50 protein-coding genes, 1 pseudogene and 1 riboswitch (2 of these 52 running past the window's edge) are annotated in these 56,119 nt (G+C 67.0%); of the genes and pseudogenes, 36 read left to right on the top strand and 15 right to left on the bottom strand.

Annotated features, from left to right (window positions below):
• The 17 genes from fliR to cheB all read left to right on the top strand — a co-directional run.
• On the top strand, positions 1-119 hold the final stretch of the coding sequence (fliR, locus tag ACERLL_RS11650) for a flagellar biosynthetic protein FliR (protein ID WP_373656269.1). It extends 670 nt beyond the left edge of the window; 119 of the gene's 789 nt are visible here — the last part of the coding sequence; the start codon falls outside the window, past its left edge; the stop codon is at positions 117-119.
• Entirely contained in the window at positions 120-1,232 is a 1,113-nt protein-coding gene (gene flhB / locus ACERLL_RS11645) for a flagellar biosynthesis protein FlhB (protein ID WP_373656268.1), read from the top strand.
• Positions 1,233-1,363: 131 nt separating this feature from the next.
• On the top strand, positions 1,364-3,463 hold the full coding sequence (flhA, locus tag ACERLL_RS11640) for a flagellar biosynthesis protein FlhA (protein ID WP_373656267.1): 2,100 nt from the start codon (positions 1,364-1,366) through the stop codon (positions 3,461-3,463).
• A gap of 25 nt (positions 3,464-3,488) precedes the next feature.
• A complete protein-coding gene (locus ACERLL_RS11635; protein ID WP_373656266.1) occupies positions 3,489-4,517 on the top strand; it encodes a flagellar biosynthesis protein FlhF in 1,029 nt (342 codons plus the stop codon).
• Positions 4,517-5,437: a MinD/ParA family protein gene (locus tag ACERLL_RS11630; RefSeq protein WP_373656265.1), complete on the top strand. Its 921-nt coding sequence runs from the start codon at positions 4,517-4,519 to the stop codon at positions 5,435-5,437. Before ACERLL_RS11635 ends, ACERLL_RS11630 begins: the two co-directional genes overlap by 1 nt.
• Positions 5,438-5,495: 58 nt before the next feature.
• Positions 5,496-5,792, top strand: coding sequence for a hypothetical protein (locus tag ACERLL_RS11625; RefSeq protein WP_373656264.1), 297 nt, complete (start codon positions 5,496-5,498; stop codon positions 5,790-5,792).
• A gap of 26 nt (positions 5,793-5,818) precedes the next feature.
• Entirely contained in the window at positions 5,819-6,547 is a 729-nt protein-coding gene (locus ACERLL_RS11620) for a FliA/WhiG family RNA polymerase sigma factor (protein ID WP_373656263.1), read from the top strand.
• A gap of 2 nt (positions 6,548-6,549) precedes the next feature.
• Positions 6,550-7,164: a hypothetical protein gene (locus ACERLL_RS11615; RefSeq protein WP_373656262.1), complete on the top strand. Its 615-nt coding sequence runs from the start codon at positions 6,550-6,552 to the stop codon at positions 7,162-7,164.
• A gap of 42 nt (positions 7,165-7,206) precedes the next feature.
• Positions 7,207-8,547 (top strand): flagellar hook-length control protein FliK, encoded by a 1,341-nt coding sequence (gene fliK / locus ACERLL_RS11610; protein ID WP_373656261.1) that lies wholly within the window; start codon positions 7,207-7,209, stop codon positions 8,545-8,547.
• The gene (locus ACERLL_RS11605; RefSeq protein ID WP_373656260.1) at positions 8,544-8,867 is read left to right on the top strand and encodes an EscU/YscU/HrcU family type III secretion system export apparatus switch protein; all 324 of its coding nucleotides are present in this window, start codon (positions 8,544-8,546) and stop codon (positions 8,865-8,867) included. The genes fliK and ACERLL_RS11605 overlap by 4 nt, the downstream gene beginning before the upstream one ends.
• A gap of 145 nt (positions 8,868-9,012) precedes the next feature.
• A complete protein-coding gene (gene flgF, locus ACERLL_RS11600) occupies positions 9,013-9,759 on the top strand; it encodes a flagellar basal-body rod protein FlgF (RefSeq protein WP_373656259.1) in 747 nt (248 codons plus the stop codon).
• A 47-nt stretch (positions 9,760-9,806) separates the two neighbouring features.
• On the top strand, positions 9,807-10,598 hold the full coding sequence (flgG, locus tag ACERLL_RS11595; protein ID WP_373656258.1) for a flagellar basal-body rod protein FlgG: 792 nt from the start codon (positions 9,807-9,809) through the stop codon (positions 10,596-10,598).
• A gap of 27 nt (positions 10,599-10,625) precedes the next feature.
• Positions 10,626-11,588: a flagellar basal body P-ring formation chaperone FlgA gene (flgA, locus tag ACERLL_RS11590; RefSeq protein ID WP_373656257.1), complete on the top strand. Its 963-nt coding sequence runs from the start codon at positions 10,626-10,628 to the stop codon at positions 11,586-11,588.
• Complete coding sequence (locus ACERLL_RS11585; RefSeq protein WP_373656256.1) at positions 11,585-12,289, top strand: flagellar basal body L-ring protein FlgH; 705 nt, start codon at positions 11,585-11,587, stop codon at positions 12,287-12,289. The genes flgA and ACERLL_RS11585 overlap by 4 nt, the downstream gene beginning before the upstream one ends.
• 20 nt (positions 12,290-12,309) lie before the next feature.
• Positions 12,310-13,437 carry a flagellar basal body P-ring protein FlgI gene (locus ACERLL_RS11580; protein WP_373656324.1) on the top strand — a complete coding sequence of 376 codons (1,128 nt, stop codon included), beginning with the start codon at positions 12,310-12,312 and terminating at the stop codon, positions 13,435-13,437.
• Between the two features lie 125 nt (positions 13,438-13,562).
• Entirely contained in the window at positions 13,563-13,892 is a 330-nt protein-coding gene (locus ACERLL_RS11575; protein WP_373656255.1) for a rod-binding protein, read from the top strand.
• Between the two features lie 142 nt (positions 13,893-14,034).
• Positions 14,035-15,159, top strand: a complete 1,125-nt coding sequence (gene cheB, locus ACERLL_RS11570; RefSeq protein WP_373656254.1) for a chemotaxis-specific protein-glutamate methyltransferase CheB — start codon at positions 14,035-14,037, stop codon at positions 15,157-15,159.
• A gap of 24 nt (positions 15,160-15,183) precedes the next feature.
• On the opposite strand, the gene ACERLL_RS11565 is transcribed toward cheB, so the two are convergent.
• Positions 15,184-15,723 carry a hypothetical protein gene (locus ACERLL_RS11565; protein WP_373656253.1) on the bottom strand — a complete coding sequence of 180 codons (540 nt, stop codon included), beginning with the start codon at positions 15,721-15,723 and terminating at the stop codon, positions 15,184-15,186.
• A gap of 50 nt (positions 15,724-15,773) precedes the next feature.
• Positions 15,774-16,067, bottom strand: a complete 294-nt coding sequence (gene flgM, locus ACERLL_RS11560) for a flagellar biosynthesis anti-sigma factor FlgM (RefSeq protein ID WP_373656252.1) — start codon at positions 16,065-16,067, stop codon at positions 15,774-15,776.
• Positions 16,068-16,288: 221 nt separating this feature from the next.
• On the opposite strand from flgM, the gene ACERLL_RS11555 reads away from it, so the two are divergent.
• Together ACERLL_RS11555 and ACERLL_RS11550 are read left to right on the top strand one after the other, a co-directional pair.
• Positions 16,289-17,428 (top strand): methyl-accepting chemotaxis protein, encoded by a 1,140-nt coding sequence (locus tag ACERLL_RS11555; protein WP_373656251.1) that lies wholly within the window; start codon positions 16,289-16,291, stop codon positions 17,426-17,428.
• Entirely contained in the window at positions 17,415-17,774 is a 360-nt protein-coding gene (locus tag ACERLL_RS11550; RefSeq protein ID WP_373656250.1) for a DUF4168 domain-containing protein, read from the top strand. Before ACERLL_RS11555 ends, ACERLL_RS11550 begins: the two co-directional genes overlap by 14 nt.
• Positions 17,775-17,844: 70 nt before the next feature.
• Here the strand turns inward: ACERLL_RS11550 and ACERLL_RS11545 are convergent, their stop codons facing one another.
• Positions 17,845-19,767, bottom strand: a complete 1,923-nt coding sequence (locus tag ACERLL_RS11545) for a methyl-accepting chemotaxis protein (protein ID WP_373656249.1) — start codon at positions 19,765-19,767, stop codon at positions 17,845-17,847.
• Between the two features lie 414 nt (positions 19,768-20,181).
• Between ACERLL_RS11545 and ACERLL_RS11540 the strand changes: the two genes are divergently transcribed.
• From ACERLL_RS11540 to ACERLL_RS11505, 8 genes are all read left to right on the top strand, one after another.
• Positions 20,182-21,003, top strand: coding sequence for a chemotaxis protein CheW (locus ACERLL_RS11540; RefSeq protein ID WP_373656248.1), 822 nt, complete (start codon positions 20,182-20,184; stop codon positions 21,001-21,003).
• Between the two features lie 36 nt (positions 21,004-21,039).
• Positions 21,040-21,819: a ParA family protein gene (locus tag ACERLL_RS11535; RefSeq protein WP_373656247.1), complete on the top strand. Its 780-nt coding sequence runs from the start codon at positions 21,040-21,042 to the stop codon at positions 21,817-21,819.
• A gap of 23 nt (positions 21,820-21,842) precedes the next feature.
• Complete coding sequence (locus ACERLL_RS11530) at positions 21,843-25,697, top strand: chemotaxis protein CheW (RefSeq protein WP_373656246.1); 3,855 nt, start codon at positions 21,843-21,845, stop codon at positions 25,695-25,697.
• A 97-nt stretch (positions 25,698-25,794) separates the two neighbouring features.
• Complete coding sequence (locus ACERLL_RS11525) at positions 25,795-26,157, top strand: response regulator (protein ID WP_373656245.1); 363 nt, start codon at positions 25,795-25,797, stop codon at positions 26,155-26,157.
• A 170-nt stretch (positions 26,158-26,327) separates the two neighbouring features.
• Positions 26,328-27,158, top strand: a complete 831-nt coding sequence (locus ACERLL_RS11520; RefSeq protein ID WP_373656244.1) for a CheR family methyltransferase — start codon at positions 26,328-26,330, stop codon at positions 27,156-27,158.
• Positions 27,151-28,053, top strand: coding sequence for a tol-pal system protein YbgF (ybgF, locus tag ACERLL_RS11515; protein WP_373656243.1), 903 nt, complete (start codon positions 27,151-27,153; stop codon positions 28,051-28,053). The genes ACERLL_RS11520 and ybgF overlap by 8 nt, the downstream gene beginning before the upstream one ends.
• Positions 28,054-28,177: 124 nt before the next feature.
• Positions 28,178-28,699 carry a PilZ domain-containing protein gene (locus ACERLL_RS11510; RefSeq protein WP_373656242.1) on the top strand — a complete coding sequence of 174 codons (522 nt, stop codon included), beginning with the start codon at positions 28,178-28,180 and terminating at the stop codon, positions 28,697-28,699.
• 27 nt (positions 28,700-28,726) lie between these two features.
• Positions 28,727-29,077, top strand: a complete 351-nt coding sequence (locus ACERLL_RS11505) for a phenylpyruvate tautomerase MIF-related protein (protein WP_373656241.1) — start codon at positions 28,727-28,729, stop codon at positions 29,075-29,077.
• A 1-nt stretch (position 29,078) separates the two neighbouring features.
• Here the strand turns inward: ACERLL_RS11505 and ACERLL_RS11500 are convergent, their stop codons facing one another.
• From ACERLL_RS11500 to ACERLL_RS11465, 8 genes and pseudogenes are all read right to left on the bottom strand, one after another.
• Entirely contained in the window at positions 29,079-30,893 is a 1,815-nt protein-coding gene (locus tag ACERLL_RS11500; RefSeq protein WP_373656240.1) for an AMP-dependent synthetase/ligase, read from the bottom strand.
• A 12-nt stretch (positions 30,894-30,905) separates the two neighbouring features.
• Complete coding sequence (gene ptsP / locus ACERLL_RS11495; protein ID WP_373656239.1) at positions 30,906-33,212, bottom strand: phosphoenolpyruvate--protein phosphotransferase; 2,307 nt, start codon at positions 33,210-33,212, stop codon at positions 30,906-30,908.
• On the bottom strand, positions 33,199-33,843 hold the full coding sequence (locus ACERLL_RS11490; RefSeq protein WP_373656238.1) for a flavin prenyltransferase UbiX: 645 nt from the start codon (positions 33,841-33,843) through the stop codon (positions 33,199-33,201). The genes ptsP and ACERLL_RS11490 overlap by 14 nt, the downstream gene beginning before the upstream one ends.
• A gap of 19 nt (positions 33,844-33,862) precedes the next feature.
• Positions 33,863-37,442 (bottom strand): annotated as a pseudogene (gene metH / locus ACERLL_RS11485) (methionine synthase).
• Between the two features lie 98 nt (positions 37,443-37,540).
• Complete coding sequence (metF, locus tag ACERLL_RS11480; protein WP_373656237.1) at positions 37,541-38,389, bottom strand: methylenetetrahydrofolate reductase [NAD(P)H]; 849 nt, start codon at positions 38,387-38,389, stop codon at positions 37,541-37,543.
• A 156-nt stretch (positions 38,390-38,545) separates the two neighbouring features.
• Positions 38,546-39,835 carry an adenosylhomocysteinase gene (ahcY, locus tag ACERLL_RS11475; protein ID WP_373656236.1) on the bottom strand — a complete coding sequence of 430 codons (1,290 nt, stop codon included), beginning with the start codon at positions 39,833-39,835 and terminating at the stop codon, positions 38,546-38,548.
• A 106-nt stretch (positions 39,836-39,941) separates the two neighbouring features.
• On the bottom strand, positions 39,942-41,108 hold the full coding sequence (gene metK, locus ACERLL_RS11470) for a methionine adenosyltransferase (protein WP_373656235.1): 1,167 nt from the start codon (positions 41,106-41,108) through the stop codon (positions 39,942-39,944).
• Between the two features lie 164 nt (positions 41,109-41,272).
• Positions 41,273-42,043, bottom strand: coding sequence for a class I SAM-dependent methyltransferase (locus ACERLL_RS11465; protein ID WP_373656234.1), 771 nt, complete (start codon positions 42,041-42,043; stop codon positions 41,273-41,275).
• A 582-nt stretch (positions 42,044-42,625) separates the two neighbouring features.
• A riboswitch (glycine riboswitch) is annotated at positions 42,626-42,721 on the top strand.
• Positions 42,722-42,936: 215 nt separating this feature from the next.
• On the opposite strand from ACERLL_RS11465, the gene lipA reads away from it, so the two are divergent.
• The 6 genes from lipA to ACERLL_RS11435 all read left to right on the top strand — a co-directional run bounded on the left by lipA (position 42,937) and on the right by ACERLL_RS11435 (position 49,435).
• On the top strand, positions 42,937-43,827 hold the full coding sequence (lipA, locus tag ACERLL_RS11460) for a lipoyl synthase (protein WP_373656233.1): 891 nt from the start codon (positions 42,937-42,939) through the stop codon (positions 43,825-43,827).
• A gap of 59 nt (positions 43,828-43,886) precedes the next feature.
• On the top strand, positions 43,887-45,011 hold the full coding sequence (gene gcvT, locus ACERLL_RS11455; protein WP_373656232.1) for a glycine cleavage system aminomethyltransferase GcvT: 1,125 nt from the start codon (positions 43,887-43,889) through the stop codon (positions 45,009-45,011).
• A 36-nt stretch (positions 45,012-45,047) separates the two neighbouring features.
• Positions 45,048-45,437, top strand: coding sequence for a glycine cleavage system protein GcvH (gcvH, locus tag ACERLL_RS11450; RefSeq protein WP_373656231.1), 390 nt, complete (start codon positions 45,048-45,050; stop codon positions 45,435-45,437).
• A gap of 3 nt (positions 45,438-45,440) precedes the next feature.
• Positions 45,441-46,784 (top strand): aminomethyl-transferring glycine dehydrogenase subunit GcvPA, encoded by a 1,344-nt coding sequence (gene gcvPA / locus ACERLL_RS11445; protein WP_373656230.1) that lies wholly within the window; start codon positions 45,441-45,443, stop codon positions 46,782-46,784.
• A gap of 191 nt (positions 46,785-46,975) precedes the next feature.
• Positions 46,976-48,442, top strand: a complete 1,467-nt coding sequence (gene gcvPB, locus ACERLL_RS11440; protein ID WP_373656229.1) for an aminomethyl-transferring glycine dehydrogenase subunit GcvPB — start codon at positions 46,976-46,978, stop codon at positions 48,440-48,442.
• A gap of 57 nt (positions 48,443-48,499) precedes the next feature.
• Positions 48,500-49,435: a carbohydrate kinase family protein gene (locus ACERLL_RS11435; protein WP_373656228.1), complete on the top strand. Its 936-nt coding sequence runs from the start codon at positions 48,500-48,502 to the stop codon at positions 49,433-49,435.
• A gap of 81 nt (positions 49,436-49,516) precedes the next feature.
• Here ACERLL_RS11435 and ACERLL_RS11430 read toward each other — a convergent pair whose 3' ends face one another.
• A complete protein-coding gene (locus ACERLL_RS11430; RefSeq protein ID WP_373656227.1) occupies positions 49,517-50,197 on the bottom strand; it encodes a S24 family peptidase in 681 nt (226 codons plus the stop codon).
• 96 nt (positions 50,198-50,293) lie between these two features.
• Between ACERLL_RS11430 and ACERLL_RS11425 the strand changes: the two genes are divergently transcribed.
• Both ACERLL_RS11425 and ACERLL_RS11420 read left to right on the top strand, forming a co-directional pair.
• The gene (locus tag ACERLL_RS11425; protein WP_373656226.1) at positions 50,294-50,581 is read left to right on the top strand and encodes a helix-turn-helix domain-containing protein; all 288 of its coding nucleotides are present in this window, start codon (positions 50,294-50,296) and stop codon (positions 50,579-50,581) included.
• A 4-nt stretch (positions 50,582-50,585) separates the two neighbouring features.
• The gene (locus ACERLL_RS11420) at positions 50,586-51,545 is read left to right on the top strand and encodes a GGDEF domain-containing protein (RefSeq protein WP_373656225.1); all 960 of its coding nucleotides are present in this window, start codon (positions 50,586-50,588) and stop codon (positions 51,543-51,545) included.
• Between the two features lie 44 nt (positions 51,546-51,589).
• On the opposite strand, the gene ACERLL_RS11415 is transcribed toward ACERLL_RS11420, so the two are convergent.
• The 3 genes from ACERLL_RS11415 to ACERLL_RS11405 all read right to left on the bottom strand — a co-directional run bounded on the left by ACERLL_RS11415 (position 51,590) and on the right by ACERLL_RS11405 (position 55,838).
• A complete protein-coding gene (locus tag ACERLL_RS11415) occupies positions 51,590-51,994 on the bottom strand; it encodes a rhodanese-like domain-containing protein (RefSeq protein ID WP_373656224.1) in 405 nt (134 codons plus the stop codon).
• A 232-nt stretch (positions 51,995-52,226) separates the two neighbouring features.
• Positions 52,227-54,275 carry a thioredoxin domain-containing protein gene (locus ACERLL_RS11410; protein WP_373656223.1) on the bottom strand — a complete coding sequence of 683 codons (2,049 nt, stop codon included), beginning with the start codon at positions 54,273-54,275 and terminating at the stop codon, positions 52,227-52,229.
• Between the two features lie 198 nt (positions 54,276-54,473).
• Positions 54,474-55,838 (bottom strand): NAD-dependent succinate-semialdehyde dehydrogenase, encoded by a 1,365-nt coding sequence (locus ACERLL_RS11405; protein ID WP_373656222.1) that lies wholly within the window; start codon positions 55,836-55,838, stop codon positions 54,474-54,476.
• Between the two features lie 204 nt (positions 55,839-56,042).
• Here ACERLL_RS11405 and ACERLL_RS11400 point away from each other — a divergent pair, with 204 nt between their 5' ends.
• Positions 56,043-56,119, top strand: partial view of a complex I NDUFA9 subunit family protein gene (locus ACERLL_RS11400; RefSeq protein ID WP_373656221.1) — the beginning only. 967 nt of this gene lie beyond the right edge of the window; 77 of the gene's 1,044 nt are visible here — the first part of the coding sequence; its start codon is at positions 56,043-56,045; the stop codon falls past the right edge of the window.

Genomic DNA, 56,119 nt, shown 5'->3' with positions numbered 1-56,119 from the left:
CTCTGGGCCTTTTCGTGTTCAGCGCCGTGCTGGGCGTATCCGCCAACGTCCTGCGGGAAGAGTTCGACCGTTGGATGGCGCAGGGACTGGACCTCCTGACCATCCTGGGAGGAGGCTGAATGGCCGAGGAACAGGACAAGGCGCAGAAGACAGAGGACCCGACACCAAAGCGGCGGGAGGAGGCGCGCCAGCGGGGCCAGATTCCCACCTCCCGCGAGGTGGCCACCGCGGCCCTGCTGCTGGTGGCGCTGGGGGTGCTGTACCTGGGCGCGGTGAGCATGGGCGACTCCCTAACCGCCGCCATGCGGGATTTCTATCGTTTTAACGACTGGCGGGGCCTGGACGCGGACGGCGTGGTGTCCGGACTGCAGGCCGTGACCGGCCACCTGCTGGCCATTCTGGCGCCCCTGCTGGTGCCCCTGGTGGTGGGGGCATTCTTCGTCTATGCCCTCCAGACGCAGATGAACCTGTCGGCGGAGTCCATCAAGCCCAAGTTCAACAAGATCTCCCCGGCCCAGGGAATCAAGCGAATCTTCTCCATGCGGGGCCTGGTGGAGTTCGGCAAGTCCCTGGGCAAGGTGGCCGTCCTCGGCGGCATTGGCTATATCACCATGCTGCTCTGGTGGGAGGCCCTGCTTGGGAGTCCGGTGCTGACTGTGGCCCAGGGGCTCGGGGTGCTGCGCGGCATGGTGGGCACGGTGCTGCTGTTGTCCGTAATCTTCTTCCTGCTCTTGGCGGCCATCGACTATGCGTTCCAGTTCCAGCAGAACGAGCAGGAGCTGCGCATGACCAAGCGCGAGGTCCAGGAGGAGCACAAGCAGACGGAAGGGGACCCGCACATGCAGCAGCGCCGCCGGCAGAAGCACCAGGAGATGAGCCGCGGACGGATGATGGAGGCGGTGCCCGAATCGGACGTGGTCATCACCAACCCCACCCATCTGGCCATCGCACTGAAGTACGATCGCTCGGAGGCCCCGGCGCCGCAGGTGAAGGCCAAGGGCAAGGACCTGATGGCGCGGCGCATCCGCGAGCGCGCGGAAGAGACGGGGGTGCCCGTCATCCGCAGGGTGGAGGTGGCCCGTGTCCTGTACGAATCCGCGGAGATCGGGGACGTCATCCCCGAAGAGCTCTACCGGATTATCGCCGAAATCCTTGCGTGGGTTTATGATCCACGGCATCAGCCGCGTCCGGAAGGGGTTGAAGCGGCTCCGGGGACGCATCGGGGGGTCTAGCGGGACCGCACGACGGCGGCGGCCTTGTCCCGCGACGCGGTTGCGGCAAGAATCTAACCGGACGGCCGGTTCCCCGCCGGGCGGCGGGTCCGGATCGATGACGCACAGCGCCTTTCAAGCAGTGGGGCACAATGGCTCAGGCGGCAGCAATCTCCGACCGGCTTCAGCATCTGGCCCGCCAGACGGACATCCTCCTGGCCGCCGGGGTGGTGGGTATCCTGGGGGTGATGGTGATCCCCATTCCGGCGGTACTGCTGGACCTGCTGATCAGCGTCAACATCACCCTGGGGATCATGATCCTCATGGTGGTGCTCTATGTGCGGCGGCCGCTGGACTTCTCGGTATTCCCGGCGGTGCTGCTGGTGACCACCCTGTTTCGGCTCGCCCTGAACGTGGCCACGACCCGGCGCATCCTGCTGCACGGCCAGGAGGGGGAGCATGCAGCCGGATCGGTGATCAACGCCTTCGGGCAGTTCGTGGTGGGCGGCAACTACGCGGTGGGCCTGATCATCTTCACCATCCTGGTGATCGTGAACTTCGTGGTGATCACCAAGGGCGCGACCCGGGTGGCGGAAGTGAGCGCGCGCTTCGCCCTGGACTCCATGCCCGGTAAGCAGATGAGCATCGACGCCGACCTGAACTCCGGCCTGATCAGCGAGCAGGAGGCCCGGGACCGCCGCCAGGAACTGGAGGACAGCTCGGACTTCTACGGCTCCATGGACGGCGCCTCCAAGTTCGTGCGCGGTGATGCCATCGCCGGCATTCTCATCACTTTGATCAACGTCATCGGCGGCCTGATCATCGGCACCCTCCAGCATGGCATGCCCCTGGAGGAGGCCGCCCGGGTGTTCACCGTACTTACTGTGGGGGACGGCCTGGTTTCGCAGATCCCGGCCCTGATCCTGTCCACGGGTGCCGGCATACTCGTCACCCGCACCCAGACCGATTCCCACATTTCGGCGGACATCTTCGAGCAGTTCACCGCCAATCCGCGGGTGATCGGCGTGGCCTCGGGAGTGCTAATATTCCTGGCCCTCATGCCCGGCATGCCCTTCCTGCCCTTCGCGGTGCTCGGGCTGGCCACCGGCGGACTGGCCTTTTACCTGTATCGCGCCGCCCAGCAGCCCACGGCGGCGGAGGAGGCCCAGCTCCCGGTGGAGAGCGAATCCGCGGCCGCGCCCACGGAAGAGGAAGAGAAGGCGGAGGTGGACGACCTGCTCACCGTGGACGCCATGCGTCTGGAAGTGGGCTACGGGCTGGTGAATCTATTGCAGAGCCAGGATGTGCTCGACCGGATCCGCAGCATGCGCAGGCAGATCGCCCGCGAGATGGGCTTTGTGGTGCCGCCCATCCATATCAAGGACAACCTGTCCCTGAACATGAACGACTACCGGGTCTATATCCGGGACGGCCTGGTTGCCACCGGCCAGGTGGATCCCAACCGGCTACTGGCCCTGGACAGCGGCTCGGTGCGCATCCCCGTGGCCGGCGAGGAGACCCGGGAGCCGGCCTTTGGCCTGCCGGCCCTGTGGATCGACTCGGAGCGTAGGGACGAGGCCGCCCTGAACGGCTACACGGTGGTGGATCCGCCGTCGGCACTGATGACCCACCTCACGGAGGTGGTCCGCAACCACGGCCACGAATTGCTGACCCGGCAGGCGGTGCAGCACCTGCTCGACAACCTCGCCAAGGAATACCCGAAGGTAGTCGAGGAGGTGGTACCGGACAAGCTGGGCCTGGGGGCGGTGCAGAAGATTCTGCAGAGCCTGCTCCAGGAGGGCGTGCCCATCCGGGACCTGCTGACCGTCCTCGAGACCCTCGGCGACTACGGCGGCATGACCGGCGACCTGCGGAGCCTCAACGAGCTGGTCCGGCGGGCGCTGTCGCGGGTGATCACCCAGCAGTTCTCCGACGACCAGGGCGTGCTGAACGTGGTCACTTTGGACCCGGGCCTGGAAGACCGCCTGTCCCAGAATCTGCCGGACCGCGACGGCGAGGACATGCACATCGATCCGAGCCTGGCGCAGACGCTGCTGCAGGCCACCAACCAGACCTTCCAGGAGGCCATGGCGGAGATGGATCAGCCCATCCTGCTGACCACTCCGGGCCTGCGGCCCCACCTGGCGGAGCTTCTGACCCCCTTCATTCAGGGCCTGCGGGTGATTTCCACCCTGGAGCTGACACGCGATGCGCAGCTCCGCAACGTGGCCGCGGTGCGGCTGAATGACTAAAGGAAAGTGAAGGAGAGGCGCTAACGTGGCGGGCGAGACCAAGCGGAAAGGAGGCACCTACGAGGGCCGGACCCTGCGCGAAGCCATGCGCCGGGCCCAGGAGGAGCTGGGCCCCACCGCCCGCATGCAGGACACCAGCCGCCTGCCCGACGGTGGCTGGCAGGTCCGGGCCTCGGTGAGCGGCTCCGGCGCCCTTCCGTCCTCGGAGCAGAGCACCGGGGAGTTCAGCGATGGCGAGGAGGTCTTCCTCCGCGAGCTCCGCTCCGAGGTGGCGGAGCTGCGGCGCCTGGTGGCCACCATGGAGACCGGGCCCCTGGCCGAGGGCGAGGCCCTCCTACGCAAGCGCGGGCTTTCGCCGGGGGCGGCGCGCGCCCTGTGGCGACTGGAGGCGAAAGGCCGCCCCACGGAGCGTGCCATCAAGCTTTCCCACGCCCTCAAGCCCGAGCAGGCGCCCATCCATGCGGCCCTGGTGGGGCCCACCGGGAGCGGCAAGACCACCACCATCGCCAAGCTCGCCGCCAAGTACCTGCTGCAGGGCATGAGCGTCTACCTGGTGGGAACGGACGCTTTCCGGATCGGCGCCATGGACCAGCTCCAGCAATATGCCCGAATCATGGAGGTGCCACTGTCCATTGCCCGGGACGCCCACGAGCTGCGGCAGGTGCTGCAGCGGACGGAGGGCTACGACGTGGTGCTGGTGGACACCATCGGGCGGGGTGCCCGCGCCCGCCGGGAGGTGAACGAGCTGGCCGCCATGTTCAAGGGATTCCCCGACCTGCGCCGCCACCTGGTCCTCCCCGGTAACGTGGACCTGGAGGACGCCCGCATCGGCTGGCAGACCTTCCGCTGCCTGAAGCCCTCCAGTCTGCTGACCACCAAGATGGACGAGACCGGGCGGCCGGCCCGGGCGCTGGAGATCGCCGTGGCCAGCGGCCTCCCCCTGGCCGCCTTCGGCTGCGGCCAGCAGGTGCCCGAGGATTTCGGCTTCTATTCCTACAAGTTCATCCGCACCAAGCTGCTCGGATTCGACCAACCGGACGGAGGGGAGCGCTGATGGTGGATCAAGCCCAGGGCTTGCGGGATCTGTTCCTGAGCCAGCGGGAGAAGCAGAAGGGAGCCAAGGAGCCGGCCGGCAAGCCCCGCCATCATCGGGTCATCTCCTTCACCAGCGGCAAGGGCGGCGTGGGCAAGACCAACCTGGTGACCTCCTTCGCCCAGATGGCGGTGCAGAAGCGTCACCGGGTGCTGGTCATGGATGCCGACCTGGGCCTGGGCAACATCGATGTCCTGCTCGGTCTGCGCCCCAAGCGGACCCTGCAGGACGTCCTGAACGGCCAGGCGGAGATCCGCGATGTGCTGCTGGAAGGGCCGGGCGGCGTGACCTTCCTGCCCGGGGGCTCGGGAATCGCCGAGCTTACCGCCCTGGAGACGGCCCAGAAGCTCGCCCTGGTGGACGCCATCAACGAGCTTGCCGTAGAGTTCGACACCCTGCTGGTGGACACCGGCGCCGGGATCTCGCCGAACGTCCTGTACTTCAACCAGGCCGCCACCGAGGTGGTGACCGTGGTGACGCCGGAGCCCACCTCCATCGCCGACGCCTACGGCATGATCAAGGTCCTTCACCAGCGGGGCCGCAAGGGACCCGTGTACGTCCTGGTGAACATGGCCCGCAACGGCTTCGAGGCGGTCCACGTGTTCCAGCGGCTTTCCCTGGCCGCCGAGCGGTTCCTCGGGGCCGAGCTGATCAACCTGGGCTGGCTGCCCCGCGATCCGCGCCTGGAAAGCGCGGTCCGTCAGCAGACCGCCTTCGTCGGCATGTACCCGCAGTCCAAGCTGGCCAGCCGGCTGCGCGAGATGTCCACCCGCCTCTTCTCCCTGCGCTCGGGGACGGGAGGCGAGGAAGGGCTGGCCCGCTTCTGGAGCGATCTGGTGGACCAGGAGACCTCGGATCTGATGGAGTCCGGCCCCACATGAGCTCCGCACCGGCGCCGAGGATCCCAGTGTCCCGAGCAATCAGGGGGGAATAATCACCGTGCCGCCGCGTACCGCGTTCGCATTCGGTTTCGCCCTCGGTCTGCTGGCCGTGTATTTCACCGGCCTGCTGCAGGGCATTTCGCTGGGGGGACTGCTGTGGCGCAGCGGGGTCGGAGCCGTGGGCTTCGGCGCCTTCTGCGCCCTGCTCGTCTTCCTGCTGGGGGATCCCCTGGAGGTCCCCGCCGAGGAGGACCCGGAGGCCACGGAAGAGGAGGACCAGGAGGAGTCCGGGGAGGATCCGGAGCAGGGGGCGGATCCTTCTCCGGAATACGGGCAGGGCAATAACTCGCTATGATAGGTGGGATCCGTGGATACACGGCGGTGAATGCCAATGACCCGGACAGTCTTCTGGAGCGCTACGGGGAGGTGATCTACTACCACGCGGAGCGGCTGGCGCCGAGGCTGCCGAACGGCCTGGAGCGCGGCGACCTCCTTAACGCGGGTATGGTGGCGCTGATCCAGGCGGCGGGAAATTTCGATCCCGCCCGGGGTGTCCAGTTCCGGACCTTCGCCGACTACCGCGTGCGCGGCGCCATGATCGACGAGATGCGGCGCGCGGACTGGATGGGGACGGAGACCCGCCGCCGTGCCCACATGCTCGAGGACGCCTTCAACGCCCTGGAGCAGAAGCACGGCCGTCCGGCGCAGAGCGAGGAGGTGGCAGGCTATCTGGGCATCAGTCAGGAGGAATATTTCCGCCTCCTCAGCGAGGTGCGCGGCATGTCGCTGCTCTCCATGGAGGATCTGGAGCTGCCCGAGGAGGACCTGCCGGCGGGGGACCTGGCCGATTGGCTTCATCGGGGGAACGAATCCGAGGCGTTCCAGGCCCTACGGATGGACGAGATCGTGGACAACCTCGCCGCGGGGCTGGAAGAGCTTCCGAACCGCGAGCGCTTGGTGCTTACCCTGTACTACTACGAGGAGCTCACCATGAAGGAGGTGGGCCAGGTCCTGGAAATCACGGAGTCCCGGGTCTCCCAGCTCCATACCCAGGCCGTTCTCCGCCTGCGGGGGCGCCTGGGCATGGACGGCCGGGAAGAGGACACCTGACCATGTCCGGTATCGTGGACTTCCTGATCCTGGTGCTCCTGGCGGTGCTGGTGGTCTTCGAGATCCTGCGGCCCCGGCGTGTGCGCGGTCTGCTCGACGAGGTGGACCGGCGCACGGAGGCGGCCACTGCGGCCCTGGATTCCGCCCAGCGGCGCCTCGAGGGCGCAGTGCAGGAGCTGGCCGTGGAGCGGAGCCGTCAGGAGCGCGAGGGGCGGCAGGAGGGTTCAGAGCCCGAAACCGCCGAGCGTGAGCGCCCGGCCCCCGCCACCCGGCGCAGGGCTTCCGCGGCTGCCCGCTATCGGCGTGAAGCCGAGGGCGGTACCTCCGGCCCCGGGGAGCGGCCGGATGAAGACGAATCCGAAGAGGTCCGCTCCCTCCGGGAGGAGGTGGCGGCGCGTCTGGAGCGCTCCTCCAGCGGACGCAGCCACCGGGAGCGGCGGCTGCTCGGGGAGCTGCAGGACATCCTCGACATGGACGCGGGCCCGGACCGGGATTCCAGGGAGAAATCCCTGTACGAGGCCCTGCAGCGGGCCATGGAGGAGCCCGCTCCCCGCAGGCCGTCCTCGGTGCCGGAGGAGGAGCACGAGCTCATCGAGAAGCTGCGCAGGAACGCCTGATCTGAACGGGGGACGAGCCCCCCCAGTCCTGTGGAGGCCGCCATGGCCCAGCCGCCGTCCGGATCCATCCCGGGCTCCCGCCCGGTTGAAACCACCCCGATCCGCATCGGGCGCAGCCAGCCCGGAGCTCCGCAGCTTCAAGAGGGGCGGCTGTATCCCGCCACGGTGGTCCGCGGCGGCCAGAGCCCCGTGCTGCGTCTGGCGGGACAGAACGTTGCCGCCGAGCCGCGCCACCCGACCCTGGAACAGGGCGCGCGCCTGCTGGTGCGGCCGCAGATTCAGGCCGGCCGGGTGGTGCTTCACGTTATGGGCCACGGGGACATCCAGGGCCAGGTGGCCAACCGCTTCGGCAGCATGCTGAACCGTTTCCCCTGGCCCCTTCCGCCGGGCGGCGCGCCCGCCTCCGGGGCGGCCGCGCCGCAGGGGGGCGGCACGCCCGCGACGGGCGGGCCGGGAAGCCTCCATCCCCCGGGCTCCGCGCCCGTGGGGCCGGGCCTTGGTCGAGGCCTTTCGGGACTGACCCGGCTTCCCACCTCCGCGCTGTTCCTCGGGTCGGCCGGCGGCACGGGTGCCCGGCCCGGAGCCGATCCGGCGGGACCGCCTCCCGACAGCTCGGGAAGCCGCTTGCCCCGGCTGCTTCCCGGGCAGGCCGGTGCCACCGCCCGGTTCCTGGGCACCCCCGACCCCGCCAATCTTCCCCGTCCACCCCTGCTCGGACATCTTCAGCCGGCATCCGGCGCATCGCCGTCCACCCCCGCGGCAGGCGGCGCGCCCGCCGCGGCGCCTGCCCCGGCAACTTCTGCCGCAGCGCGCGCCCCGACCCTGACCGGTGCCCTGTTGGGGTCGGCCTCCTCCGGTCCTCCTCCGCAGATCGGGGCCAGCGCCGGGGAGGTGCGCGGCTGGCTGGAGCGCTTGCTGGAGCCGGTTAGCGACGAGCCCGACCGCGCCGACCAGCGCCAGTCGCTCTGGGAACGGCTGCTCACGGAAAAAGGGCGCCTGCTTCTGGATCGGTGGGCCTTCGTGCCCCTGCCCTTCCGGGAGGAGACCTCGGGTGCCTGGGTGCAGATCCAGGAGCGCGCCGCCGAGGAGGAGGGCGCGGAGCCCGAGGCCACCGCGCTGCGTATCTGGCTGAACGCGGACCATCTTGGAGCCATGGAGGTCCTGATGCCCCTGCAGGGACGCCGTACCTGGCGGATCCGGTGCGAGCGGCCCGAGGCGCGGGAGCGGCTGGAGGCGGAGCGGCCGCGCCTGGAGCGTCTCTGCCGGAAGGCCGGCCATGCCGTCACCCTCCGGGTGGAGGGGCCCGAGCCCGACCTGAGCGAGCCTCCCGACTCCCTGCGGGAGGCCGCCACCATTCAGCAGGCCGTGAGCAGCCGCGCATGAGCACGGGCGAGGACGGTGGCGATCGCTCGGCTCCCTCAGGGGAGGCCTCCCGCCGCGTGGTGGCGGTGCGCTATCAGGAGCAGGAGGATCATGCTCCCGTGGTCACCGCCAAGGGCTACGGCACCCTGGCGGAGCGTCTCCTGCATCGGGCGGCGGAGGCGGGGGTTCCGGTCCGGGAGGACCGTTTCTTGGTTGAGGTCCTGTCCCGCCTGGAAGTGGGCACCAACATCCCTCCCGAAACCTACGAGGCCATGGCCATCATCCTGGCGGAGATCTACCGCCTGGACCGGGATGCCGGTGACGGCGGTCCGGCAGGGTAACGCGGCAAATTCTTCCCGCCCCGGATTCCGACTCCCAGGGCCGGAATCACCATAAAAACAAATATTTGTGCGGAGTCACGAAGCATATTACGACTTGGCACGCTCCTTGAATAGTAGGAGGCGGAACCAAGAAGGAGCCGTCTCCATGCTGGAAGGCAGCATCTTCACCGCACTTTCGGGGGCCCTGTCCCTGCGGCGCCGTCTGGACACGGTGGCCAACAACCTCTCCAACGTTAGCACCACCGGGTTCAAGGCCAACCGCCTCAACTTCGACGGGGTCCTGTCGGAGGCTGGAAAGTCCCGGCAGAGCGGGCCCAACGACCAGATCCTATTCCCGGTCATCAAGGAAGGGTTCACCGACCATTCGCAGGGAGCCCTGAAAAAGACCGACCGTAAGCTGGACTTCGCACTCCAGGGGGCGGGCTTCTTCCGGGTGCAGACCGAGGACGGGGAGGCCTATACCCGGGACGGCCGCTTCCACCTGAATCCCGACGGGACGCTGGTGGACGTGGACGGCCGCCCCGTGCTCAACGACAACGGCGCCCCCATCGAGCTCTCCGCCCGGGATGTGGAGGTCAACGAGGCCGGCGAGCTGTTCGTCCCCGGCAGCCAGGCGCCGGTGGACCGGCTGGGCGTCGTCCGGGCCGCCGATCCGCAACAGCTCGAGCATCGCGGCGACAACCTCTATACCAGCCGCGCGGGCAATATGCAGCCGGCCGAGAACGCCCGGGTAACCAACGAGCACCTGGAAGGATCCAATGTGAACACCATGGAGGAGATGGTGCACATGCTCGATCTGCAGCGGTCCTTCCAATCGATCACCAAGGCCATGAAGTCCATCGACGAGGCCTATAGCCGCAACGCCGCGGACCTGGCCAGCCCCGGCAGATAGCCGGGCCCGGACCGCTTGCGCCAACCAGACAGGACGAGGGAGTAAGCATGGATCGAGCAATGTGGACGGCGGCTTCCGGGATGCACGCCCAGCAGACCCGGATCGACACCATCTCCAACAACCTTTCGAACGTGAACACCACCGGCTTCAAGCAGAGCCGGGCGGACTTCCAGGACCAGATGTACCAGGTGCAGCGGATGCCCGGGGCCTCCAGCTCGGCGGCCGGCACCCAGGTGCCCACGGGTATCCAGGTGGGCCTCGGTGTGCGCACGGGCGCCGTCAGCCCCACCTTCGAGCAGGGCAATCTGGAGAACACCGGGAACAACCTGGACCTGGCCATCGAGGGACGGGGCTTTTTCCAGGTGCAGCTGCCGAATGGCGATACCGGGTACACCCGGGCGGGGAACTTCAGCATCGACAACCAGGGCCGGATCGTCACACCGGACGGCAACCCCCTGCTCTCCGGGATTACCATCCCGCCGAACGCCACCGGCGTGAACATCTCCAAGGACGGGACCGTGGACGTCCGCCAGCCCGGGAATGCCCAGCCCACCACGGTGGGGCAGATCCAGCTCGCCACCTTCGTCAACCCGGCGGGCCTGAAGGCGGAAGGCGGCAACATCTTCCTGGAAACCGGCGCCTCGGGCGCACCCCAGCAGGGACTGCCCGGAGCCAACGGGGCCGGAACCCTCCAGCAGGGCTTCCTGGAGAAGTCCAACGTCAGCGTGGTCCGGGAAATGGTCAACATGATCTCCGGACAGCGGGCATACGAAGTCAACTCCAAGGCCATCAAGACCTCCGACCAGATGCTGCAGATGGCCAACAATCTGAAGCGCTGAAGTAGTCCGTCCCCGAGGTAGGTTGCCATGACCCCGCGCCTGGTTCTCACTGCATTGCTCCTGCTGCTCCCCGCGGTCTCCTGGGGAACGGGCCTCCGCGTGGCCGTCGATGAGCGGTCCGAGGTGGGCCGGACCACGGTGACCCTCGGCAGCATCGCCGAGGTTTCCGGGCCGGATGCGGAGCTGGTCCGGAAGGTCCGCGGCCTGGAGGTGCACCGCTTCGAGGCCGGGGAGTCGAGCTGGCGGGTTTCCGGACGCGCCGTCGGACAGGCCCTCTGGGAGGCGGGCGTGGGCCTGGACCGGGTGGAGATGGATATCCCCCTCGGTGCCCAGGTCCGGCGCGGCACGGTGCGGCTCTCCTCGGAGCGCGTCGCCGAGGCGGTGCGGGAGCAGCTCGGCCGGACCGGTGGAAAGGGAGTGCGCATCCGGGTGGTCTTCCCGGAGGGTGCGCCCGCCTTCAAGGGGCTTCCCGCCAAGGGCCGCATCGACGTGGCGCGTGACGGGGAGGGCCAGGCCCGGGTTCGGGTGAGCGTGGACGGCCAGGTGGTGGCCTCCCGTGCCGTGGCGGTGGAGCTGCATCGCGAACGGCGCGTGGTGGTGGCGCGGGAGAACCTCCGCCCCGGCACCCGGATCGAGCCCGAGCAGGTGAAGCTGGCCTACCGCGAGGCCGGGGAGAACCGCTGGGCCTACCTCTCCGAGTCTCAGGAGGTGGTGGGTAGCTGGGTGATGCAGGCTATCGGCGAGGGCCACCCCGTGAAGCGGTCCCAGCTCCGCCTGCCTCCCGAGGTGCGCTCCGGGGATCCGGTGACGCTCGTCTATGATACCCCCAAGCTGCGGATCACCGCCCCGGGCACCGTGCGCCAGCAGGGCGCCCTGGGTGAGGTGCTCGCCATGGAGAATCAGGCCAGCGGCAAGCAGGTCTACGCCCGCCTGATCGGGTCCAGCAAGGCCCGAGTGGTAGAGCAGGAAGCCGGGAAGGAAAAGCAATGACCAGGAAGTGGGTCGGAGCGCTGATCGTGCTCCTGCTGGTGGCGGGCTGCGCACCCAGGGGCGGGCCGGACCAGCAGAGCCCCGAGCTGGAGAAGCTGGACGCGGAGGTGGACGATGCCCGGCTGGACACGCCGGACAGCCGCAGGAACCGCTCCAACGAGGGGTCCCTCTGGGGGCGGAGCGACGAGGGCATGTTCGTCGACAACAAGGCCCGCGAGGTGGGGGACATTATCACCGTGGAGCTTAGCGAGAGCGCAGAGGGCAACAATGCCGCCTCCGTCGAGGCGAGTCGGGAGGCTTCCAGCTCCGGGGGAATCTCCTCGCTGCTCGGCGCCGAGGACAAGATCCCGGGCGAAGATCCCGGCAACGCGCTGGAGGCCAATTCCTCCAACGAGCTGAGCGGCGACGGCGAGACCTCCCGCTCCACAAGCCTGAGCGGCAACATGACCGCGGTGGTCAAGCAGGTGTTCCCCAACGGCAACCTGCGCATCGAGGGGCAGCGCCGGGTGACCGTCAACAACGAGCAGCAGAACATGGTGCTTTCGGGAGTGATCCGCCAGGAGGACATCGCCTCGGACAACTCCATCTCCTCCGGGAAGATCGCCAATGCCCGCATCCAGTACGCGGGAGAGGGCGTGGTGGCCCGTCAGCAGGACGAGGGCTGGCTGACCAAGCTCATCCACAAATTCTGGCCTTTCTGAGGCATTAGGAGTCGCGCGTGATAGGGAAGGCGCATCGCACCATCCGCCGTCTTGCCGGAATCGGGATCCTGCTGCTGGCGGGCCTGCCGCTGGCGGCCCAGGCCGAGCGGATCAAGGACATTGCCGACGTGGTGGGTGTCCGCGACAACCAGCTCATGGGCTACGGCCTGGTGGTGGGTCTGGACGGAACCGGGGATTCGCCTCAGACCTCCAGCCCGTTCACCCTCAAGTCCATGGTCTCCATGCTCGAGCGCATGGGTATCAATCTGCGCCAGGAGGTGGACAGCATGCGGCCGGACAACGTGGCCGCCGTCATGGTGACGGCCACGCTGCCGCCCTACACCTCCCAGGGCCAGAAGATCAATGTCTCCGTCTCCAGTCTCGGGGATGCCGAGAGCCTGCAGGGCGGGGTCCTGGTGATGACCCCGCTCAAGGGTCCGGACGGCCAGGTCTACGCGGTGGCCCAGGGGCCCGTGAGCCTGGGCGGCTTCGGCGCCCAAGGGGAGGGCGGTGAGGTGCAGGTCAATCATCTCACCTCCGGAAGCATCCCGAACGGGGCCCTGGTGGAGCGCGAGCTGCCCATCTCCATGAACGGCAAGAAGACCCTGCGGCTCGCCCTGCGGCAGACGGATTTCACCACCGCCACCCGGGTCGCCCGCTCGGTGGATAAAGAGCTCGGCGGCGACTATGCTCAGGCCACCGACCCCGGCACGGTCCGCGTGGAAGTCCCCTCCAATTACCAGGACCGGGTGGTGCCGCTGGTGTCGCGCCTGGAAAATCTTTCCGTGCGGACTGCCCGGAAGGCCCGTGTGGTGCTCGACGAGCGCACCGGCACGGTGATCATCGGCAAAAATGTCCGGGTGCACCCCGTGGCGGTCTCCCACGGCAACCTCAATATCACCATTACCGAGAAGCCCCAGGTGAGCCAGCCGGCCTCCTTCGGTGCCGGGGTGACCACGGTGGTGCCGCGCACGGAGATCGAGGCCGGCGAGGAGAAGGCCGACCTGATCCTCCTGCAGCCCGGTGTCGATCTCTCCTCGCTGGTGGGCGCCCTGAACTCCATAGGCGCTTCCACCCGGGACCTGATCGCCATCCTGCGGGCCATCAAGGAGGCGGGCGCCCTTACCGCGGAGCTGAAGATCATCTAGGACGCCGCCACGGTGGAGCGTAGCCGCGGCCCGGATGGTCCGGTTCTTGCTCCTGTACGGGCGTGGGCGGGCACATTTTGCCCGAGCCCCACAAAACGAAGTTTCGACCCAGCTGGAGGACCGCGATGGAGCTCGGTTTCGACCCGCAGGTGCATGCGCAGGGCCAGACGACCCGCAAGAAGCTGGAGGACCTGACGAAGAAGTTCGAGGCGGTGTTCCTCTCCCAGGCTTTCTCCACCATGCGGGAGACCGTGCCCAAGGACGGCCTGGTGGATACGGGAACGGCGGGCAACCTGTATAACAGCATGCTCGACCGGCAGGTGGCGAGCATGGGCTCGGAGAAGGGCGGGCTCGGGCTCAGCCAGGCGCTGTACGCCTACCTGGAGCAGGGCCTGCCCGAGGACGGGGCCGCTCCTGCGAAGGACGCGGCGGGGAAGCTGGATACCCGGCGCTGAGCGGGTCATCCCCCCGGACAGACAACAGGCCGAAGCGGGACTGCATTGCCATGCCCGGTTACTGTACCGGGCTTTTTTGGGTATATTCCCACCATCGCTGTGTGTGTGAATGAAACCCAAAAAGCCCGAGCAGGAGAAGCGGATGGCATCAGGAGAACCCATCCGGGTTCTGGTTGTGGACGATTCGGCGGTGGTGCGGTCGGTCCTCAAAAAGGGCCTGGGCGGGGCACAAGGACTGGAGGTGGTCGGAGCCGCCCACAACGGCCGGCAAGGCCTGGAGATGGTGGAGGCCGAAAAACCGGATGCGGTGGTTCTGGACGTGGAAATGCCGGAGATGACCGGCATCCAGTTCCTGGATCATCTGCAGCCCGACAAGCGCAGCGATCTGGTAGTGGTCATGTTCAGCTCGGCGTCGAAGAAGAACGCCGAGGTCACCATGGAATGCCTCTCGCGTGGGGCCCAGGAATTCGTGAACAAGCCGGATCCCGCCCGGACGGGCATGCGGGAGCCGCTGGAGGAAACGGTCAACGAGCTGGCCCGGACCGTCCGCGGACTGGTCCGGGCCAAAAAGGGCAAGCGCGGGGAGGAGCCCGCCCGGGGGGCCGCCCCTGCCGCCGCTCCCGAGAAGCCCGCGGCGCCCATCCGCGAGGGAGGCGGAGTTCCCTCCGGGTTCCAGCCGGACCTGGTGGTGATCGGCAGCTCCACGGGGGGACCGCAGACCCTGCATACCATCTGGAGCGCGGTGGACGCCGTTGGGCCGCCGCGTGTCCCCGTTCTGCTCGTGCAGCACATGGCCCAGGGGTTTACCGGGCCCTTCGCCGACCGCCTCGGGGCGCGGGGCCCGTTCCCCTGGCGGGAGGCCGAGGACGGCGAAAAGGTCCCGGTGGGGACGGGACTGGTGGCGCCGGGCAACTACCACATGCGCCTGTCCCGCTACACCAATCGCCTGACGGTGCATCTGGACCAGGAGCCGCGGGTCAATTCCTGCCGGCCGGCGGTGGATCCGCTGTTCATGTCCGCCTCGGAGCTCCCCGGGACGCGGGTGCTCGGCATCGTGCTGACGGGAATGGGACAGGACGGGCTGGAAGGCGCGCGCCATGTCCGGTCGGGTGGCGGCGTGGTGGTGGTCCAGAGCGAGGAGAGCAGCGCGGTATGGGGAATGCCGGGATCCGTCGCCCGGGCGGGGCTCCATAACGCGGTCATGGAGCCCAGGGGCATCAGCGACCTGCTGTCGCGGGTGCTGTACGCCGCCGCGGCTTCGGGCTGAACGCCCGAAGCCGGCGGCTCCGGCCTACTCGAAGGCTACGAAGAGCGAGCCGCCCCGCTTGTCCAGGGCCCGGATGTCCGGGAAGTGGATCAGGTAGATGCCGCCCACGCTGAAGTTGTCCGCATCCACCCCCTCGCCCTTCATCTCGTTGGGGGCCATCGGGCGGGCGTGGCCGACGCGGATGCCGTATTCCCAGCCCTTGTTCTCCAGCTCCTGGTTGAAGAACACGGTGGCCACGTTGAGGACCTCCCGGGCAGCGTCGAGGGTGAGGTCGTTGGACTCCACGTTCTCCACCTTCTCCTCCACCGAGGGGTCCATGACCATCATGCATCCGGTGGCGATGGCCATGCGTATGCCCACGCCCATCCAGCCGATGATCTCCTCGTCCCCCTGGAGGTTGCGGTGCAGGGCGGCGACGAACATGCCGCCCGAACGGCGGGCCACCTGGTTCAGCTTGAAATTCACGAGCTTCTCGGGGCCTTCCACCTTGGGGGTCTGGGAAAGCAGCTGGGCGAAGCCACTGGAAATGGCCTTCGGGGTGGGTAAATCATCCAGGGTCGGCATGTTCGCGTCGGCCTCGTGCTGTTTGGGCGGTTAGGCGCGGGGGACGGGCCTTATTTCAGGTTTTCCAGCAGGACGTTGCTGAGGACGCGGCTCACCACTTCCCGGCCGCCGACCTCGTATTCCCCGCGGTCGATGGCGTCTTTCAGGGCTTCCACGCGGCTCTCCCGGACATCGGGGAGCGATTCGAGCTTGCCGCGGAGCTGGGGGAGGTTCAGGTCCATGCGGGCGGCTTCCCCGGAACCGCTGCCGGAGGCGGCGGACCCGGCGGATTCGGAGGAGCCGGTGCCCGCCTTACCGGAGCGGGATGTCCGGCGCGGATTGTTGTTCTTGCCGTCGATGCGCATGAGGATCCTTTCTCCGGACGGCGGAGCTCGGTCCCGCCCCGCCTGATACGGTCGACCGAATATACCCAATTCCTTGCCCTCGGAACAAGGAAGGGGCTATGTTTCGTGTCAAGAGCGACTTCCGGACAGGCTACACGGACAATGCCGGACAGGGGCGTGGGATACTAACGAAAGCTCCGTAGTGAAGGCGGCCCGGCTCCAGCGTCAAAAAGGACGGGTGAATGGAAGCAACAGTATCAGCAGCCGGATGGGATCGGTATGTAGCGTCGATTCTCCTGCCCTGGCGCCGTACTTCCCTGCACATGCGCATCCTTCTCCTCGATCTGGCGGCCGCCGCCGTGCTGCTGCCCGTGCTGGGCGCGGCGCTCGGGGCGGTGGCCCTGGCGTGGCTGCTGCCCTTGGGCATGGCCATAATCGGGGCCATGGTGGCCCTGACCTATATCATGGTGGTCCGGCCCCTGCGCCGGGTGGAGGGCGCCCTAACCCGGCTCGCTGCCGGAGACCTGAGCCACGCCGCCGGTGACCTGCGTACCCGGGACGCCGGAGAGGTGGGGCGGATGGTCGGCGCGGTTGCCGATCTTCGTGACCAGCTGCGGCAGGAGGTATACCAGGGGCTGCATCAGTCGGAGAGCCTGGTGGAGCACTCGGGCCAGCTGGACGGCACCGCCGAGGAGATGGGCCAGGCGGTGCAGTTCCAGGCGCGTCAGACCGCCGATGTGTCCCACAGCGCCCAGGAGGTCAATCAGGTGGTTCAGGATGTCGCCAGCAAGGTGACGGAAGTTTCCCAGTCCGCCTCCAATGCGAGCAATACGGCCGAGGAGGGTATGGAGACCCTGGCGGGGGCCTCCCAGCGGGTAAAGGCCATGCTTGCCACCAGCGGCGAGGTAGCCAAGATCGCCGGAACCATCCAGGAGATCGCCAAGAAGACGGACCTGCTGGCGCTGAACGCGGCCATCGAGGCAGCCAACGCCGGCGAGCAGGGCAAGGGCTTCGCGGTGGTCGCCGACGAGGTGCGCAAGCTGGCCGAGAACACCCGCGAGGCGACTACCAGTATCGACAGCATCCTGGATCGGCTGCAGGGGGAAGTGGGGGATTCCGCGGAGTCCATGGACCGGGTCATGGAGGGCATGACCGGTATATTGGGCATGATCGAGCATACCGACTCGCTGGCCGGGCAGATCGCCGCCTCCGCGGAGGAGCTGGCCGCCACCATGTCGGAGGTGACCGGCCAGATCTCGGATGTGGCGGAGAGCAGCCAGACCCTCAGCCAGTCGGTGGAGCAGATTCAGGAAGCCTCCCGCGCCATTAGCGAGATGGCGGAGAAGATCCGCTCGGAGAAGGAAAATTATGCGGTTCACTGATTCCGGGACCCGGGTATCCCGAGGCGGCAGACGGTCCGTGCGGACGGGCGCAGCGGCTTGTCTGGTCCTGTTCGGGCTGGCGACGCCGGCGGTCCAGGGGGAGGAGCAATCGGATTCCGTGTCCGAGCGGGAAATGGCCGCCTTCGCGGCGGCGGCCCGCGAGCTGCAAGTGATGCGCGGCAAGGCGCGCCTGCCGGTGGGGCGCGCGGTCCGCAAGCGGATGGTCGAGGCGGTCCGGGAGCGCGGCCTAACCGTGGACCGCTATAACCGGATCGCCAGGCAGGTGCGCCAGGACACCGGCCTGAATGCCCGCTACCGCCGGGCTTGGCGGGAGCTGGGCGGCTAGCCGGCGGGATCGGGGAGGCCGTGGGCCGTCGCCGCGCCTCCGGGGGTGAGCCGCCGGCTCTTTGCAGCGGTCAGCCGGTGCCTTCCTGAAGCCGGAACTCCTGCACCGTCTCGGCGAGCTGACGGGCCATCCGGTCCACCTGGGAGGCGGCCTCGCGGATCTGCTCCACGGAGTCGGTGACGTTCTGGGCGGTCTCCTGGATCTCGCCCAGGTTGTCCGTGGTCTCGCCCATGGTCGCGGCCAGCTCCTCCGCGGAGGCGGCGATCTGGTTCGCCATCTGGTCCGTGCTCTGCGCCTGGGTGTGGATGTTCTCCATGGCCGCGGTTAGGCGGTGCAGGGTGCTTGAGTTCTCGTCCACCTGTTGCCGGAACTGCGCAAGGATGCCGTTGATCTCGCCGGTAGCGCTGGAGGTCTGCTCAGCGAGCTGACGGACCTCGTCGGCGACCACCGCGAAGCCCTTGCCCTGCTCGCCGGCGTTGGCCGCCTCGATGGCCGCGTTCAGGGCCAGCAGGTCCGTCTTCTTGGCGATCTCCTGGATCGTGGTGGTGATCCGGTCCACATTCTCGGTGGTGGTGCGCAGGTCCTCCATCTGGCGGCTCGCCTGCTCCGCCTCCTTACTGCCCGCTTCCGATTCCTCGTTGACCCGCCCGGCGGACTGGGAAACCTCGTTGATGTTGTTGGCGACGTCCTGGACTACCTGGTTCACCTCCTGCACCGACCCGGACACTTCCGAGGAGCGCGACGCCTGGGCCTGGGCACTCTCGCGGAGTCCCTCGGCCGAGGCGTTCAGCTCCTCGCTGGCGGCGGCGAGCTGACTGGACTGCTCCCGGTTGCCGCGCATCTGGCTGTTGAGGGTGATCCGCATTTTCTCGGTGGCGTTCTGCAGATCCCCGAGCTCCGTCTGCTCGGTTCTCCGGACCGGTTGGCTCAGGTCGTTGTCCGCGATGCGGACCATTTCCTCCCGGAGGGCGCGGATGGGCTCCTGCAGGTTCTTGCGCGCCACCAGGGCGAAGCTCGCCGAGCCCAGGGCAAGTACCGCGATCGCAAGGCCCAGGGCCCAGAAGGCGTTCTCCCGGTCCGCCGCCTCCAGGCGGCTCCGGTCGGCCAGCACGCTCTCGATGGTGCGCATGGATACCACGGCGGAAAGATAGGCGTGCGTCTTGCCGTCCGCCCCTTCCAGGGGGGTGAGGATGCGGGCAAGACTTCCGCCGTCTAGGAAGCGGGCTCCCGCCCCTTCTACGCCGTTCTCCGGAGAGAAAGGGGGCTCCTTGAGCTCCTTCAGGCTTCCGTGCTTCCGGAGCACCTTTCCAGTCGGGGAGACCACCGCCAGGGCCGCCGGAAATTGGTCGGTGGACAGGAAGCCGCCCACCTGCTCCAGGAAGCCCTTCATGGGCACCGCCACGCCGAAGACCCCCTGCCAATGATAGGCCGAACGGGTCTGTCGGTGCACGAGTCCCGCCGCGGTGAGATGGGGCTTGCCGTCGATAAGGGCGAAGCTGGCCAGGCCCTCGATGGCCTCCTGGGGCGGCACCCGGGTAAGCGCTGTGGTGAGCGCGTCCATCCAAGACTTCCGGTCGCCCTGCAGCGCACCCTTTACCTGTACGTCATCGGTGGTACCGGACAGGTTGTAGGCCACGAAGCGGCTGTCGGCGGAAACCCCCGGCAGGCTCTGAAGGGTGAAAAGGGCGTCCCCGAAGCCCGAGGAGCTGCCGTCCTTGATGCTCTGGGTGACCGTGCTCATGGAGCGCCCCTTGAGCATCAGGTCCCGGGCCTCGGCCTGGAGCTTTTCCTGGACGGCGGACACGATTCGCCGGGTCGAGGACTCCTGAAGGGACTGCCAGCCCTGGTTGACCCGCGACACCCGCTGCTCCCAGATATGGTTGCTGTATTGCGTCGCCGACCATAGGAGCCAGAGCATGGCGCCGGTGAGGACCACGATGATGGCCGTGACCAGAAACTGCAGGCGGACACTTAAACTTTGGAAGTGGCGCATGCTCTCTCCTAGGCAGAATGGCCTTTCCCCGGGAGCGACTTCTCAGAATCGGGAATCCGTATGGGATGCTGCTACTCTAGTGGTATTTATTAGTGAATGCCAGGAGGAAGGAGGGTGGCTGTCTTGCGGTTACTGGGGAAAGCCCATAGGCTTGGAATGGATTAAGCTTTTGTCCTAGGGAAATTTTCCGAATATCGAGTGGCCCCGCATGGGGTTTTGGCGAGTAAGAGCCAATACGTAAGAAAATGCTCCATGCAGGAAATATTTCGGCCTTGACTGTCACCCTTTGGCGACAGGTGCCGCCCAAAGGGTCTCGCAATTCGGGCCTGAAATCGGTAGGGTAAGGGCCGGGCTGTTGTCCCCAAAAGCATTCGGCGGCAGCAGCGTTCGGCCTGAAGCAATCAGGGAAGGCCCATGGAAAGTACTACGCAGATTTCCAAGGATGCCCACAGCGCGGATGCAGCCAAGTATCTCCTGTTTCGCCTGGGGGAAGAGCTATTCGGGGTGGATGTGTGCACCCTGAAGGAAGTGGACACCCTGCTCGACCGGGATCTCACCTTTATCCCCGATTCCCCGCAGAGTCTGCGGGGGCTCATGAACCTTCGGGGCGTGATCGTGCCGGTTCTGGACACCCGGATCCTCCTGGGGCTGTCCACCTTCGAGGATACCGCCGAATCGCGGATTCTGGTGGTGGACATGGACTGGCGCCTTGTGGGCTTTGTGGTGGACGAGGTGACGGACCTCCGGGCCATTGAGCGCGAGGAGATCCAGTCCCCGCCGTCCAACTCCGAGATCCAGCGCCAGCACGGCAGCTACCTGACCGGCATCGTGAACTCCGCCGACGGGGTGGTGGTGCTCGTGGACCTGGCCCGGATGCTTCCCGAGAACCCCTATCTGGACCAGCGAAGCCATGCCCGGCAAACCGTGGACCTCACCATTCAGCAGCGCGATACGGGCGCCGAGGAGTGGCATGACGCCCACATGAGCTCCATCAGCAAGGGTGGCCTGCGCATGGAGACCGACCAGGACCTCTCGGAGAACGCTTGGCTGGAGCTGAGCCTGCCCCTGGACCGGGAGCACAAGGGCCAGAAGCGGGTCAATCTCCAGGCCGAGGTGCGCTGGGGCCGCACCGGAAGCGGTCTCGCGGGCGGCTTTTCCTTTCAATACGGCCTGGCCTTCGGCAGCCTGACGGGCGAGCAGGAAGCCCTTCTGGAACGGGCCTACCGCCTGGACTGACGGATCCCCACGGGGACGGAGCGGATAGCGAGATTCATGCGAACCTTCGCGGTGGTGAACCACAAGGGCGGTGCGGGGAAGACCACCACCTCCGTGCACCTTGCCTGGGGCTTGGCGGAGCGGGGCTACCGGACCCTGCTCGTTGATCTGGACCCCCAGGGGGCGCTGGCCTCCTATTTCCGGCAGACCCCGCGCCACACCCTCTATCACGCGGTCTGGGAGGGGGTGTCGACCGAGCAGTGTCTGGTGCCGATCCGCAGCGGTCTGGATGCCCTGCTTGCCGACGGCACCCTGGCGCAGCTCGAGCTGGTGCTGGCCGAGCGGCCGCGCCGCGAGGCCGCGCTGCGCGAGGCCCTGGGGCAGCTGGGCGATTACGATGCGGCGGTCTTCGATTGTCCGCCCTCGCTTTCCCTGATCATCGTCAACGCCTTCTATGCGGCGCAATCCCTGATCGCCCCGGTTCAGATGGAGCTGCTGTCCTTCCGCGGACTTACCCAGACCCTGGAGTACGCGCGCTTCATGGGCCGCTACCTCCAGTATCAGCCGGGCTTCTTCGGGGTGGTTCCGACCATGGTCCGCGAGGACAATACTTGGCACATGCGCTGGCTGAACCGGACCCGAAAGAGCCTGCCGCCTGAACGGGTGGCGGCGCCCATTCCCTACGATATGGCCATTCCGGAAGGCCTGCAGCAGGGCCGCACCGTTTTCGAAGTGGACAGCGCCAGCCCGGCCGCGCAGCGCTATGGACAGCTGGTGGAATCGGTTGCCGCCGATATCGGCACCCGCGAGCCTCAGGATCAACGGTTGGGCAGCTAGATGCCCTGAGGGGAGGAGCAGTCATGGCAGGTCATGAAGGCGACAGCACGGGACCCCATTCCGAAGGATTCGAGGCCATCATGGCCCGCTTCTTCAATCCGGAGACCGAGGCCGGGCCGGAGGAAGGCTCCCTGAGCGCCGCTCTGGCGCCCCTGCAGGAGCGTCCGGGGGACCCCGAGCTGCATCGCGAGCTGGTGGCCCGGATGCGGAGTATCCGGGAGGCCGCCCCGGAGGCCCTGGGTGAGCCGGGCGGGGCCCTGCTGGCGGTCCTGGAGGAGCTGTTCGAACAGATGGCGAACTTCGACGTCCGCCTGCACCGGATCATGTACCGGGACCTGGAGGGCGTCTTCGCGGACCTGGATCGGAATCTGAAGGGGGAGACCCCCGAGACCGCCCTCAGCGAGTGGGAGGCCCATCTGCGGCGGCACCTGTTCGTGGAGGACAATGCCGGAGGGGAAGAGTCCGGATCCTCCGCGGAGGGGGGCGCCCTGGCCGTGGCCGATGACCTCCGGGCCCTGGCGGCGGACCCCGCGGACGAGGGGGTCCTGGAACGGCTGGGCGGCCGGCTGGACGAGCTGTCCGAGGAGCTGGACGGAGCGCCGGAGACGCTCGCCCTGCGCATGGGGGACGTACTCGGGGACTACGCAGAAGGGCAGCTGGAGTGGACCAGCGCCATGAGCGATACCCTCCAGGAGGCCGCTTCGATACTGACTGAGGCGGCGGAGGTCCCCGAAGGGGTCCTGCCCCGGCTGGAGGCGCTCCGGGAGACCGACAACGGCCCCGAGGGCGGTGGGGCCGAGGCGGTCCCGCCGGCAGTGGAACGGCTGATTGCCGACCCCGCCTCCGAGGAGGCGCTCAACGACCTGGGCATGCTGCTGGACGACGTCTCCGAGGCGCTGGAGGGCGATCCCGAGACGCTCGCGCTGCGCATGGGGGACGTGCTCGGTGCCTATTCGGAAGGGGTCCTGCCCTGGTCCGAGCAGGTGGCGGAGCGGCTGCGCGCCGCTGCCGGGGCCCTGGTGGATGGCGACGCCGAAGCGGAAATCGATGCCCTGCAGGCGCTGCAGCCGAAGCCGGAGGAGCAGGTGGCTCCCGATTCATCCCCGCAACCCGCTAGCCAAGAGGCCGCACCCATGAACGGACTCGGCTCCGCACTGGAAGCGCTCGCTGGAAATCCCGGGGACCGGGGTCTCCTAGAGCAGGCCCGCGCGGCCGCCGAAGCCAGCGCCGCGGAATACGCCCAGGAGGGCGGTCCCTTCGCCAGCCTGGCGCAGAGGCTCCATACCCTTTTCGAAGGGCTGGCCGCATTCGACATCCGCCTCCACAAGATCTTTGTCGAGGACTTGCGAGCTGCCATCGGGGCGCTCGGCGAGGACGAGCAGGCAGCGGAGGATGCCCACGAGCGCCTCGCCCGACACCTGCCCTCCGCACCCGGCGGGGAGGAAGGCGGTGAGGTGGCGGACGAGGAACCCGAAACCTCCGATGCTCTCGGGGAGGCGGCGGCCGAAGCGCCCGTCCCGGAGGAAGAGCCCGAATCACAGCCGCAAGCGGAGCCCGATGATGGGGGGGAGGGTCCGCAGGTACAATCCGAACCCAACGAGGAAACCGTGGCGGAAACCCCGCAAGTGGAAATCCCCGACGGCATCGAGCGGCTTCCCGAGGACGCCGATCCCGACCTGGTGAGCGCCTTCATCGAGGAGTCCCGGGAAGGCCTGGAGGAGCTGGACCAGGCCTTGATGGCGCTGGAGGACCACCCGGAGGACGAGGAGCGGCTGCACAGCGCCTTCCGCACCATCCATACCATCAAGGGCACCGCGGGCTTCGTGGGACTGGTGCGCCTCCAGGGGCTGGCCCACGCAATGGAATCGGTCATGGACCGTCTGCGGAGCTTCGAGGTCCCGCTCAACGCCGAGATGATGGACGACCTCCTGGCGGGTACGGATATCCTCCGCAAGGTGGTGGACCGGGTGGTGGACGGTTTCGGGGACAATGTGGAAGTGGAGCCCGTGGCCACCCACCTGGCCCACTACCTGCGCCCGGATTACACCGGTTCGGGCTCCGCTCCCGCTGCTTCCCGCGATTCTTCGGATTCGGAGCCGGCGGCGCAGGAGCAGTCGGAGGCCGCCACGGCGTCGGCCCCGGCCTCCGGGGAGGACGCCCCGACGGGTGCCGGAGAGGACTCCGAGGGCGGCGGTTCCCGGGAAGCGCAGACGCTGCGGGTACCGCTCGATCGCCTGGACCGGCTGTTCAATCTCGTGGGCGAGCTGGTGCTCACCCGCAACCAGAACCGCGAGCTGGCTCGTCGGGTGGCGAACGCCCTGGACGACGAGCGCCTCGCCGAGGACCTGGCCGAGGAAGCGCACCGCCTGGACCTGGTGACCTCGGACCTGCAGTCGGCGGTCATGCAGACGCGCATGCACTCCCTGTCCGCCAGCTTCAACAAGTTCAAGCGGGTGATTCGGGACCTCGCCCGAAAGACCCACAAAGAGGTGCAGCTCGACATCAGCGGCGAGCAGACGGAGCTCGACCGCAACGTCATCGAGGCCATCCAGGATCCCCTGGTCCACCTGATCCGGAATTCCGTGGACCACGGCGTGGAAGAGCCCGAGGAGCGGGAGGCTGCTGGCAAGTCGCGGGCCGGCAAGATCAACCTGCGCGCCTACTACGAAGAGAACTTCGTGGTCATCGAAGTGGGCGACGACGGCGCGGGCCTTTCGGCGGAAAAGCTCCGCCAGAAAGCGGTGGAGCGGGGGGTCATCGACCAGTCCGAAGCGGACCAGCTGAGCGAGCGCGAGGCGCAGCAGCTCATATTCGCCCCGGGCTTCTCCTCCGCGGACCAGGTCAGCGACATCTCCGGCCGCGGCGTGGGCATGGACGTGGTGCGCTCCAACGTGGAGTCCCTGAAGGGCTCCATCGATCTGGACTCCACGGTGGGCGAGGGGACCACGGTGCGCATCCGGCTGCCCCTGACGCTGTCCATCCAGCAGACCCTGATCGTGCAGATCGGCCCGGAGCACTTCGCCATTCCGCTGGAGGCGGTGAAGGAGACCCTGGATTTCGAGCCCGACCGCGTGACCACGGTGCGGGGCCAGCGCGTCTACCAGCGCGAGGGGGAGATTCTGCCCATCCTGCAGATGACCGAGCTGTTCGGCATGAGCCGGGTGCACGACGGCGACGCCCGCTACCTGGTGGTGCTGGAGCTCGGCGTGCAGCGGGCGGGCATCCTGGTGGACCGAATCGTCGGCAAGGAAGAGGCGGTGATGAAGTCCCTCGATGCACTCAAGGGTATCCATGAGCCCGACTACTTCGCCGGCGCGAGCGTCCGGGGGGACGGCCGGATCAGTTTGGTGGTGGACGTGGCGCGGCTCTTCTCCCGCGTCGCCACCATGCGGGGCCACTCCAAGACCCGGGAGGTCGCCGAGGAAGAGGGACGCGAGGAGACCTTCCCGTACCTGCTGCTGGACGGCGGCGCGGACGAGGTCTACGCCCTGGCCCGCGAGGACGTCCACCATATCGAGCTGGTGTCGGTGAACGAGGTGCAATGGATGAACGGTCACGAGTACCTGAAGCGCGAGAACCGCGCCGTCCCGGTGGTGCGGCTGGCCACCGTCACGGGGGAGTCCTTCCGCCATCCGGGGGACGAGGCCTACATCGTCTTCATGGATGATGGCGAAGGCAACTGGATGCAGGGTATCCTCACCAACCATTTGCACGGGATCCAGCACCTGCGGCCGACGGAGCAGGGCTCCGGGAAGTCAGTGGCGGGCATCTCGGGCGCCGCATTGTGGGAAGATCAGGTGGTCGGAATCCTGGACCGGGAGGCCGTGGAGCGCTCCGCCGAGCAGCGGGTTCCCGATGATCTGGCCGCTGGTGCATGAGGCTTCCCCCTTCGGAAAAGGGGGCGTTACACCGGAATCGAAATGCGAGGCCCGGTCCGCCGGCCTTGCGTGAGAGGACCCAGGGGAAACCGAGGCGATGAAAGTACTGCTGGTGGATGATTCCCGCGCCATGCGGATGGTTCTCAAGAGCTCCCTGCGCAAGGCGGGATTTTCCGAGCTGGAAGTGGTGGAGGCGGAGAACGGGCAGGACGCGCAGGAGAAGCTGCGGGCCTTCAGCCCCGAAGTCATCCTGTCCGACTGGAACATGCCGGTCATGGACGGCCTGGAGTTCCTGCGGCATTTCCGCAGCCAGGACGCCCTGACGCCGTTCGTGTTCATTACGACGGAGCAGACCCAGGCCAAACGCCGGGAGGCGGTGGAGGCCGGGGCCAACAAGGTTGTGGGTAAGCCCTTCACCCCCCAGAAGCTCTACGACGAGCTTTCCGAGTTCCTGAGCTAGCTCCGGTCCGGGAGTCGGGTCGGAGAGTCAGCGGATTCGCGAGAAAACATGACCATGAAGGGCGCCGTCTCCCGGCCGGGCGGGGCCCTCTTTTTTTGCTCGCTCCGGCCGGGAACGTCCAGTGGCGAGCAGCCACCTCCTGCGCCTCCACGGAGAGAACCGCCGCGGCTATGAGTGACCTCAGCCCCTATTATTTCGATCTTCTCGCCCAATTCCTGAAGAAGGAATCGGGGATCATTTTGAAGCCGGAAAAGAGCTATTCCCTGCGCTCCAAGCTGCAGCCGTTGGCACGGGAATGGGGCTACGACGGGCTCAATGATTTGGTCACCCACGTCTACCGGGAGCGGAACAACCCGGAAGTCGTGGATGCCATCCTCAATGCCCTGACCATCAAGGAAACCAGCTTCTTCCGCGATAGCCGGCCGTTCGAGGTGATGGAGAAAAGGATCATCCCCGAGCTGGCGGAACGCCGCGGCGACAAGGAGCTGAAGGTCTGGAGCGCCGCTTGCTCCACCGGGCAGGAGGCGGTCAGCCTGGCCATCGCCCTGCGCGAGGTGCTGCCGCCGGAGCGCGCCGACCGCTGCATGGTGGTCGGCACGGACGTGAGCGACGAGGCCATTTCCCGCGCCAAGAAGGCGGTCTATTCCGAGCTGGAGATGCGGCGCGGGGCTTCCCCCGAGGTTCGACGCCGCTACTTCGAGCAGGTGGAGGGCGGCTACCGTCCCCGCCCCGAGATCCTGCACATGATCCGGTATCGGGAGATGAACATCCTCGAGCCCGATTTCCCGCTGTCCCGCTTCGATATCATCCTGTGCCGGAACGTGCTCATCTATTTCGACGACGAAGGAAAGCGGAAGGCGCTGGAGACTGTCCATCACCGCATGGCCAATGACGGTTACCTGTTCACCGGCGCGGGTGAGGATGCCCAGCGAATGGACGCGAGGTTCGAAAGGGAGCGGGTGGATGGCGTGCAGTGCTTTCGCAAGAATGAAGATGCCTAGACACCTGGGGCTCGCCGTGGGCGCGCTGCTGCTCTTGAGCGGCTGCCTGCCGCCGCCGGGGGTGCGCAACGCGGAACGGGGTCCGGATCCGGGGGAGGTGGACAAGCTCAAGGACCGGGTCGAAAGCCTGCAGAAGGCCCTGGGACAGCAGGGTCAGAAACTGGCCAAACTGCGCCAGGCCATGGCGAGCAAGGACCAGTCGGAAACCGATCCCCCGGAGCTGACGGAGCGGCTGGGGCTGATGAAGGAGCGCGTCCACGAGCTGGGTGGCCGAACGGAGGTAAACGGTCACGAGCTGGACCGCTTGTCCCGGCAGCTGGAGAAGCAGCTCACCCAGATCCGCGCCGAGCTCGAACAGCTGGATAACCGGATCGTGGCCCTGGAAGAGAAGAGCTACGCGATGGCGGGTGATCCCGCCGAGGAGAACAATATGGGGGCCATGAAGGCCCCGCAGAAGGGCGGGGGTTCGTCTGATGCCACAGACGAATCGGCCAAGCCCGAGGATCGCCCCGCGGATGAACGGGCCTACCGCGACGCTTTCCAGTCCCTGCGGGCCGGGGACTACGAGAAGTCCATCGAGGGCTTCCAGAAATTCCTCGGCAATCACCCGGAAAGCGAATACGCGGATAACGCCCAGTACTGGCTCGGCGAGGCCTTCTACGTGCGCGGCAAGTACGAGCGGGCCCTGGAGGCCTTCCAGGGCGTGGGGCAACGCTTCCCCGAAAGCGACAAGGGACCCGCCGCTCTGTTGAAAAAGGGGTATGCCTACTACGAGCTGCAGGACTACCGCAACGCCCGCAAGACCTTGCTGAAGGTGGTCGAGGAGTATCCGGACCATCGGGTGGCCGGGCTTGCCCAGCAGCGGCTGGAGCGCATCCGCAAGGAGCAGTTCTAGCGGAGCGGCGCTGAAATGCCGCGGGTGCATAGGCAGGGCCATGCGGTATAGGTAGAATAGCGGGCTCACCATTTCGAGCGGAGGGCTGCCGCCGAAGCAGGCTAACAAGCAGCTGGGGAGCTACATGAACGACCAGGCCAGCAATTCCTCCGGGAAGGATGCGGCCCCCAAGGGCGCCGAGCAGCGGGAGCACTTCCGCGTCAATGCCGATCTCCGGATCAGCGTGGCCCCTTTGGGGGAAGACAACCGCAAGCCCTGGGCGCACGCAGAGGAAGGGGGTATCTCTCCCCTGATCGGTCCCAGCGAACCGGAGCTGAAGGACGCAAGGGAGCGGATCCAGGTGCAGCCCCACCGGAAGGTGAACCTGAGTGCCGGCGGCTTCCGGACCGGGTTCGGCGGGGATGCCGCGTGGGACAAGGCGCCCGAGGTGGCCAAGGGGGACCGGGTCAGCGTGGCTCTTGAGCTGCAGGTTCCCGAGGAAACGGGGGTGAGCTACGTCCATCTGCCGGCAACGGTGATCTGGGTCGAGCATACCAGCAAATGGGTCTACATGGCCTGCCAGTTCGCCCGCATGCCAACCGGCGTGGAGCGGGTGCTTACCCAGTTCGTGATGGAAGTGGAGCGCCGCCGGCTGCGGCCCTCCTGAGCGGCTGGAATTCAGAAGGAAGCGCCCATGCCTCTGCTGCGTCTCGAGACCAATCAGGTGCTTTCCACCAGCGAATCCCGCCGGGAATTCCTGGGCGCCGCCTCGGGCAAGGTTGCCGAGCTGCTCGGCAAGCCCGAGCGGACCGTGATGGTTACGCTGGAAACCGGCCGCGATCTGCTGTTCGCCGGAACGGACGAGCCCGCGGCCTTCGTGGAGCTGGCCAGCCTGGGGCTCCCCCTGGAGCGAACGGCGCATCTTTCCGCCGAGCTGTGCGCTTTTCTGCGGGAAGGCCTCGGCATCAGCCCGGCACGGGTGTACATCCATTTCCAGGATGTGGAGCGCCACCTCTGGGGCACCAACTCCACCACTTTCGGCTGACCTACCCTCCGGTCTCCGCCTGACGGGGGCCCGCTTCCGCTTCCCCCCGATCCGAGAACAGGCTCGCTACCTCCCTGGGATAGTGCTCTTCCACCACCTTGCGTCGGATCTTGAGGGTCGGGGTCACCTCGCCGGCGGCCTCGGAAAAGGGCTCCCGAAGGACCCGGAAGCGGCGTACCTGCTCCCAGCTGGACAGGTCCCGCAAGGCGGCCTGGATGGTCGCCCGCATGAGGCGGAAGACGGCCTTGCCCTCGGGGTCCGGATCGGCGTCCGCGCCCAGTTGGGTGTGTACCTGTTCCCAGTTGGGCACGATGAGCGCCCCCAGGTACGGTTGTCGGTCCCCGAAGACCACCGCCTGCTGGATAAGAGGCTGGGCGGTGAGCCGCAGCTCGATGCGCTGCGGCGGAATATTCTTACCGCCGGAGGTGACGATGATGTCCTTCTTGCGGTCGGTGATATAGAGGTAGCCCGCCTCGTCCAGCCCGCCCGTATCGCCGGTGCGCAGCCAGTCGTTGTCGAAGGTCTGGGCGGTCTCCTCCGGCTTGCCCCAGTAGCCGCGCATGACGGAAGGGCCCCGGACCAGGATTTCGCCGTCCCCGGCGACCCGGACCTCCAGGTTGGGAAGCGGAGGGCCGACCGTCCCCGGCCGCAGTACCTCTGGCGGGTTAACGCTCACCACCGGGCTGGTCTCGGTCTGACCGTACCCCTCCAGGATGGGTACCCCCGCCTTGCGGAAAAAGGCGCCCACCTCCGCAGGCAGGGGAGCGCCGCCGCTAACGAGCAGGCGGATACAGCCGCCCAGTCGCCGCCGCAGGCCGCGACCCAGAAGGCGCCGCCCCAGCAGCCGGCGGAATCGTCCCTCGGAATCCGCCCAGGAGAGTGCCCGGGCCGCCAGCCCGCCCCGCTCCGCCTGGGCCTCGGCCCGCTCGTGGAAGAGCTGGAACATGCGCGGTACGGCGATGAGGATGGTGGGATGGGCGCCGGTCAGGTCCGCGGCGATGGATTGCGGGCCTCGCGCGTAGGCGACCTCGGCGCCGGCCAGGCAGGCGAGGAGGTGACCGGCCGTCCGTTCGAAGATGTGGGCCAGGGGCAGAACGGAGAGGAAGCGGTCCGATTCCTGGATGGACAGCACGTCCAGGATGCCTTCCAGGTTGGTCAGCAGGTTGCCGTGGGTGAGCTCCACGCCCTTGGGCCAGCCGGTGGTCCCCGAGGTGTAGACGATTGTGGCCAGATGGCTGCGCTGGACGTGCTCGTTGCGGTGGCGGACGTCGGCCCGGTCGATGGGCTCGCCGGCCTCCAGGAAGGCGGCCCAGGTACGGAAGGGCTGCGACAGGTCACGGGTTCCCGGATCGCGAACGGCGACGGGCGCCAGGTAGGCGGCGTCCTGCGCCACGGCCTCCAGGGTGGACAGTGCCTTCTTGCCCTGGATGCAAATCAGGGAAGGCCCGGAGTCCTCGAGCAGATAGCGGAGATCGGTGGGCTGTTGGCCCTGATAGAGGGGCACCACCACCAGGCCGAGGAGCTGGGCGGCCCAGTCCACCGCCGCCCAGAAGGAGCCGTTGGGTCCCATTAGGGCTACCCGGTCGCCGCGCACCAAGCCCCATCCGGCGAAAGCGCGGGCGATAGTGACCACTTCCTCGCCGAATTCCCGGGCGGAAATGGGCTGAAAGCGCTTGCCATCCGGTTCCAGAAAGAGGGTGGTATCCGGCGCCTGGGCCAGGCGATCCAGGAACGCCGCCCCGAGGTTGGCGGCGGTGCGGATCCGCTCCCCAGGTCCGCTGGCGAGGGCCACTTCGGGCTGCTGTTGCTGGTCCATTGCCATCCCCGCTCAGTCGCCCGCTCGGATCAGGCTTCCTAGCCCCGCCTCGAGCAGGGCCTCTTCCACGCGCTCGCGCGTGGTCCGGGTGCACTCGTCGTTGCGGGCCAGCTCGGCGAGCTCCCGCGTCTGGGCGGTGGAAAAGGAGCGCAGGACCCACTTGATACGCAGCAGGGCGCCCGCGCTCATGGAGAGCTCGTCCACGCCCATGCCCACCAGCAGCAGGGCGCCCACCGGATCCGCCGCCATCTCCCCGCATACGGAAACGGGTCGCCCCTCGGCATGGGCCTCCGCCACTACCGTGCCGATGGCGTGCAGGACAGCCGGATGGAGGGAGTCGAATAGCCCGGCCACCCGTGCGTTGTTGCGGTCCACGGCGAGCAGGTACTGGGTCAGATCATTGGTGCCTATGGAAAGGAAATTGACCCGGCGGGCGATGGCCGCGGTCTGGAACACCGCCGAGGGCACCTCGATCATGGCCCCCACTGGGAGCTCCGGGGCCGACTCGCCGAGGGCGGCCAGCTCCTTGCGCGCCCGCTCGATCAGGCCCAGGGCCTCGTCGAGCTCCTCGACGGTGGTGACCATGGGCAGCAGCAGGCGGACGTTGCCCGCCGGCGCGGCGCGCAGTATGGCACGCAGCTGGGTGAGGAAGATCTCCGGGTGGTCCAGGGAGAGCCGCAGGCCACGCCATCCCAGGAACGGGTTGTCCTCGTGCACCGGCAGATAGGGGAGGAGCTTGTCGCCGCCGATGTCCAGGGTTCGGATGGTCACCGGGCGCGGCGCGAAGGTCTCGAAGACCTGCCGATAGATGCGGACCTGCTCCGCCTCGCCGGGAAATCGGTCCCGGGTCAGGAAGGGCAGCTCGGTGCGGTAGAGGCCGATCCCTTCCGCGCCGGAGCGCAGGGCGGGATCCAGGTCGGCCAGCAGCCCGGTGTTGGCGTACAGGGTAATGGAGCGGCCATCCAGGGTCACCGCGGGCTCGTCGCGCAGGGCGCCCAGGCGTTCGGTGAGCGCGGCCTCTTCGGCCTCGAGGCGCTTGTATTCCTCGAGGATCTTGGCGGAAGGGTCCACGTAGACCCGGCCGCTATAGCCGTCCACCACGATGGTCTTGCCGTCGATCAGGGCCACGGGGAGGTCCTCGATCCCCATGACGGCGGGGATGCCGAAGGCATGGGCGAGGATGGCCACGTGGCTGCCCGCCGAACCCGTGGCGCTGATGACCCCCTTGAGGTGCCCTTCGGGAACGCTGGCCATGTTCAGGGGCGAGATCTCCTCGCCCACCAGAACCGTGTCCGGGGGAAGCTCGCCGTCGTAGCGGTGGTTCCCCTGCTGGAGGTGCGAGATGAGCCGGCGCCCCAGGTCCCGCATGTCGGCGGCCCGTTCACGCAGGTATGGGTCGTCCATGTTCTCGAAGGTCTCGATATACTCCCACACCACGTCGCGGACGGCCGCCTGCACCCAGCTTCCGCCATCGATTCGGGCCTCCACCCGACGCTGGAACCCCTTGTCCCGCAGTATATGCAGGTAGGCATGGATAAGGTCGGCATCTTCCTCGTCGATCCGTTCGGAGAGGTTGCCGCCCAGCTCGGCCATCTCCTGGTCGGCGGCGTTCAGGGCCCGATAGAACTCGCGCTTGTCGCCCTCCGGGTCCTCGGTGGTTCGATCGGCGACGGCGGAAAGGTCGGCCGGCGGGTACACGGCCCAGGCCGTGCCGATGGTGATCCCCTGGGCACCGCCCTGACCGGCCAGGAACGCCTCGGCATTGGAAGCGCCCGAGGCTTCGGTCTCCGGGGTGGAGGCCGAGCGGTGCCCCAGGCGCTCCAGCACCTGGGCATGGGCGATGACGCCGCCCAGCTGCGCGGCGGCGGTGAACAACAGGGTGGCGTGCTCCTCGTCGAAGCGCTCCGACTTGGTGCCCTGGACGCAGATGACCCCCAGCACTTCCCCGCGATGCAGGATGGGGACCCCCAGGAACGCGGGGAAGCGCTCCTCGCCCGTCTCGGGGAAATAGCGGAACAGGGGGTGCTGGCCCGCGTTGTCGAGGTTGACGGGCTCCTCCTCCCGGGCCACCAGGCCCACCAAGCCTTCCCCGGGCCCCAGATGGACCTGCCCCACGGATTCGGCATTGAGGCCGTCCGTGGCGCGCATCTCCCAGCCACCCTCCACCCGCGGATCCGGCAGATAGATGGTGCACACTTCGGTGTTCATGGCCCGCCGAAGGCCGCTCACCAGAGTCGTGAGCGCCTGCTGCAGATTGGCGGCACGGCCCACCTCCTGGGTCAGCCGGTGCAGGGTATTAAGGACATTACTCGGCTTCACTGCGTACCTCGTCGGCCCAGCGCGGTACCAGAGCGTGCTCGATCTCCAAATGATCCAGCACCCGTGCCACCACGAAATCCACAAGCTCCTCCACCGTTTGGGGGCGATGGTAGAAGCCCGGGTTGGCGGGCAGGATGGTAATGCCCATCCGCGCCAGGCGGGTCAGGTTCTCCAGATGGATCACCGAAAACGGCGTCTCCCGGGGCACCAGGACCAGCTGTCTCCGTTCCTTGATGGTGACGTCCGCAGCCCGCTCGATAAGGTTATCACTGGTGCCGTTGGCTATGGCAGCCACCGTCCCGGACGTGCAGGGACAGACCACCATGGCCCGAGGCGCATTGGAGCCGGAAGCGACCGGGGCCGTCCACTGTTCCCTTCCGTAGACGCGCAGGGTATCGGCGCCCCGGCCCATGTGCTCCACCAGTGCCTGCCGCATGCCCTCGGGCTGGGCGGGCAGCTCCAGGTCGGTCTCCTGGGCCAGGACCACCTGCGCGGCCTTGGAAACGATCAGCTCCACCTGCACGCCGGCGGCCAGCAGCTGTTCCAGGAGTCGGAGCCCGTAACCGGCGCCGGAGGCGCCGGTCCAGGCAAGGGCGACCCGGTCGCCGTTGCTGTGCGAGGCCCGTTGCACCCCTCAGATCCCCCGGCGCTCAGACACTGAAATACTTGGCCTCCGGATGGTGGCAGACGATGGCCGAGGTGGACTCCTCCGGGTGCATCTGCTGCTCGTCGGCCATGGTGATGCCCAGCCGGTCCGCCCCCAGGATCTCCAGCAGGGGCCGCTGGTCCTCAAGGTTGGGGCAGGCTGGATAGCCGAAGGAGTAGCGGGAGCCCCGGTAGCCCTGCTTAATAAGGGCCTGGGCATCGCGGTCGTCCTCGCTGGAGAAGCCCAGTTCGGCGCGGATCTGCTTGTGCACCCACTCCGCCAGGGCCTCGGTGGTCTCCACGTTGAGACCGTGCAGATAGAGGTAGTCGGTGTACTTGTCCTCGTTGAACCACTCGCGCGCCACGTCCGAGGCATGCTGGCCCACGGTCACCACCTGCAAACCGATCACGTCCATCTCCCCGGAATCCTTGGAGCGGAAAAAGTCGGCAATGCACAGGTTCTTCTTGCCGTCCTGGCGGGGTAGGGTGAAGCGCTGCAGCTCCTCGGAGCCCTCGGGGTCCTTGTAGAGGACGATGTCGTTGCCCTCGCTCTGGCAGGGAAAATAGCCGTAGACCGCCTGCGGGGTCTGGATCTGCTCGCGCTCAACGCGGGCGATCAAATCATTGAAGATGGGGTCCACTTCCTGCTTGGCCCACTGCCAGTATTCGTCCTTCTTCTTGCCCGCCTTCTTATAGCCCCACTGGAACTGGTAAAGCATGGTCTTGTTGATGTAGGGCAGCAGCGCCCGCACGGGGATCTGCTCCATCACCTTGGTGCCCCAGAAGGGCGGCGTGGGGATCGGGTTGTCGGTAGCGACGTCGGATCGGGTAGCTTGCTCGGTCATGTTCATACCTGTATTGAGCGCCTCCGGCACGGCTTCAATCCAACCTTAAACCACTAGCAGGTCGGGGTGAAACTGGCAAAGAATGCGTACCGGGACCGCAGAAACCTAGTAATTCTATCGGGTTTACCGTCCAAAAAAGGGGCCGCCCCCGGCGGCCCCCATTCGGCAGCCGAAGCGGAAAGGCCTATTCGGCCTCTTCCGGCTCTTCCTGCGCATTGCCGGTGAGCTGGTCCATGAGCTGCAGACCGGCGAAGGCGTCCTTGGCGTAATGCACCACGCCCTCCCCGTAGGCCTCGGAGCAGTCGTCCTCCACGAAGCTGCGGGTAAGCGCGGCGCCGCCCAGGAGAACCGGGGTCTGGATGTCGCGGGTGCGCATCTCCTCCAGGTTTTCCTTCATGATCACCGTGGACTTCACCAGGAGCCCGGACATGCCGATCACGTCGGCGTTGTTCTCCTCGGCGGATTCGATGATCGACTCGCAGGGCTGCTTGATGCCGATATTGACCACATTATAGCCGTTATTGGTGAGGATGATGTCCACCAGGTTCTTGCCGATGTCGTGGACGTCGCCCTTCACCGTGGCCAGCACCATGGTGCCCTTCTCGTCGCCCTCCGTCTTCTCCATGAACTGCTCGAGGTGGGCAACGGCGGCCTTCATGGTTTCCGCGGCCTGGAGCACGAAGGGAAGCTGCATCTCGCCGGCGCCGAACAGGTCGCCCACCACCTTCATGCCGCCGAGCAGATGCTGGTTGACGATCTCCAGCGGCTCGTACTTCTCCATGGCCTTGTCGAGGTCTTCCTCGATGCCGTCGCGGTCGCCGTCGACGATGCGCTCCTTGAGCACCTCCTCGATGGTCTCGGGCTTCTTCTTCTCGGGGCCGCCGGTGGCCTCCTTGTCCTTGAACAGCTCGATGAACTTGTGGAGCGGGTCGTAGCCCTCCTCCCGGCGGTCGAACAGCAAGTCCTCGGCAACCTTGTACTCTTGCTCGTCGATCTTGTGCTTGGGCAGGATCGCCGAGGCGTGCATGATCGCCGCGGTCAGGCCGCGCTTCTGGGCATGGTGCAGCATCACCGAGTTCAGCACCTGACGCGCGGCGGGCTTCAGGCCGAAGGAGATGTTGGACAGGCCCAGCACGATCTGGACGTCGGGCATCTCGTTGGAGATGGCCTCGATAGCGTCCAGGGTGTTGATGGCGTGCTTGCGGTCCTCCTCGTTACCCGTGCAGACCGTGAAGGTCAGCGGGTCGTACATGAGGTCGCTACCGGGCAGGCCGTGCTGGTTCACGGCGAAGTCGTAGAGGCGGCGGGCGATCCGCATCTTGTCCTCTACTTCCTTGGCCATGCCGTCTTCGTCGATGGTCAGGGCGATGACCGCGGCGCCGTATTTCTTGGCATAGCCCAGCACCGTGGCGGCCTTCTCCTCGCCCTCCTCGAAGTTGATGGAGTTGATGAGGGCCTTGCCGCCGTAGAGCTTAAGAGCGGTGTCGATCACCGGCGTCTCGGTGGAGTCGATCACAAGCGGAATGGTGATATCGCCGCGGAAGCGCGAGATCACCTCGGTCATGTCGCGGACCTCGTCGCGGCCCACGTAGGCGGTACACACGTCGAGGGTGTGGGAGCCCTCCTTCACCTGGTCCTTGCCCACCCGGACGATGCCGTTCCAGTCCTCCTCGTTGAGGAGCTCCCGGAACCGCTTGGAGCCGTTGGCATTGGTGCGCTCGCCGATGGCCATGACGGCGTTCTCCTGGCGCAGGGGTACCTGGTTGTACAGGGACGCCAGGGCCGGCTCCAGCTTCACGTCGCTGCGGTCCTTCGGAGCCTGGAAGCCGATCTTGTCGCGCAGGGCCTTGAGATGCTCCGGGGTGGTACCGCAGCAGCCGCCGATCAGGTTGACGCCGTCCTCCTCGACGAAGCGGGCCACCCAGTCGGCCATCTCCGCGGGCTGCAGCGGATAGGTGGTCTTGCCGTCCACCAGCATGGGCAGGCCGGCGTTGGGCAGCACGGAGAAGGGCCTGGGCCAGTTCTCACCGAGCCACTTGACGTGCTCGGACATCTCCGCCGGGCCGGTGGCGCAGTTCATGCCCATCATGTCCACGTCCATGGCGTCCAGGATGGTGGCCGCCGCCTGGATCTCGGTGCCCACCAGCATGGTACCCACGGTCTCGATGGTCACCTGGGAGATGATGGGCAGCTCCACCCCGGCTTCCCGCTGGGCGATGCGGATGCCGTTGATGGCCGACTTGATCTGCAGCGGATCCTGTGAGGTCTCGGTCAGGAACACATCGATGCCGCCGTCGAGCAGGCCCCGGGCCTGCTCGGCGTAGGAATCCTCCAGGGTATCGTAGTCGGTGTGGGCCAGGCTGGGCAGCTTGGTGCCCGGGCCCATGCAGCCCACCACGAAGCGCGGCCAGTCCTCGGTGGCGAACTCGTTGGCCACTTCGCGCGCCTGCTCGGCGGCGATGCGGTTCAGCTCCCGGGTGCGCTCGGTGAGATCGAACTCGGCGAGCACCACCTTGTTGGAACCGAAGGTGTTGGTCTCCACTGCGTCCGAGCCGGCCTCGAAAAAGGAGCGGTGGATGTCCTTCACCACGTCCGGACGGGAATCGCACAGGATCTCGGAGCAGTTCTCCAGACCCAGGAAGTCCTTGTCGATATCCAGGTCATATTCCATCAGCGCGGTGCCCATCCCGCCGTCCAGGATCAGCACCCGCTCTTTGAGTCGGTCCATGAAGCGGCTCATTTCCGGCTCCTCTTTGGATAGTTAGATGTGAGGAGTTGGGCGTCGGCATGCAGAGGGGCGAGGAGGGCCCCACCCCGGTCCGAATGCGTGCCCGGGCCTTACAGCCCCAGATTCTCCCAGATGCGCTTGGTGGCCTCGGCCTTGTTCAGCGAATAGAAGTGGATGCCGGGAATGCCCTGACTGAGCAGGTCCTCGGCTTGCCGGGTGGCAATGTCGATCCCGAGCTCCTTCTGCGACGCCGTATCGTCGCCGAAATGCTCCATGCGCTTGCGGATCCATGCCGGGATGTCCGCGCCGCACATCTGGGAGAAGCGGTCGATCTGCTTGAAGTTGGTGATCGGCATGAGCCCCACCTTGATGGGGATGTCCACCCCCATTTTCTGCACATCCTCCACGAACTTGTAGTAGGCCAGGTTCGTGTAGAAGTACTGCGTAGTGGCCACGTCGGCACCGGCCTTCACCTTGCGGACGAAGTTCTCCATGTCCGTTGCGGGATCCGGGGCCTCGGGGTGGAATTCGGGATAGGCGCCGACCACCACCTCGAAGTCCGGGAAGTGCTCCTTGATGTAGGCCACCAGCTCGTTGGCGTAGCGGAAGCCACCTTCCTTGAAGGCCTCCTCGTCCTCGGGGATATCGCCGCGCAGGGCGATGATCCGCTTGATGCCGGCTTCCTGGTACCGCTGGAGGATCTCGTGGATGTCCTCCTTGCGCGAGCCGATGCAGGACAGGTGCGGGGCGGCATCGATGCCGGCCTCCTTCTGGATCCAGTCCACCGTCTGGAAGGTTCGCTCCCGGGTGGATCCGCCGGCGCCGAAGGTTACCGAGCAGTATGCCGGATCCAGCGGCTTGAGCTCGTGCACCGCTTCCTGGAGCCGCTTCTCGCCCTCGTCATTCTTGGGCGGGAAAAACTCAAAGGAAAATTCGAAATTTTCCCGTTTGAAACCCATATTCGTATCCTCGCGTAGCGTGGATGCCTGGCGGCTTGGCCGCCTCCGAAAAATCCCCATTGGTGGGCCGCCCTGCGCGGGCGGCCTACCGAATGGGGACGAGCCCCATTCGGGGGAGGGACGGGGCCCTCCCCGGCCTTATGCCGGCGCCGCCTATTAGTAGCGGTAATGCTCCGGCTTGTAAGGACCCTCGACCGGTACACCGAGGTACTCGGCCTGGTCCTTGTTCATCTGGGTCAGATGACCGCCGAGGCCTTCCACGTGCACCCGGGCTACCTCCTCGTCGAGGTGCTTGGGCAGGATGTAGACCTTGTTGTCGTATTCCTCGCCCTTGGTCCACAGCTCGATCTGGGCCAGGGTCTGGTCCGAGAAGCTGTTGGACATGACGAAGCTGGGGTGGCCGGTGGCGTTGCCCAGGTTCATCAGGCGGCCCTTGGACAGCAGGATGATGCGCTTGCCGTCGGGCCAGATCACGTGGTCCACCTGCGGCTTGATCTCATCCCACTCCAGGTCGGACAGGCCCGCCACGTCGATCTCGTTGTCGAAGTGGCCGATGTTGGACACGATGGCGTTGTGCTTCATCTTGTCCATGTGGGCGCGGGTGATGATGTCCTTGTTGCCGGTGGCGGTGACGAAGATGTCGGCCTTGTCGACCACCTCGTCCATGGTCACCACCTCGAAGCCCTCCATCTGAGCCTGCAGGGCGCAGATGGGGTCGATCTCGGTGACCGCCACGCGGGCGCCCATGGCGAGCAGGGACTGGGCGGAGCCCTTGCCGACGTCGCCGTAGCCGGCCACCACGGCGTACTTGCCGGCCACCATCACGTCGGTGGCGCGCTTGAGCCCGTCGAGCAGGGACTCGCGGCAGCCGTAGAGGTTGTCGAACTTGGACTTGGTCACCGAGTCGTTCACATTGATGCAGGGGGTCTTCAGCTCGCCCTGCTTCTCCATGTGGTAGAGCCGGTGCACGCCGGTGGTGGTCTCCTCGGTAACGCCCTTGATCTGCTCAAGCAGCTGCGGGTACTTCTCGTAGACCATGGCGGTGAGGTCGCCGCCGTCGTCCAGGATCATGTTGGGGGTCCAACCGTCCGGGCCGTTGATGGTCTGCTCGATGCACCACTCGTACTCCTCCTCGGTCTCGCCCTTCCAGGCGAACACCGGGGTACCCTCGGCAGCGATGGCCGCGGCGGCCTCGTCCTGGGTGGAGAAGATGTTGCAGGAGCTCCAGCGCACGTCGGCGCCGAGGTGCTGCAGGGTCTCGATGAGCACGGCGGTCTGCACCGTCATGTGGATGCAGCCGGAGATCCGGGCGCCCTTGAGGGGCTGCTTGCTGCCCCACTCCTCGCGCAGCTTCATGAGACCGGGCATCTCGGTCTCGGCGATCATGATCTGTTTCCGGCCCATGCCGGCCAGACCGATATCCGCAACCTTGTAGTCGTTAGCCATTAAACCGCTCCTCGGTTACTTGGCGAAAAATCGATTCGGGGGTCGGGGAAGAAGGGCCCCGGCCGGAAACCCGGCCGGGGCCATTTCCGACTATGCCCGTGTTTTTTTACAGGCCGCCGTCGGCCTTCAGCGCCTCGGCCTTGTCGGTCTTCTCCCAGGAGAACTCCGGCTCCGGCCGGCCGAAGTGGCCGTTGGAGGCGGTCTTCTTGTAGATCGGGCGCAGCAGGTCGAGCATCTGCACGATGCCCTTCGGCCGCAGATCGAAGTGCTTCCGGATCAGCTGCTCGATCTTTTCCTCGTCGATCTTGGCGGTGCCGAAGGTCTCGACGTGGACGGACACCGGGTTGGCGATGCCGATGGCGTAGGCCACCTGCACCTCGCACAGGTCGGCGAGGCCGGCCGCCACCACGTTCTTGGCCACGTAGCGGGCGGCGTAGGCGGCGGAGCGATCCACCTTCGTGGGGTCCTTACCGGAGAAGGCGCCGCCGCCGTGACGGCCCATGCCGCCGTAGGTGTCGACGATGATCTTCCGGCCGGTGAGGCCGCAGTCGCCCACGGGGCCGCCGATCACGAACCGGCCGGTGGGGTTGATGAAGTACTTGGTGTCGTCGGACAGCATGGAGGAGGGGATGATCGGTTTGATCACCTCTTCCTGGACGGCCTCTTTGAGGTCATCGTAGCTGACGCTCTCGTCATGCTGCGTGGAGATCACCACGGCGTCGATGGCCTTGGGCGTGTTGCCCTCGTAGCGCACGGACACCTGGGATTTCACGTCGGGACGCAGCCAGGGAAGCTTACCGTTGTTGCGCAGCACCTTCTGCTGCTCGGTCAGCTTGTGGGCGTACTGGATGGGCATGGGCATGAGGTCTTCGGTCTCGTTGGTGGCGAAACCGAACATCAGGCCCTGGTCGCCGGCGCCCTGGTCCAGGTCGAGGCCGGTGCCCTCGTCCACGCCCTGGGCGATGTCCTGGGACTGCTTGTCCAGACCGATGAGCACGGCGCAGGTGTTGCCGTCGAAGCCCATCTCGCTGCTGTTGTAGCCGATGTCCGTGATGGTCTTGCGGACGATGTCGGTGTAATCGACATTGGCGCCGCTGGTGATCTCACCGGAGATGATGGCCATGCCGGTGTTCACCATGGTCTCGCAGGCCACGCGGGACATGGGGTCCTGCTCGAGCAGGGCGTCCAGAATGGCATCCGAGACGTTGTCGGCCACCTTGTCCGGGTGGCCTTCTCCAACGGACTCGGAGGAGAAGAGGTATTCGCGTGCCATACCCGAAAAGCTCCTCGTGTTGCGAAAGTTGAGGGTTGAGAAAATCTTCAACGGGCCCCGGGAGCTGCCCGGGGCGCAGGTGCTACTGATAAAGCGATGCCCGGAGCCCCTGCCGGCCGATACCTAGATGGTACGCCGACCGGGACGGGGCCGGTTGATCCTAATCAACCACGCGGCTTATAGGCCACCTGTTGGATGAAGTCCACTTCATCACGGTCGTAGGGCTTCTCGAAGTCCCCATAGCGGACCACGTTGATGAAGCCGGCATCTTCCAGCAGGTGAGAAACGTAATCCTGCCGCAGCGGATACATCTTGAGCTGGAACTTGGCGCCGTCGGGGAAGACGTACTCGAAACGGGCCAGATAGCGGTTCAGCTCCGCCGGGTAGGCATCCACGCCCTTCCCGGAATAGTAATAGTTATGCTTCGAGCTGTAGCCGTGCTCGAGCATGGAGTCGTAGTTGCGGTGGTCGATGACCACCATGCCGCCGGGCTTCACCACCTTGAAGAGCTCCTCCAGGGCGTCCCGCCGGGCCTCATGCTCGAACAGGTGCGTGAAGGAGTTGCCGAGGCAGATGATCGCGTCGAAGGTCTCCTCCCCGAGGTCTTTGGAGGCCTTGACCCAGTCCACCACCTTGGTGCCCTGAAGAGTCACGCCCATCTGCTTGGCGTTCTCCTCGGTCTTACGCACCATGTTTTCGGAGCCGTCGGAGGCGGTCACCTTGAAGCCATTCTTGGCCAGAGTGATGGCGTGGTAGCCGGTGCCGCAGGCCACGTCGGCCACGGTCTCGCAGTTGGAGGCTCCCAGCAGGCGTTCGTAGAAACCGCCCTCGCCTTCCTCGCGTTTTTTCCAGCCGACCAGGTCATCCCAGTAGTCGGCGAAATCCGGGGTGTACTGCTCGTGCTCGAGCCCGGTGTTCTCGTTTCGAATCCCCATAGGAGAAACTCCTCCCTCGATGGTAAACGGGTAGTTTGCGGAATAGGTAGCCGCTAGGGGCGAAGGGCGGGTTGGCGCAGTGCCCGGGCGTGGTCGCCCCGGGGGGCAAAATCGGTGCAGCGCGAATCGGCGCTCCGGTAGGGGTGCGCAGGGGCCGATCCGCGAATAGATGGCGTCGCGTGGTCGTTCGGAGCAGGATACGGCCGGCCGCGCGGGCCGGAGCGATCGGCCGCGGGGTCGGTCGTCAGGGTGCCGGCTTCGGTACGTGCCCGGAAGCTTTCCAGGGCTCGTCGGCGGCCGGAGTCATGTGCCAGGCACAGAACTGTGTCAGGAAGCAAGAAGTCGCCTGCTCGGTTTGGACTGGCAAGTATCCTACCACCAACCTTGCACATGACCAAACATACCTCGTTTTCTCGGACCCGGCATCTGCGCAAAAAACGCGATAATGCAGCATTGTGCGCAGGCTGATAAGGCACCGCTTGGGGGTTTTGGGAACGGCGTACCGGTTCCTGGTCATTGACAGGCCCCATGTCCACCATACAATGTTTCGGGCGAGAAGCAGATCAAATTCGTTCGGCCCAGAAGATCCCGATGGGAGAGACTCCGCCGCCGTCCGGCGGGGCGCCGAAGGGGAAACTCCTCCCGGAAGCTCTCAGGCAAAAGGACCATCGGGGGATGGGGCTCTGGAGAGACCTGGCCAGCATCCGTCAAGGATCGGCTGGCAGGGCACCGAAGGGGTAGCCTCGCTCCGGAATTCCCGGACCAGCGGAATTCCAGAGCGATGTGAACTCTCAGGTTTCCAGTACAGAGGGGAGGATGGCACGGGAATGCCGTCCTCCCCTTTTTTGTGGGCGGATGACGGCCAATCCCGGTACAAACGGGAGGAAGCCACGATGGACCAACAGCCGATGAAGTTCCACGGCGGCAACGTGTCCCGCATGCCCTCGTGGATCCGGTACGCCCTGGGCGACGCCCGGGGCAGCAAGTACGGGACCACCGCGCGGGCGGTGCACGGGAACCGCCTGGTGACCATCTGCGAAGAGGGCAACTGCCCCAACCGCGGCGAGTGCTGGAGCCGCGGCACCGCCACCTTCATGATCCTCGGCGAGACCTGCACCCGCGCCTGCGGCTTCTGCTCGGTGGCCACCGGAAAGCCCGGCGTGCCCGCCGATTATTCCGAGGCGGAGCGCGTCGCCGATGCAGCCGCGCAGATGGACCTCTCCTACGTAGTGCTCACCTCCGTCAATCGTGACGATCTCGACGACGGCGGCGCCGGCCTGTTCGCGGCCACCGTCCGCGCCCTGCGCGCGCGCAAGCCCGACATGGGGGTGGAGCTGCTTACCCCCGATTTCCGCAAGGTGGTGGATCCCGCCGTGGCCACCATCGCTCCGGAGGCCCCGCTGGTCTGGGGCCACAACGTGGAAACCGTGCCCCGGCTGTATAAGCCGGTGCGCCCGGGATCCGAGTATTCCCGCTCCCTCTACGTCCTGGAGCGCGCCGCCTCCCTTTCCGGCGTGGAGGCCAAGTCCAGCCTCATGCTCGGTCTCGGGGAAACGGAGTCCGAGGTGACCGCCGTCATGCGCGACCTGCGCAGCGTAGGCGTGACCCGATTGGCCCTGGGCCAGTATCTCCGTCCCTCCCGGGACAAGCTCCCCGTTCAAGAATATATCCATCCCACCCGCTTCAAGGCCCTGGAAGAGGCCGGCCGGGAAATGGGCTTCTCCTGGATCAAGGCGGGCCCCCTGGTGCGCAGCTCTTACCACGCCGAAGAGGTGCAGGCCTAGCGGCCCGGGTGTCGCCGGCATGAGCCGGCGACGGATATACGGAACAGGGAGGAGCAGTCATGGGTCTGAGGACGCCGCTCTACAATACCCATGTGGCCGCCGGCGCCAAGATGGTGCCCTTTGGCGACTGGGACATGCCGCTGCACTACGGTTCCCAGGTGGAAGAGCACCACGCGGTGCGCCGAGCCTGCGGGATCTTCGATGTCTCCCACATGCAGATCGTGGACTTCACCGGCGACGCCGTGGAGGCCTTCCTGCGCCACCTGCTGGCCAACGACGTGGCTAAGATCAGCGGGGAGGCGGGGCGCGCCCTATACACCTGCATGTGCAATCCGGAAGGCGGGGTGATCGATGATCTGATCGTCTATTTCATGGAGCCGGGCTGGTTCCGGATGGTGGTCAACGCCAGTCGGCGACAGGCCGACCTGGAATGGATCCGTGCCCGGCGCGATGCCGGCCACCCCGGAGTGGAGATCAGCCCCCGCGAGGATCTGGCCCTCATCGCCGTCCAGGGACCCGAAGCGGAATCCCTGCTCCCGCCCTTGCTGGGCGGACGGGCCGAAGGCGCGGTGAACGGTCTGCGCCCCTTCCAGGCGGCGGTCGTCACCGGCGCCCTGGGCGGGCTGTTCGTGGGCAAGACCGGCTATACCGGCGAGAAGGGCTTCGAGGTGGCCATGCCCGATGAGGCGGCCGAGGCCTTCTGGGGTGCCGTGGTGGAGGCGGGGGCCCGCCCCGCCGGCCTGGGCGCCCGGGATACCCTGCGCCTGGAGGCGGGTCTGAACCTGTACGGCAATGACATGGATGAGGCCACTACGCCCTTGGAGGGGGGCCTGGCCTGGACCGTGGCCTGGGAGCCGGCGGACCGCGACTTCATCGGTCGGGCCGCCCTGGAAAAGCAGCGTGAGGCGGAGCCGGAGCGCAAGCTCATCGGACTGGTCCTGGAGGGCAAGGGTGTTTTGCGGAGCCACCAGGAGGTCCATTTCGAAGGTCTGGAGGAGGTGGGTGAGATCACCAGCGGGACCTTCTCGCCCACCCTCGAGCGGGGCATCGCCCTGGCCCGGGTCCCGGCGGAGGCCGCCGGGCCGGGCAGGTCGGCCAGGGTCGTGGTGCGCAACCGCGAGCTGCCCGCAAAGCTGGTCCGGCCGCCCTTCGTGAAGGCCGGCAAAGCCAATTTCGATATCTAACCCCCGCCGTAACGCCCTATAGAAGGAGGGAATGCCATGGAGATTCGGGACGATCGCCGCTATACCAAGAGCCATGAATGGGTGAAGCCGGAGGGCGATGGCACGGTTTCCATCGGCGTCACCGATTACGCCCAGGACCTGCTTTCCGACGTGGTGTTCGTCGAGCTCCCCGAAACCGGGGGCAGCGTGGCCGCCGGCGACGAGGTGGCGGTGGCGGAATCGGTGAAGGCCGCATCCGACATCTACGCGCCCATTTCCGGGGAGATCGTGGCGGTGAACGAGGCCTTGGAGGACAGCCCGGAGAAGGTCAACGAGGAGCCCTTCGACGGCGGCTGGATCTTCCGCATGAAGCCCGGCGACGAGGGCGAGGTGGAGGCCCTGATGGGACACGAGGCCTACCAGGAGCTGTGCGAGTCCGAGGAGTAGCCCATGCCGTTCATTCCGCACACCGAGGCGGAGGCCCGCGAGATGCTCGACACCCTGGGGCTGTCGAGCATGGAGGAGCTGTTCGCGGAAATCCCCGAATGCATCCGGGCCAAGCCCCTGGAGAAGGTGCCCGAGGGGCTCTCCGAGATGGAGCTCATGCGCCTGATGCGGGAGCGCGCCGCTCAGGATGAATCCGGCCTGCGCTCCTTCGTGGGCGCCGGCGCCTACGAGCACCACATCCCTTCGGCGGTCTGGGAGCTGGCCACCCGCGGGGAATACTACTCCGCCTACACGCCGTACCAGGCGGAGGCCAGCCAGGGAACCCTCCAGACCATCTACGAGTTCCAGACCATGATCGCCGGCCTCACCGGCATGGAGGTCGCCAACGCCAGCCTCTACGACGGCGGCACGGCGCTCGCCGAGGCCGTCCTCATGGCGGTGCGTGCCCACAAGGGCAAGAGTCAGAAAGTGCTGGTGCCCGAGAGCGTGCATCCGGCCTACCTGCGCGTGGCGCGCACCTTCTGCGGGGCCCAGGGGGTCACGCTGGAATCGGTTCCCTTCCAGGAGGCCTCCGGGACGGTGGATCCGGAGCGGCTGGGGGGCGACGACAACGAGTACGCCGCCCTGGTGGTGCCCCAGCCCAACTTCTTCGGCCGCCTGGAGGCGGTGGAGGAGCTGGCGGCCTGGGCCAAGGCGCGCGGCGCCCTGGTTATCGCCGTGGTCAACCCCACGGCGCTCGCCCTGCTGACGCCGCCGGCCGAGTGGGGTGCCGATATCGCGGTGGGCGAGGGCCAGCCGCTCGGCCTGCCCATGTCCAGCGGCGGGCCGTATCTGGGCCTCATGGCCACCACCAAGAAGCTGGTGCGCCAGATGCCCGGCCGCCTGGTGGCGCGCACCGTGGACACGGACGGCAAGGAGGGCTTCTCCCTGACCCTGCAGGCCCGGGAGCAGCACATCCGGCGCGCCAAGGCCAAGTCCAACATCTGCACCAACCAGGGGCTGGCCATGACCGCCGCCACCATCTACATGTCCCTGGTGGGCGAGGAAGGGCTCAAGCAGGTGGCGGGGATGAGCCACACCAATACCCGCAGGTTGGTGGAGAAGCTCACCGCCATCGACGGCGTCGAGCGGCGTTTCGACGGTCCCTTCTTCCACGAGGCGGCCCTGCGTCTGCCCAGGCCGGCCGCGGAAGTGGGCGGCGCCCTACTGGACCGCGGCGTGCTGGGTGGATTCGACCTGGGCCGGGAGTACAGCGATCTCGGCGACACGCTGCTGGTCTGCGCCACGGAGACCAAGACCGAGGCCGACCTCGACGCCTTCACCGAGGCCCTGGCCGAGGTGCTTTAGGTCCGGGAGACGGGGAAAGAAAACGCCAAGCAGCCAAGCGAACCGAGGAACGCCAGGAAGGCGGCCTGATGCCTGAAAGACCGCATTTCTCCGGCGGGAGCGGGAGAAGCGGGGCTCGGGCAAGCCAACAATGCGGTTGTCCTTTTTTCTTGGCGTCTTGGCGTTCCGGCCTTTTCCATGAGGATGCACATATGCTGATCTTCGAGCATAGCCGCGACGAGCGGACCAACAAGGCGCAGCTGCCCCGGGGGGAGGTGGCCCTGGACGATCTGCCGGAGGCCCAGCGCCGCAGCTCCGCGCTGGGCCTGCCGCAGGCGAGCGAGATGGACGTGGTCCGCCACTACACGAGGCTGTCCCAGCAGAACTTCTCCATCGACACCCATTTCTACCCGCTGGGCTCCTGCACCATGAAGTACAATCCGCGGGGCGCCAACGAGGCGGCCATGCTGCCGGGGCTCCTGAACCGCCATCCGGAGACGCCGGCGCGCTTCAGCCAGGGCATCTTCTCGGTGCTCCATGAGCTCCAGGAGATGCTGGCGGACATCTGCGGCATGCATGCGGTGTCCCTGGCCCCCGCGGCCGGCGCCCAGGGCGAGTACGCCGGCGTGGCAATGATTCGGGCGTATCACAAGGCGCACGGCAACCACGAGCGTGACGAGATCATCGTCCCCGATTCCGCCCACGGCACCAACCCGGCCACCGCCTCCATGGGCGGTTTCCGGACCGTGGAGATCCGCACCAAGCCGGACGGCGACATCGACCTGGAGAGTCTGGAGGAGGCCCTTTCCGAGCGCACCGCCGGGCTGATGATCACCAATCCCTCCACGCTGGGGCTGTTCGAGCGGGGCATCAAGGAGATTGCCGACAAGGTCCATGCAGCCGGCGGCCTCTTGTACTACGATGGCGCCAACCTGAACGCCATCCTGGGGAAGGTGCGGCCCGGGGAGATGGGCTTCGACGTCATGCACTTCAACCTGCACAAGACCTTCTCCACCCCGCATGGGGGCGGTGGGCCCGGGGCCGGACCGGTGGGCGTCAGCGAGCGCCTGCTGCCCTTCGCGCCGGTGCCGCTGGTGGCGCGGGACGCGGACGGCGGCTACTTCCTGGAGTACGAGCGGGAGCGGCCCCAGAGCATCGGCCGCATGACCGCCTTCCCGGCCAACATCGGGGTGCTCCTGCGGGCCTATGCATACATCCGCATGGCGGGCCGCGAGGGCATGGAGCGCATCGCCGAGCACGCGGTGCTCAACAGCAATTACCTGCTGGAGAAGCTGCGCCCCCATTACCAGGTGGCGTTCCCGGGGCGGCGCGCCATGCACGAGTTCATCCTCACGCTCGAGGACCTGGCCAAGTCCGATGCGCACGTTTCGGCCATGGACGTGGCCAAGCGCATGCTCGATTTCGGGGTGCATGCGCCCACGGCCTATTTCCCGCTTTCGGTGCCCGAGTGCTTCCTGGTGGAGCCCACGGAATCCGAGGCCAAGGAGATCCTCGACCACTTCGCGGGGGTGCTCGCCGCGATCCGCGAGGAAGTGGACGTCGACCCCGACAAGATCAAGAACGCCCCCTACACCCTCCCCGTAAAGCGCCTCGACGACGTGCGCGCGGCCAAGGAGCTGGATCTGGCCTGGGACGGGGAGCGCAAGGCCGCGGTCTGATACCCGGCCGCGCACGGGACCGATTTCCGCAAGAAACCCACTAAGGAGAAAAACCCCATGAGCGCTCTGATCGCCGGATCCTTCGCGTTCGACAACATCCTGGTGTTCCACGACAAGTTCAAGAACCACATCCTCCCGGACAAGGTCCACATCCTGAACGTGGCCTTCCTGGTGCCCACCATGCGCCGCGAGTTCGGCGGAACCGCCGGAAACATCGCCTTCAATCTCAAGCTGCTGGGCAACGATCCCATCGCCATGGGCGCTGTGGGTACGGACTTCGGCCCCTACGCGGAGTGGATGGACAAGCACGGCATCAGCCGCAAGTACGTGAAGGAAATCCCCGAGCACTTCACCGCGCAGGCCTTCATCACCACCGATGAGGACGATAACCAGATCACCGCCTTCCACCCGGGCGCCATGGGCGAGGCCCACCGGCAGAAGATCTCCGAGGTGACGGAGAAGGTGGAGTGGGGCATCGTCAGCCCCGACGGCAAGGACGCCATGGTCGAGCATTCCCAGCAGTTCAAGGAGGCCGGCATCCCGTTCATCTTCGACCCCGGCCAGGGCCTGCCCATGTTCTCGGGCGACGAGCTGCTGGCCCGGGTGGATGAAGCCGAGATTCTCGCGGTGAACGACTACGAGTGGCAGATGGTGCAGGACAAGACCGGCCATTCCGCCGAGGACCTGTCCAAGCGGGTTTCCACCCTAATCGTCACCAAGGGCGGTGAGGGCTCCGAAATCTACACCCAGGACGGTATGATCCACGTGCCCACCGCCAAACCGAAGTCCATCGAGGATCCCACCGGTTGCGGCGACGCCTATCGCGCCGGCCTGCTCTTCGGCCTGACCAACGGCTTCGACTGGGAGACCACCGGTCGCATCGCCGCCACCATGGGGGCCTACAAGATCGAATCCAGCGGTCCGCAGAACCACTCGTTCACCATCGACGAGTTCAAGGCCCGCATGGAGGAGAATTTCGGCAGCAGCTTCTAGAGCGAGCGTTCCTGAAGCCGAAGGGCCCGCCCCCATTCGGGGGCGGGCCTTTTTGTGCGTTCCGGGGCAAGCGCGGCCGGTTCAGAAGCGGCGACCCGCCCAGGCGATGCGGCCCAGCACCCGGAGCTCGGAGCGGGATTGTCCGGAAACGTGCATTTCCGGATAGAGGGTGTTGTCGCTCTGCAGACGCAGGGAGCCGTCGGGGGCGGGGACGGCGCGGCGCGGAACGGCCAGATCCTCGAGCCGGAATAGGTAGAGACCGGCGGCCTCCACCCGGTTGGCGCGTGTGTCGGCGAGCACCAGGTCCCGGGGCTGGAAGGTGGGCATCATGGCATCGTCCGGGACCTCGGCCAGCAGCAGGGAGGCGGGCTCCAGGCCCAGGTCCCGGAGCCACGCCCGCCGGAATGAGAGCGGCGATGCCCCGTGGTTGTGGAGGGGCACGGCGACCCAGTCATCGCCGGCACCGTACCCGCCCGGCGGCTCCGCGATACCGCTTTCCTCCGGCCCGGTATCCGGCAGCCGGCCGTAGGCGAGCCACTCCAGGGAAACGCCGCCGGCCTCGGCCAGGGCGGCTGCGGCAGCCAGGGACGGCAGGTTGTCGCCCCGGATGTAGCGGAAGAGCTGGCTCTCCCGAATACCGGCGGCGGCCGCCAGCTTGCGCTTCCCGCCTGTCATTTCCGCGATTCGGGTGATGCGCTCCCCGAGCCCCTGCAAGAGGCTTTGCGCGGCGTTTTCGGGGGGTGGCGGGGCGGATGCGCTCATGAGAAGGCGATACCGTATTGCGTAAAAGATTGTTCTTGTATGGCGTATTTGTTATGTTCGCTATGGTATTGATCCTTCGCGCCCGATGGGGAGGCCATGGACTGGGAACCAGCGGACATCGTGGCGGCTCTGCACAAGGCCGGCTGGTCGCTACGCCGGCTGAGCTTCGCCTCCGGCTACGATTCCAATGCGCTCAAGCACGCCCTGCGCCGTCCCTATCCGAAAGCGGAGCGCATCATCGCCGAGGCGATCGGGCAGCGCCCGGAAACCTTGTGGCCCAGCCGCTACGGGTCGAATGCCCAGGATTCCGTCTCGGATGCGCGGGAGGACTCCCGGTCCCTGTCCCCATGGGTACAGGGGGAGGATATCACCCCCGGGGAGTGAGCCAATGCTGTTCGAGGGCGAAACAGGCGAAGGTCACTGGGAGGGCCTTGCGGCTATGGGCTGGGAGAGCCTGGAGGGTATCCTCCGGGCGCTGGGCGCGGGCGGTATCCTGTTCGGCCAGGAGGGTGCGATCCGGTGGATCAGCCCGGGGCTGTCGGAATGGTGGGGGCTCGAGCCGGCGCAGTGGCTTGGGCATCCCATGGAGGCCTTGAAGGCGCATCCGGAGCTGGGGCCCTGGCTGGCTCCCATGCTGGATTCGGACGGCGCGCTACCGGAGGGTCCCCTCTACGGAGAGGTCCGGGGGCGTTGGTTCCGGGCCGTCCGTTCCGGCTTCTCCCGTAGGTTCCAAGGCGGTGCACTGCTGGGCGTAGTGGAGCTGACCCTGGAGAAGCGGCGCCTTGAGCATCTGGAGCGGGCCGCTCATCGGGACGAGCTAACCGGGCTGTCCAACCGCCGCTGCTTTCGCGAGCGCCTGCGGGCCGCGGTCCAGGGGGCGTCCCGGCACGGGTTTCCGGTGACTCTGGCCTACCTGGATCTGGATGACTTCAAGAAGGTCAATGATCGCCTGGGCCATATCGCCGGTGATGGCGTTCTGCGGGACGTGGGGCAGGTGCTGACCGGGTGCGTGCGGCGGACGGACACCGTGGCGCGGCTCGGTGGCGAGGGATTCGTGGCGCTTTTCCCGCACATGGAGCCGGAAATGGGTCGGCGCAAGGCGGAAGCGCTTCGGAAAGCGCTGATCCGGGAGGGCCTGCCGGGCCCGGAAGGGCCGGACGGCCCCCTCACCATGAGCATCGGGGTGGCCGGAGGCCACTTACCCGGGGTCCGTCCCGGCGGGGACGATCTGGAAAACCGGCTGATGTCCGCCGCCGATCACGCCCTGTACGCGGCGAAGGCCGCGGGGAAGAACCGGGTCCGGCTAGGGAGTCTGGCGGCGGAGGAAGCGGGTCCGGCCGGCGCTTGAGACGGTGCCCCGGATTCGCCCGTCCGCCGCCGTTCGTCGCCGGTTCAGACGTCCTCCTTGAGGGCCCCCTCCCAGGTGCAGTCGTCACCGAGCCAAACGGCGGCCCCCCCGGCTATGTTGTAGACCTCCTCGAAGCCCATGTCCTGCAAAGTGGCCGTGGCCATGGCACTGCGCCCGCCGGATTTGCAGTAGAGCAGGATCGGCCGCTCCCGCGCCCGGCAGAGCTCGCGGTGAGGGTTCTTGTAGTCGGGGTCGGCCGCCGATTCCAGCGTGCCGCGGGGGACGTTCACGGCTCCCGGGATATGGCCCATCTCGAATTCATCGGGCTCCCGGACATCCAGGATCATCACGCCCTCCCGCTCTTCCAGCATCTCCTCGGCGGTATCGGGATCCACTTCCCGGATGCGGCTGCGCGCCTCGGTGACGAAATCCTTGAGGGCCTTGGCCATTTGCGTCCTCCTGGAGAAAGAGAAAAAGGGCACGGAGCGAAAACCGGCGAGGCGCCGAGGAGCCAAGAACCGAGAAGCAGCCCCCTGAGCGCCCATCCGCGGGCCCCGGTTGGACGGCCTGGAGGGGTGATCGCCCCCAAGCGGATTGGACCGCTCCTCGTTCAGGAAGCCTCGGGTATCCTGTTTCCTCGATTTCTTGGTGCCTCGGTGTTTTCTCGCGCTTCCCGGCTACCTATGCCTCCCCGGCGAGGGCCTGCTCGAAGGCGGACCATTCGGTTATGGGAGCGGAGCACTCGGTGCCGCGGCAAATGTAAGCGGTTACTTCGGCGCGATTGATGCGCTCCGCCAAAGCCCCCGGCAGGTCGCGTGCCCCATCGGGGATGCAATAGATCCGGCGCCGGGGATGATAGCCCGATTGCGCGGCCGCCTGCCATTCCCGGGCGGTTTCCCCGCCCCGCAACGTCACCAGGGTGGGCGGCGCCACGGCCTCCTCCAGGGCGGTAATGAGCGCGACATAGGCCCCGGGATGGGCCTTCATTTCCGGCATGAACAGCCGGAGGGTTCGCTCGGCGGCTTCTAGGTAGCGGGGGGCTCCGAGGAGGTGGCCCAGCTCCAGCAGGGCCTGGGCCGCCGCGCCGTTGCCGGAGGGGAGGGACTGGTCGAGCCCCGGCTTGGGGCGATGGATCAGGGCTTCGTGATCGTGGGCGGTCATGAAGAACCCGCCATCGGCGGGGTCCTCGAAGCGTTCCAGCAGGGTTTCCGCGAGGTCCCGGGCGAAGGAGAGATCCGTATCCCGCCACTGCCACCGGAGCAGATCCAGCAGGCCGTTCAGCAGGAAGGCGTGATCCTCCAGGTAGGCGGGCTGGTGCGCGGTACCGTCCTTGTGCACCGCGAGCAGGCGGCCATCGATCCAGAGGTTGTCGCGGAGGAAATCCACCGCGCCCCGGGCCAGCTCGCCGTAGCGGGCCGCTCCGGTTCCGCGCCCGGCTCGGGCGAGGCCGCCGATCAGGAGCCCGTTCCAGGCGCTCAGGATCTTGTCGTCACGGCCCGGATAGACCCGTTCTTGTCGGGCCTGGAACAGGCGGTTCCGCGCGGTGGCCAGGACCCGGCGCGCCTGCTCCGGCGTCAGGTCCGACTCCTCCGCCGCGTCCTCGGGGTCGCGCGTCCGCTTCAGGTGATTCCGGCCCTCGAAATTGCCGCTGCGGCTGAGGCTGTATACCCGCCCGGCCACGGCCAGCTCGGTTTCGTCCAGGAGCTCGGCGATCTCCTCATAGGGCCAGACGTAATAGCCCCCCTCCACGCCGTCGCTGTCGGCGTCCAGGGTGGCGTGAAAGCCGCCCTGCGGGAGGCGCATTTCCCGCTCCAGCCAGTCCACGGTCTCCCGTGCGGCCTCCGCGAACCGCGTCTCGCCGGTATGGGCGTAGGCGTCCCCCAGCACACCCAGCAGCTGGGCGTTGTCGTACAGCATCTTCTCGAAATGGGGGATGGTCCAGTGGGCATCCACGCAGTAACGGAAGAAGCCGCCCCCGAGGTGGTCATAGAGGCCGCCGTCCACCATGGCCCGGAGGCCGTGCAGGGCCATCCTACCGGCGGCGCGGTCGCCGTCCAGCGCTTCCCGGCGCAGGCAGAAGGCCGTCTCCCCCGCGTGGGGGAACTTGGGTGCCCCGCCCCAGCCGCCATTGGTGCGGTCGTAATCGCCGTCCAGATCGCCGCGCAGGCGCTGCACCACCTGGGAGTCCAGGGCCTCGCCGCCCGCCGGAGCGATGCGGCGCAGGCCGTCCACCACGGCGTCCCCGTTCTGGGCTGCCGCCTCGCCGTTCTCCCGGTAGAAGGCCGCCACCTTCTCCAGCACCTCGCCGAGCCCCGGCATGCCGAACTTGGGCTCCCTGGGGAAGTAGGTGGCGATAAAGAACGGCTTCTGGTCGGGGGAAAGGAAGGCAGTGAGCGGCCACCCACCACCACGCCGGTTCATGAGCTGGTGGGCGAGCTGGTAGATCTGGTCCAGATCGGGCCGTTCCTCGCGGTCCACCTTGATGGGTACGAACAGCCGGTTCATCTGCTCGGCAAGGTCCGGATCCTCGAAGGACTCGTGGGCCATGACGTGGCACCAGTGGCAGGCCGAGTAGCCGATGGAGAGCAGGATCGGCCGGTCCAGGTCCCGGGCCAGCCGCAGCGCCTGCTCGTCCCAAGGCTGCCAAGCCACGGGGTTGTCCGCGTGCTGCTGAAGATAAGGGCTGGAGCAGGCTCCGAGCCGGTTCTCGGTTAGCGCCTCGCCGGCCATGGTCGGCTCCTGAATGGTTTCGGGAGGTCTAAAGGCTTACCAATTTAGTAGGGAATACGGGGAGACGAAAACGCCTAGGCGCCAAGCCAGAAGAGCCGAAGCACGGGGCGGCCGCCATTGTGGCCTCGTATTCAGATGGTCGGGAGTTGGCTGCTTCCGGGGCTTTGCGGCCTTGGCTTCTGGGCGCCTGGGCGTCTTTCAGCCGATCCAGACGGATTGGATGTTGGTGAACTCGCGGATGCCGTGCTGCCCGAGCTCCCGGCCGTAGCCGGAAGCCTTGACGCCGCCGAAGGGCAGGCGGGGATCACTCTTCACCATGCCGTTGATGAACACGCAGCCCACGTCCAGGCGCTGCCCCACCGCCTCCGCCCGCTCACGGTCACCGGACCAGACGGCCCCGCCCAGGCCGTAGCGGCTGTGGTTGGCCAGGGCCACGGCGGCTTCCTCGTCGGGGACCCGCAGTACCGGGGCCACCGGACCGAAGGTCTCCTCCCGGGCCACGGGCATCTCCTCGGTGACACCGTCGAGCAGGGTGGGCGGATAGAAAAAACCCTTGCCGCCGGGGATCTCGCCGCCCAGCAGGAGGCGCGCGCCGCCCTTGACGCTGTCCCGGACCTGGCGGTGCAGGGTGTCCCGGAGGTCGCCGCGCGCCTGAGGGCCGATGCGCGTCTCGGGTGCGGTGGGGTCGCCCACGGGCAGCTCCGCCAGCCGGGCCCGCAGTCGCTCCACGAAGGCGTCGGCCACCGTGTCGACGACGATGAAGCGCTTGGCGGCAATGCAGCTCTGCCCGCTGTTGATGTTGCGGGCAGTGGCCGCCAACCGCGCGGCCTCGTCCAGGTCGGCGTCCTCAAGAACGAGGAAGGGGTCGGAGCCGCCGAGCTCCAGCACGGTCTTCTTCAGGGCCGATCCGGCCGCAGCGGCCACCTTGCGCCCTGCCGTTTCGCTGCCGGTGAGGGTGACCGCCCGCACGCGGGGATCGTTGATCACCCCTTCCACGCGCCCGGACCCGATGGGCAGGTTCTGAAAGACGCCCTGCGGCAGGCCCGCTTCCGCCAGGATGCCCTCGATGGCGGCGGCGCAGGCGGGCACGTTGGAGGCGTGCTTGAGCAGCATGGCGTTGCCCGCCATCAGGGTGGGTGCCGCGGCGCGGAACACCTGCCAGAAGGGAAAGTTCCAGGGCATGACAGCCAGGACCGGTCCCAGGGGGGCGTAGCGGACGTAGCTCCGGCTGGCGTCGGTATCCACCGGCTCGGGGGCGAGGAAGCGCTCCCCCTGCTCCGCGTAGTAGTCGCAGGCCCAGGCGCACTTCTCCACCTCGCCCCGGGCCTCGCCCACGGGCTTGCCCATTTCCCGGGTGATCATGCGCGCATGGGCGTCCGCCTCTTGCCGCAACAGCCGGCCGGCCTGTTCCAGGACCTGGCGGCGATGGGAGAAAGAGGCCCGGGCCCAGGCTTCATGTCCCTGACGGCTGGCTTCCAGGGCGGTCTCCAGCTGCTGGTCGGTGAGCTCCTCGAAGACGTCCAGGACTTCTTCGGTGGCCGGGTTGATCGATTCCATCACCATGCCGCTCCTCCCGGAATGTGCTGAGGCGGTGAAGGGGGATGCCGGGCCTCCTTGACGGGAGGGATGCCCCATTTGAGAATAAACCCCCTTTGAGCAGGGGATAAAGGGCCCCGGGATCGGGGCTTTCCTGCGCCCTCCTGATGGGTCCCGGTCTGGTACGGGCTCCGACCAATAGATCAAGCGTGAAAGCCTGGGGAGAAACGGATGAGCATCGAGCGGGTCTGTGTGCTGGGGGGAAGTGGGTTCGTGGGCCGACATGTGGTCCACCGGCTCCACAAACA

This window comes from Thiohalorhabdus sp. Cl-TMA, assembly GCF_041821045.1.
GTDB classification, from domain to species: domain Bacteria; phylum Pseudomonadota; class Gammaproteobacteria; order Thiohalorhabdales; family Thiohalorhabdaceae; genus Thiohalorhabdus; species Thiohalorhabdus methylotropha.
The sequence above is the reverse complement of the archived record's forward strand: the minus strand, read 5'-3'. Positions and strand labels throughout refer to the sequence as shown.

Excerpts from the sequence above, each read along its gene's own strand:
- ACERLL_RS11505 (WP_373656241.1), top strand. The coding sequence starts at position 28,727 with ATGCCTCTGCTGCGTCTCGAGACCAATCAGGTGCTTTCCACCAGCGAA.
- flgM (WP_373656252.1), bottom strand. The coding sequence starts at position 16,067 with ATGCGCATCGACGGCAAGAACAACAATCCGCGCCGGACATCCCGCTCC.
- ACERLL_RS11565 (WP_373656253.1), bottom strand. The coding sequence starts at position 15,723 with ATGCCGACCCTGGATGATTTACCCACCCCGAAGGCCATTTCCAGTGGC.
- ACERLL_RS11555 (WP_373656251.1), top strand. The coding sequence starts at position 16,289 with ATGGAAGCAACAGTATCAGCAGCCGGATGGGATCGGTATGTAGCGTCG.
- fliK (WP_373656261.1), top strand. The coding sequence starts at position 7,207 with ATGGCCCAGCCGCCGTCCGGATCCATCCCGGGCTCCCGCCCGGTTGAA.
- gcvPB (WP_373656229.1), top strand. The coding sequence starts at position 46,976 with ATGCTGATCTTCGAGCATAGCCGCGACGAGCGGACCAACAAGGCGCAG.
- ACERLL_RS11435 (WP_373656228.1), top strand. The coding sequence starts at position 48,500 with ATGAGCGCTCTGATCGCCGGATCCTTCGCGTTCGACAACATCCTGGTG.
- ACERLL_RS11630 (WP_373656265.1), top strand. The coding sequence starts at position 4,517 with ATGGTGGATCAAGCCCAGGGCTTGCGGGATCTGTTCCTGAGCCAGCGG.
- flhA (WP_373656267.1), top strand. The coding sequence starts at position 1,364 with ATGGCTCAGGCGGCAGCAATCTCCGACCGGCTTCAGCATCTGGCCCGC.
- ACERLL_RS11585 (WP_373656256.1), top strand. The coding sequence starts at position 11,585 with ATGACCAGGAAGTGGGTCGGAGCGCTGATCGTGCTCCTGCTGGTGGCG.
- ACERLL_RS11615 (WP_373656262.1), top strand. The coding sequence starts at position 6,550 with ATGTCCGGTATCGTGGACTTCCTGATCCTGGTGCTCCTGGCGGTGCTG.
- ACERLL_RS11535 (WP_373656247.1), top strand. The coding sequence starts at position 21,040 with ATGCGAACCTTCGCGGTGGTGAACCACAAGGGCGGTGCGGGGAAGACC.
- ACERLL_RS11525 (WP_373656245.1), top strand. The coding sequence starts at position 25,795 with ATGAAAGTACTGCTGGTGGATGATTCCCGCGCCATGCGGATGGTTCTC.
- ACERLL_RS11410 (WP_373656223.1), bottom strand. The coding sequence starts at position 54,275 with ATGGCCGGCGAGGCGCTAACCGAGAACCGGCTCGGAGCCTGCTCCAGC.
- ybgF (WP_373656243.1), top strand. The coding sequence starts at position 27,151 with ATGCCTAGACACCTGGGGCTCGCCGTGGGCGCGCTGCTGCTCTTGAGC.
- ACERLL_RS11405 (WP_373656222.1), bottom strand. The coding sequence starts at position 55,838 with ATGGTGATGGAATCGATCAACCCGGCCACCGAAGAAGTCCTGGACGTC.
- ACERLL_RS11465 (WP_373656234.1), bottom strand. The coding sequence starts at position 42,043 with ATGGGGATTCGAAACGAGAACACCGGGCTCGAGCACGAGCAGTACACC.
- ahcY (WP_373656236.1), bottom strand. The coding sequence starts at position 39,835 with ATGGCTAACGACTACAAGGTTGCGGATATCGGTCTGGCCGGCATGGGC.
- ACERLL_RS11540 (WP_373656248.1), top strand. The coding sequence starts at position 20,182 with ATGGAAAGTACTACGCAGATTTCCAAGGATGCCCACAGCGCGGATGCA.
- metF (WP_373656237.1), bottom strand. The coding sequence starts at position 38,389 with ATGGGTTTCAAACGGGAAAATTTCGAATTTTCCTTTGAGTTTTTCCCG.
- ACERLL_RS11605 (WP_373656260.1), top strand. The coding sequence starts at position 8,544 with ATGAGCACGGGCGAGGACGGTGGCGATCGCTCGGCTCCCTCAGGGGAG.
- flgF (WP_373656259.1), top strand. The coding sequence starts at position 9,013 with ATGCTGGAAGGCAGCATCTTCACCGCACTTTCGGGGGCCCTGTCCCTG.
- lipA (WP_373656233.1), top strand. The coding sequence starts at position 42,937 with ATGGACCAACAGCCGATGAAGTTCCACGGCGGCAACGTGTCCCGCATG.
- gcvPA (WP_373656230.1), top strand. The coding sequence starts at position 45,441 with ATGCCGTTCATTCCGCACACCGAGGCGGAGGCCCGCGAGATGCTCGAC.
- ACERLL_RS11545 (WP_373656249.1), bottom strand. The coding sequence starts at position 19,767 with ATGCGCCACTTCCAAAGTTTAAGTGTCCGCCTGCAGTTTCTGGTCACG.
- flhB (WP_373656268.1), top strand. The coding sequence starts at position 120 with ATGGCCGAGGAACAGGACAAGGCGCAGAAGACAGAGGACCCGACACCA.
- ACERLL_RS11425 (WP_373656226.1), top strand. The coding sequence starts at position 50,294 with ATGGACTGGGAACCAGCGGACATCGTGGCGGCTCTGCACAAGGCCGGC.
- flgG (WP_373656258.1), top strand. The coding sequence starts at position 9,807 with ATGGATCGAGCAATGTGGACGGCGGCTTCCGGGATGCACGCCCAGCAG.
- flgA (WP_373656257.1), top strand. The coding sequence starts at position 10,626 with ATGACCCCGCGCCTGGTTCTCACTGCATTGCTCCTGCTGCTCCCCGCG.
- ACERLL_RS11575 (WP_373656255.1), top strand. The coding sequence starts at position 13,563 with ATGGAGCTCGGTTTCGACCCGCAGGTGCATGCGCAGGGCCAGACGACC.
- ACERLL_RS11520 (WP_373656244.1), top strand. The coding sequence starts at position 26,328 with ATGAGTGACCTCAGCCCCTATTATTTCGATCTTCTCGCCCAATTCCTG.
- ACERLL_RS11550 (WP_373656250.1), top strand. The coding sequence starts at position 17,415 with ATGCGGTTCACTGATTCCGGGACCCGGGTATCCCGAGGCGGCAGACGG.
- metK (WP_373656235.1), bottom strand. The coding sequence starts at position 41,108 with ATGGCACGCGAATACCTCTTCTCCTCCGAGTCCGTTGGAGAAGGCCAC.
- cheB (WP_373656254.1), top strand. The coding sequence starts at position 14,035 with ATGGCATCAGGAGAACCCATCCGGGTTCTGGTTGTGGACGATTCGGCG.
- gcvH (WP_373656231.1), top strand. The coding sequence starts at position 45,048 with ATGGAGATTCGGGACGATCGCCGCTATACCAAGAGCCATGAATGGGTG.
- ACERLL_RS11430 (WP_373656227.1), bottom strand. The coding sequence starts at position 50,197 with ATGAGCGCATCCGCCCCGCCACCCCCCGAAAACGCCGCGCAAAGCCTC.
- ACERLL_RS11420 (WP_373656225.1), top strand. The coding sequence starts at position 50,586 with ATGCTGTTCGAGGGCGAAACAGGCGAAGGTCACTGGGAGGGCCTTGCG.
- ACERLL_RS11415 (WP_373656224.1), bottom strand. The coding sequence starts at position 51,994 with ATGGCCAAGGCCCTCAAGGATTTCGTCACCGAGGCGCGCAGCCGCATC.
- ACERLL_RS11510 (WP_373656242.1), top strand. The coding sequence starts at position 28,178 with ATGAACGACCAGGCCAGCAATTCCTCCGGGAAGGATGCGGCCCCCAAG.
- ACERLL_RS11530 (WP_373656246.1), top strand. The coding sequence starts at position 21,843 with ATGGCAGGTCATGAAGGCGACAGCACGGGACCCCATTCCGAAGGATTC.
- ACERLL_RS11500 (WP_373656240.1), bottom strand. The coding sequence starts at position 30,893 with ATGGACCAGCAACAGCAGCCCGAAGTGGCCCTCGCCAGCGGACCTGGG.
- gcvT (WP_373656232.1), top strand. The coding sequence starts at position 43,887 with ATGGGTCTGAGGACGCCGCTCTACAATACCCATGTGGCCGCCGGCGCC.